Here is a 57,060-nt window from a genome sequence, read left to right on the forward strand (position 1 = left end):
AGTCGAGGCTTGCAGGTCCCATCAGTGTCCCCCTGCGACGATGGAGTCGCTGCCGCGCCGGCCCAGCCTCGCCTCGCCGACGAGGAAGCGGATGGTGGCGATGGCGGCGATCATGAAGACGATCATGAAGGCGCAATAGGCGATGGCGAGCGAGTATTCGCCCGCCTCCACCCGGCCGACGATATAGGCGGTCGCCATGTTGTAGCGCGCCGTGACGAGGAAGATGATCGCCGAGACCGCCGTCATCGCCTGGACGAAGGAGAAGACGAGGGTGGCGACGATGGCCGGCTTCATCAGGGGCAGCACGACCGCGACCAGCGTGCGGCCGGTGCGCGCCCGCAAGGTCGCCGAGGCCTCGTCCAGCGAGGTGTCGATCTGCGACAGGGCGGCGATGCCGGCGCGCACGCCGACCGGCATGTTGCGGAAGACGAAGCAGGCGATGAGGATGAAGCCGGTGCCGGTGATCTCCACCGGCGGCACGTTGAAGGCGAGGATATAGGCAACGCCGATCACCGTGCCGGGAATGGCGAAGGACAGCATGGTCAGGAACTCCAGCGTCCTGCGGCCGCGGAAGCGCTGGCGCGCCAGCACATAGGCGGTCAGCAGGCCGATGATCGTGGTCAGCGGCGCTGCCGCCGCCGAGACCATCACCGTGGTCCAGAACGAGTTCCAGGCCGAGCCGGCCCACAACAGGCCGCCGCCGGACCATTCCACCAGGAAGCCGGTGCGCAGATGGTCGAGCGTCGGCGTCATGTCGAGACGGCCGATGTCCTTCACGAAGCCGCCGATCAGCACGATCGTGTAGACGGCGACGGTCAGGCCGATCCACGGCACGATGACGCCCCACAGGCCGGCCGGCAGGCCCTTCGGCAGGGCGGCGGGCACGCCGCTGTCGCCCTTGCCGGACACGGTGACGAAGGAGGTGTTGGCGAGCAGGCGCATCTGCACCAGGAAGGCGGCCAGCGTGAAGGCGAGCAGCACCATGGCGAGCACCGCGGCGCGGCCGGGCTCGTGCTGGGCGCCGACGATGGCGAAGAAGATCTTGGTCGACAGGACCTCGAAATTGCCGCCGAGCACCAGGGGGTTGCCGAAATCGGCAAGGCTCTCGACGAAGGCCAGCAGATAGGTGTTGGCGATGGCCGGCAGCAGCAGCGGCAGCGTCACGGTCAAGAGGATGCGGGTGCGGTTGGCGCGCAGGGTCTGCGCCGCCTCCTCCAGCGTCGGCGACAGCGCCTTCAGCGCGCCGACCAGGATCAGGAAGGACAGCGGCACCTGCGACAGCACCTGCGCCAGCAGCACGCCGGGCATGCCGTAGAGCCAGCGGGTGCGCGGAATGCCGAACCACTCCCACAGGAACGTGGTGATGATGCCGGTGCGGCCGAACAGCACGATCAGCGCCAGGCCGATGACGAAGGGCGGGGTGATGATCGGCAGGATGGCGAGCGCGTCGAAGGCGCGCGGGAAGCGCACCTTGGTGCGCACCGCGATCAGGGCAAGGCCGAGCGCCAGCGTGGTGGAGAAGAAGGCGGCGAGAATGCCGAGAATGACGGTGTTGGGGGCAACGCCGCAGCGCGCGTTCGACCACAGGCAGTCGAGCGCCCAGATGTCGGCCTGCAGCAGCCGGTCGAGGAACACGCCGGCGTCGGCCTGCCGGTCGCCCTGGAAGGCTTCCGAGAGCATGCGCAGCACCGGCCAGAACACGAACAGCACCACCAGCGCGCCGATGGTGACGACGCTGACCGAGACGAAGCGGTCGTTGCGGAAGGCGCCGAAGCGGGCGATGGCGCCGGCGGCAAGGGCAATCAGCGCTAGGGCGAGAATGCCGGCGCCGGGGCCGAGCGGCCGGGCGACCTCGCTCGCGGCAAAGCCGAGAGAGAGCGCAAGGACGGGGAAGAAGCCGGCGACGATGATCGCGGCGAGTGCCAGCGCGCCGCCGATCGACCCGAAAAGGGCGCCGGCGCGCTGGGCGCCGGCAAGGCTTGCGGCGCCCGACAGGGCGAGCGCGAGGCACCCGAGTGCCGGTGCCAGATGGCCGGCGGCCAGCACGCCGCCGAGGCGGGTGCCGTCGTCGGCATGGTAGGCCAGCACCGCCGGGCCAATCAGCCCGGCGGCGGCCAGGATCACCGGAAAACGGTCGATCATCGCGATGTTGTCGGTCGAGGGACGGTGGCGCGCCTCACTTCGGCGCGGCACCGACCTCCGCATCCCACTTCGACAGCAGACGGGTGCGCTCGGCCGACGAGCCGTATTTGGCGAAGTCGTAGTCGATCAGCTTGACCGACGACAGGTCCGGCGCCTCCTCGGGGGCCTTGGCCGCCTTGTTGGACGGCACCTGGAACGAGTTCGCCGCCGCGCCGATTTCCTGTGCGGCCGGGGTCAGCGCCCAGTCGTACCACTTCTTGGCGTTGTCCGGGTTCGGGCCGCCCTTGACGATCGACATGGAGCCGATCTCGTAGCCGGTGCCCTCGCAGGGGGAGACCACCTTGATCGGCGCGCCCTGGACGACCTGGGTGACGCCGTCATGCTGGAAGGTGATGCCGATCAGCGATTCGCCGGTGGCGGCGGCACGCGCCGGGGCCGCGCCCGACTTGGTGTACTGGTTGATGTTCTTGTGCAGGGCCTTCATGTAGTCGAAGGCCGCATTCTCGCCCATCAACTGCACCAGGGTCGCGACCATCGTGTAGGAGGTGCCCGACGAGTTCGGGTTGGCGACCTGCACCTCGTCGCGGAATTCCTCGCGCAGAAGGTCAGACCAGCAGGCCGGCTCCGGCGCGCCGGTGGAGGCGAGCATCTCGGTGTTGAACGAGTAGCCGAGCGCGCCGGCATAGATGCCGACGGTCTTGAAGCCGGACTGCTCGGCCTGGGACACGGCCCAGGGCTGCAGCTCGGCCAGCATCGGCGACTGGTATTCGGCCGTCAGGTCCTCCTCGGCCGCCTGCAGATGCGGGTCGCCGGTGCCGCCCCACCACACGTCGCCGCGCGGATTGGCGGCTTCCGCCTTGATCTGGGCCAGCGTCTCGCCGGACGACTTGCGCGTCATGTTGACCTTGATGCCGGTCTCGCGCTCGAAGGCCAGCGCCATCGGCCGGCACCATTCTTCCTGCACGGAGCAGTAAAGGGTGAGTTCGCCGGAAGCCGAGGCGGGCACGGCCCACACCAGTCCGGCGAGACCGAAGGCGGCGCTTGACGCGAGCGCGCGCAGGCTGACGGTGATCTTGCTGGCAGTCGTTTTCATGATTTCCTCCCTTTACGAAACAGGCTTGCAAACCTGTGCATTCGTGCGTTCAACTTGAATTGCGCGAGGCCGATCGTCAATCTCCCGCCTTCGACCCTGGGGAAACTGCCAGGGCTGAGGCAGGCGAGGAGAGCGACAGACCGGCGACGCGCGCGGTCTCCTCGGCGACAGCGGGGGCTGCGACGAGGATCGGATTTCCGTTCGTCCAGTCGCCGCTGAAGAAGTCGCTGACACGGGCGCCCGCCTCGCTGGCGATGACGATCCCGGCGGCGACGTCCCAGGAGTTGATATGGCCTTCCAGATAGCCGTCGCTGCGGCCGCAGGCGACGGAGGCAAGGCCCATCGCGCCGGAGGCGGAGCGCTTGACATTGGCGCCGGCCTCGAACAGGGCGCGGACGGTGTCGATGAAGCGGCCGACCGGCAGGCGCGGCGACCAGCCGTGCTCCAGCGTGGCGCGGGTGATCGTGTCGGTGGCGGCCGCCTTGATCGGCTTGCCGTTCAGCGTCGCGCCATGGCCGCGCCGCGCCAGATAGGTCTCGCCGAGCGCCGGGGCGGCGATGCAGCCGAGTTCCGGGGTGCCGTTGAGGAGGAAGCCGATGGAAATGCACCAGGTGCGGTCGCCATGGGCGAAATTGGAGGTGCCGTCGATCGGATCGACGATCCACACCCGCTCGCTCACCTCGCCGCCGCCTTCCTCGCCCAGCACGCTGTCCTGCGGGAACACTTCGGCGATGCGGGCGCGAATCAGGGCTTCCACCGCCCCGTCGGCCTCGGTGAGCCAGTCCTGGGCGCCTTTCAGCGAGACGGCCATGGCGTCGCGATTGTCGAAATACCGCATGGCAAGGGCCGCGGCTTCGGCCGCAAGTCCTTGAAGGGCAAGAAACCGCAACGTCACGTCCGGATTCAAAGGTGCGCTCATGCTTTCCTCTTACTTAGCCGACAAATATCTGCCATCTTTGTTTTTCCACGTATTCGGCCGATGGAAAAGCGGTTTGTCGGCATCCTGCCGCCATGTTTGACGGCGAGACTTCAGAACGCTCCGTGCCGGACGGTCCCTGGCTCCGGCACGCGCAGCAATGGCGGATGAACATTACGGTTTGACGACGGTTCGGTGTTTGGCGGCGTCCGTCCGGCGGCCCGGAGAGGGGCCGCGAGACCGCCGGCAAAAGACGACAGGTGCCAAGACGACAGGTGCCAAGACGACAGGCACCGACATGACGGGCGCCAAGATGACGGGCAAGAGGACGACGAAGAGATGATGAGTGCGAGTGCGGTCTTCGTGCAGCTTATCGGCGGCGTTGCGCTGCTGATCTGGGCGGTGCGGATGGTGCGCACCGGCGTGGTGCGGGCGTTCGGCTCCTCGCTGAGGGCGGTGCTCGCCTCGGCGACGCGCAACCGGACGACGGCGGCGCTGGCCGGCGCCGGGGTCACCGTGTTGATGCAGAGCGCCACGGCGACGGCGATGCTGCTCACCTCGTTCTCGCGGCGCGGGCTGGTGCCGCTCGCCATGGCGCTGGCGGTGGTGCTCGGCGCCGATGTCGGCTCGGCCATCGCCGCGCAGATCCTGTCGCTCGACGTCTCCTATCTGTGGCCGGTCTTCGTCACCGCCGGCGTCGTCACCTTCCTGTCGATGGAGGCCGACCGGGCGCAGTGCATCGGCCGGGCGCTGATCGGCCTCGGCCTGCTCACCCTGTCGCTGCAGGCGCTGCGGGCGACCGTGGTGCCGCTCACGGAGTCCGAGACCTTCGCGCTGGTGCTCGCCGCGCTCGGCAGCGAGCCGATCCTCGCCGCCATCCTGGCCGCCGGCATCACCTGGGCGGCGCATTCCTCGCTCGCCGTGGTGCTCGTCATCGCCACCCTGGCGCTGACGGGGGCGGTCACGCCGACGCTCGCCATCGCCGCTGTGCTCGGCGCCAATGTTGGCGCGGCCGCAGCGCCCCTGTCGGCCAACTGGGGTGGGCCGCCGGAGACCAAGCGGGTGCCGCTCGGCAACATGCTGATGCGCGGCGCGGTCGCCGCGGTGCTGGTGCCGTTTTCCGGCGTGCTGGCCGATCTCGCCACCAGCCACGGCCTGGTCGGCGCGCGGCTGACCGTCGATGTGCATCTGGCCTACAACATCGTCGTCGCGCTGATCTTCATTCCGCTGGTCGGGCCGGTGTCGCGGCTGCTGGAGCGGCTCGTGCCGGCGGCGGCGCAGCCCGCCGATCCGAAGCGGCCGCGCTATCTCGGCAGCGCCGCCACCGACATGTCGTCGGAGGCGCTGGCCGCCGCCCATCGCGAGGCGCTGGCGCTCGGCGACCGGGTCGAGGCGATGCTGATCCGCTCGATGGAGGCGCTGGAGACCGGCGATCCGAAGCTGATCCGCGAGATCCGCGCCAGCGACGACGCGGTCGACGCGGTCAACGAGGCGATCAAGCTGCATCTGGTGCGCATGTCGCGCAAGGGCATGTCGGAGGAGGATTCCCGCCGCTTCATGGAGATCCTCTCCTTCACCACCAATCTGGAGCATATCGGCGACGTCATCGACAAGCAGCTCCTGGAACTGGCGGAGAAGAAGGGACGCGGCAATCTCGCCTTCTCCTCCGAAGGGCTTGCCGACCTCAAGACCTTCCATTCCCGGGTCGCGTCGAACTTCGCCACCGCGCTCAATGTCTTCGCCACCGGCGATGTCGACCTGGCGCGCCGGCTGTTCGCCGAAAAGACGGCGATCCGCGATCTCGAGCGGCACTATGCCGAGCGCCACTATGCGCGGCTGCGCGACGGGGTGAAGCTGTCGATGGAGACGACCTCGATCCATATGGACGTGCTGCGCGACCTGAAGCGCATCCACGGCCATTTCGTCGTGGTCGCCCAGCCGATTCTGGAGGCCTGCGGCGAGCTGGCCGACACGCGGCTGGTCGCCGCGCCGGCCGGCGGCGCGCGCCGCGACGAGGACGCAGCCTATCGCGGCACCGGCGGCGAACAGCCGGCCTGACTGAGCCGACTGACCGCGCCACCCGCGCGCGCCACCCGACCGGCGGCGCCGATAACCGGACGGGCCGTGCGGGAGCGCGCGGCCCGCCTTCGTTTCGGGCGGGTCTCGCCAGGGTCTCGCCAGGGTCTCGCCGGGGGTTCGCCGGGGATTTGATGGGGGCTTGACGGGCTTCATATATCGACTATTCTCGAAATATGGAAAAGACAGACGCTCTTTCAGCCTTCGCCGCCCTGTCGCAGGAGACCCGTCTCGACGTGTTGCGCCTGCTGATCCGGGCGGGGAGCGCGGGGATGGCGGCCGGCGACATCGCCGCCGCGCTCGGCGTCAGGCAGAACACGCTGTCGACCAATCTGGCGATCCTCACCCGTGCCGGCCTGCTGCGCAGCAGCCGCGAGGGGCGGACGATCCGCTATGTCGCCGATATGGGCGGCCTGACGGCGCTGCTTGCCTTCCTGATGGAAGACTGCTGCGGCGGCGCGCCCGATGTCTGCCGTCCGGTGCTGGCGTCGCTGCCGGCCTGCTGCGCGCCGGACCCCGTGATACGTTAAGGACCCTCATGACCATCGTCATTCACCACAATCCCGACTGCGGCACCTCGCGCAACGTGCTGGAGATGATCCGCGCCTCCGGCGAGGAGCCTGTCATCATCGAGTATCTCAAGACCGGCTGGACCCGGCCGCAGCTACAGGCGCTGTTCGCCGGCGCCGGGCTGACGCCGCGCAGCGCTCTGCGCGTATCGAAGTCGCCGGCCGAGGAGCTCGGCCTCACCGACCCCGCCGTCGACGACGAGACCATCCTTGCCGCCATGCTGGAGCATCCCATTCTGGTCAACCGGCCGATCGTCGTCAGCGAAAAGGGCATTCGCCTGTGCCGCCCCTCGGAAGCCGTGCTTGAGATCCTGCCGAATGCGGCGATCGGCACGTTCCGCAAGGAGGATGGCGAGATCGTCGTCGCCGGCTCCGCTTCCGGTACCGCTTCGGGGGCAGCTTCCGGGGCGGGGGAGGCCGCCTCGTGAGTTCCGTCGCCGATCTTGCCGCCGCCGATCTGCCGAACATCGACTTCTCTCAGATGCGCCGGATCGACCCGGCCGATTACGCCCTGCCGGGCGAGGCCTTCCATCCCCCGCGCATCCTGCTGCTCTACGGCTCGCTGCGTCCGCGCTCCTTCTCGCGCCTCGTCGCCGAGGAGTCCCGCCGCCTGCTCGACTGGCACGGCTGCGAGACGCGGATGTTCGACCCGCGCGACTTGCCGCTGGTCGACGGGGCTGATCCGGAGCACCCCAAGGTGCGCGAATTGCGCGAACTCGCCATGTGGTCGGAAGGCATGGTTTGGGTCTCGCCGGAGCGGCACGGAGCGATGACCGGCCTGATGAAGACGCAGATCGACTGGCTGCCGCTGTCGCTCGGCGGCATCCGCCCGACCCAGGGCAAGACGCTGGCGGTGATGCAGGTCTGCGGCGGCTCGCAGAGCTTCAACGCGGTCAACCAGATGCGCATTCTCGGCCGCTGGATGCGGATGGTCACCATCCCCAACCAGTCCTCCGTCGCCCGCGCCTTCGCCGAATTCGGCGAGGACGACCGGATGAAGCCGTCCTCCTATTACAACCGCATCGTCGACGTCACCGAGGAACTGGTGAAGTTCACGCTGATGGTGCGCGGGCGCTCCAACGCGCTGGTCGACCGCTATTCGGAGCGGGTGGAGACGGCGGCCGAGGTGTCGGCGCGCGTCAACCAGCGCTCGATCTGACGCGGTTTCCACCGCTCTTGCCTGCCGCTGCCGCCCGTGGCGGTCGCGCCCATGCTCTGTCTGGCGCGGTCGCGCCCATGCTCTGCCTGCCGCGGTCGCGCCCGTGCTATCGTCCGGCGCAATCGCGACGGACGCCGCAAGGCGGATCGTCGATAAAGGGCGGAAACGGGTACGGCGGCATGATCGACAAGCTGGAAATGTTCATTGCCTTGGTGCGCGAGCGCCATTTCGGCCGCGCGGCGGAGAGCATCGGCGTCACCCAGCCGACGCTGTCTTCGGCGATCCGCCAGCTTGAGGATCAGCTCAACGTCCAGCTCGTCCATCGCGGCTCGCGTTTCCAGGGGCTGACGCCGGAGGGCGAGCGGGTGCATGCGCTGGCCCTGCGGATCGTCGGCGACATGCGTGCCCTGCGCGAGGAGATGCGCGCCGTGCGCTCCGATCTGGAGGGCACCTTGCGCATCGGCGTCGTCCCGACGGCGCTGCCGATGGTCGCCGATCTCGTCTCTCCTTATGCGCTGCGCCACCCGCGCGTGCGCTTCCAGATCCTGTCGCGCACCTCGGCCGAGATCCTCGAGCAGATGGACCGGCTCGACCTCGATGCCGGCATCACCTATCTCGACGCCGACGCCCGGCGCCGCCGCACCGTGCTGCCGCTCTACGCCGAGCGCTATCGTCTGCTTGTCTCCGTGTCCGATCCGCTGGCGGCGCGCGACCGGATCGGCTGGCACGAGCTCGGCGGCGAGCAGCTCTGCCTCCTGACCCCCGACATGCAGAACCGCGCCATTGTCGACCGGCATCTTGCGGCAGCCGGGGTCACGCCGAAGGCCCAGGTCGAATCCAACTCGATCATCGCCCTCGTCGCCCATGTTATCACCGGCAAATGGGCCTCCGTGGTGCCGGAAAAGCTCGCCGGCATGTTCGTCTCCGCCGGCGCCATCGCCGCCGTGCCGATCTCCGGCGACAGCGCGGATGCGGGAGAGCCGATCGGCCTCGTCATGGTGCAGCGCGAACCGCTGACGCCGCTGCTGGCGACCCTGTCGGAGGTCGCCCGGCAACTTGCCGTCTGAGCGGCGATTGCGACGCGAGTCTCAATTTTCGGGCATTTTGAGAGCGAATTTCGCAAAAATCGTCGCAACCTGAAATTGCGTTCAAGCCTTTGAAAAAACAGAACTTCCTTGTGATTCCGCGAGTTGGGTCGCGCAAGACCGATCCGGCCGGAAAAGGCTGCCGCAAGGGGTTGATCCCCGGCCGTTTGTCGCCCAGCATGACGGCACGGCTGTTGCGAAAGACCGGCAAAGGGGACGGGATGCGGGCGATTGGTTTCCTTCTGACACTGCTTCTTGTCCCCGTCGTCATGCTTGCCGAGGTCGCGTCCGGGTCTGCCTCCGACGACGGCGCCGGCTGGCTGATCGAGAGCTGCACGGCGAGCGGCGACACGCTCAATGTCCGCGCCGGGCCGGGCACCCAGCACCCGGTTCTGGCGACCCTGGAAAACGGCACCGGCCTCCGGGTCCGCTCAGGCAATCCCCGCGACCCGCGATCCTGGCTGCGGGTGGAACTGCTCGACGACCTGCAGGGCGAGGTGCACGGGTTCGAGCTCGACGGCTATGTTCTGGCGCGGCTGACCGTGACCGGCATGTGCCAGGTGCTGCACGATCCGGCGGTGGCTGGCCTTGCCGGATCGCGGATCGGCGGCCGCGACGTCACGCTCGGTCCCTGGGACCCCTACCACGACCTGCATCTCAACAATCCCGATCACCCGCAGAGCCGGCGGGTGCTCGATGTGGCGACGCCCGCCTATGAGGCGATGCTGGTGCGGGAAGGCTATGGCGAGGTGCTGGAGGGCGGCTCGCTCTATGCCCGCGAGGATGCGGAGGAAGAGGAGCGGCAGCGCCAGGCGGCGGCCGCCGCGCCGGCGCCGCTTGCGCCCGCTGCCCGGCCGCAACCTGTGGCCTCCGCCCCGGTCGATGTCTCGGCGCCGCCGGTCTGCGAGAGCCGCCAGCTCGTTCCCTCGGAGCGCGGCCTCGGCCACTTTGTCCTCGCCGACGCCGCTGGCACGCCGCAGGTGCTGTGGACGGCGCTGCGGCCCGATGTCCGGCTCGCGCGCCTCAGCCCGGCGCTGGCCGGGCCGCTGCCGTCCGGCGGCGGCGAAGTCGGGTCCGGCGACCCGGTGCTGCTCCGCGACCAGACCCTCCGCCACGTCGGCGTTTGGACCGGCACCGTCCGCTCCGCCTCCGGTTACCGCGATCAGGCACTGGGTCTGATCGATCCCGGCGGCCCGTCGGGCGGCGAGATCGAGACCCGCGCCCCGTCGCCCGCGGCAGGTCCCCTGCATGCCCATCGTGCTGGCGACGGAAGCCTGATCCTATTGATGCTTAAAGGCTTTTCGGATCGCTCGTTGGTGGCTGTGCGCGCCGGGCGGGCAGGAGGCTGGCAGGTGGAAGAGGTGCAATCCGGCGGTTCTGGCGCCCGGATCGGCCATGTCATTGGCGCCTCGCATCCCAATGGCGACCTGACGGCGATCTGGAGCGAGCCCTTCGCGGACGGGGCAAGCTTGGCCCGGCCGCACCTCTATATGGTGACGCGCGAGGCGGCGTCCGGCCGTTGGGGCGCTCCCGCGCGGATCACTGCGACGGGCAGCGACCGGGTGGCGATGACCAACGGCTATACCGGCGCGGTCGGTCTCGGCGGCGAACTGCTGCTCTGGTGGTCGGATGTGGGGGCGCCGCTGCGGGCGGTTCGGGTCGGCCTTGACGGGGCAGCAATCGGGCCGGTGCTGGAGCCCGAAGGGGCGCACACTCTGCTGGCGGGCGGCGCTTCGCCTTGGGGAGATGCGCTGTTTGTCCTTGAACATCAAAGGGGTAGCAATAGCTGGGTGCGCATCCGGGACGGAGCGATGAGCGCGCCGCAGCCCATCGAGGGGCTGGACATGAAGCGCTCCACCGGGGTGCCGCAGGTCGAGCCGACGCGCGACGGCGGCTTCTGGCTGGTCCAGCGTGGCTGGGGGATCGACCGGATGCTGCGCTTCGACGGCGCTTCGGGTGCCTGGTCGCCGGAGACGCGCAGCGACAACCGTCCGCCGCAGGACGATGCTCGGCTCGAGCGGGCGACCTCGGCCGGGCCCGCCGCTGTCCTGCCGGACGGGTCGCTGGCGCTGGCCACCAACCTGTCGCATCGCAGCGGCGGCGGCCACGACATCCTGCTGCGGATCTGCCGCTGACCGGGCTGTTCTATTGCCGGTCCAGCGGGCGGGGGGACGGATGACCGGGCGGGAGGCCTGCGACAGCGAAAGGGGCTGGCGGGGTGGCCGTGCGATTTATTTTGTCCCCGCGATATGAGGCCTTGTTTTGGTCACCGTTGGCGTCCATATAGGGGCATATCGATCTGGGTTGTCGAACTTTGTTCCTGAGCGCGCGTGGCGCGTGAACGGCGATCTTCCTCTCTCAAAATCGATCTGAACCGTCTGCCGTTTGCTTTTGCTGGGCAGGCATCTACCCGTTCGCGATATGAAAAGGAAATCGCCATGAACACCGGTACCGTGAAGTTCTTCAACACCACCAAGGGCTTCGGTTTCATCGAGCAGGGCGGCGGCAAGCCCGACGTCTTCGTTCACATCTCTGCGGTCGAGCGCGCTGGCATGACCAGCCTCGTCGAGGGCCAGAAGGTCAGCTTCGAGATCGTCACCGATCGCCGCAGCGGCAAGGCTGCCGCCGACAACCTGCAGGCCGCGTAAGGACCTGCAGCGTCGGGACTGACAGGCTTGGCGGACATATCCCCGCCTGTCAGGCGCCCTCAACGGCGACGCCCCGACGAACGCAATCGTGCTTCTGAGCGCTGACCACGGATGTACTGGCAGCACTCATCGAGGCACAAGGGAAGGCCGGGTTCGCCCGGCCTTTTTGCGTTTTGGGGCGATCCCGATCCCTACAGCACCGCGCCGATCTGCCAGGGCACGAATTCGTGGTCGCCGAGGCCCAAAGCCTCGGATTTCGTGCGTTCGCCCGAGGCGGCGGCGATCAGCCGGGCATGGATCTCGCGGCCTTTTTCGGCCAATGAGACGCCGGTTTCCAGCACCTCGCCGGCATTGACGTCCATGTCCTCGCGCATTGCCCGGTAGAGCCGGTCGCTGGTGGCGATCTTCAGGGTCGGGGCCGGTTTGGAGCCGAAAGCCGAGCCGCGCCCGGTGGTGAAGGCAACGAGCTGGCAGCCGCCGGCGATCTGTCCCGTCGCCGAGACCGGGTCGTAGCCGGGCGTGTCCATGAAGACGAGGCCCGGCCCCTTCACCTGTTCGCCGTAGCCGACCACTTCGTTCAGAGGCGTGGCGCCGGCCTTGGCAACGGCGCCGAGCGACTTTTCCAGGATGGTGGTGAGGCCGCCGGCCTTGTTGCCGGGGCTGGGGTTCTGGTCGAGCGAGGCGCCGTTCTGCGCCGCGTAGTCCTCCCACCAGCGGATGCGCTCGATCAGGCGGTCGGCGACCTCCTTTGAGGCCGCGCGCGACAGCAAAAGCTGTTCGGCGCCAAAGATTTCCGGGGTTTCCGACAGGACGACGGTCGCGCCCTGCGCCACCAAGAGGTCGCAGGCGATGCCGAGCGCCGGGTTGGCGGTTATCCCCGACCAGCCGTCGGAGCCGCCGCATTGCAGGCCGAGCTTCAGCGCCGAGATCGGCACCGGCCGGCGGGCGGTGCGGTTCACCTCCGGCAGCAGCTCGTGGACGGTCGCGACGATCCGCTCGATGGTGGCGCGTGTGCCGCCGTTCTCCTGGATCGCAAGGCCGTGGAAGCGGGTCTCCGCGCCGTCCGAATAGAGCGCCTTCATGCGCGCCACCTGCATCACCTCGCAGCCGAGGCCGACGAAAACCGCAGCGCCGACATTGGGATGGGTCGCATGGCCCCACAGCACGCGCTGGAGGATCTCCCAGCCCGGCCCGCTGGACGACATGCCGCAGCCGGTGCCGTGGGCGAAGGCGACGACGCCGTCGATGTTCGGCCAGTCGTCCAGCACGCCGGAGGCGTTGAGGATGTCGGCGGCCCGGCGCACCACGGTCGCCGAGCAGTTCACCGTGGCGACCAGCGCGATCATGTTGCGTGTGCCGGCGCGCCCATCGGCGCGCTGGTAGCCGAGGAAGCTGCCGGCGATATCCCCCTCGGCAAGGCGCGGGATGGCGGCGCGGGCCTCGTCCAGCTTGTCGGAGATGCGGTAGGCGCGCTCATGGGCGCCGATCTCGCAATTGTGCGAATGGACATGCGCGCCAGCGGCAATTTCGTCCGTCGCATAGCCGATCACCTGGCCGTATTTGACCACCGGTTCGCCCGTCGCAATCGCCCGGCGGGCGATCTTGTGCCCGGGCGCGACCGCGGCGGAGAGCGGCGCGCCGAGATTCAGCGGATCGCTGCCGGCCTCCGCGCGGGCGGCAAGCACGGCGACATTGTCGCGCTCCGACAGGACGAGCGGGGGATGGGCGGCGAGGCCGATTTCGTTGTCAGGCATGACGGGTTCCGGGGTGGGAGAGGGCCGTGACGACGCCGCGCAACTCGGCAAGGCCGCGCATGCGTCCGATCAGAGGATAGCCCGGATGGGTGTCGCGGTCGAAGTCCGACAGCAGCACGTGTCCGTGGTCGGGGCGGAAGGGGATTTCCGCGTCCCGCCGGCCCTCGTCCCGGCGGCGGCGCTCCTCGGTGAGCAGTGCTGCGGCGAGCGCCACCATGTCGGTGTCGCCGGCAAGGTGCGCGGCTTCCTCGAAGCTGCCATCCGTTTCCTTCGCCACGTTGCGCAGATGCGCGAAATGGATGCGCGGGGCGAAACGGCGGGCGATGGCCGGTACGTCGTTCGCCGGATTGGCACCGAGCGAGCCGGAGCACAGGGTCAGGCCGTTGGCCGGCGTCTCGTCGCGGCCGAGGATCCAGGCGATATCCTCGGCATCCGAAACGATGCGGGGCAGGCCGAGAATGTCGCGCGGCGGGTCGTCCGGGTGGACGCACAGGCGCATGCCGAGCTCTGCGGCCGCCGGCACCACCTCGTCGAGGAAGCGGGCGAAGTTGGCGCGCAGGGCCTGCGTGTCGATGCCGGCATAGAGCGTCAATGCCCGGCGCAGGGCCGGGATGTCGTAGCGGTCATAGGCGCCGGGAAGGCCCGCCATGATCGCGGCGACGAGCTCCTCGCGCGCGGCTTCATCGCTTGCCTCGAACCACCGGCGGGCGCGGGCGCGCACCTCGTCCGGGTAGTCGTTTTCCGCCCCCTCGCGCTCCAGCATGAACATCTCCAGCGCGCACATGCGCGCGGCATCGAAGCGCAGGCAGGTGCCGCCGCCGCGCACTGGGCTCGCCAGGTCGGTGCGCGTCCAGTCGAGCAGCGGCATGAAGTTGTAGCAGACGGTGAAGATACCCTCGGCCGCAAGGTTGGCGAGCGACTGGCGGTAATTGGCAAAGAGCGGGGCGAGGTCGCCGTCGCCGCGCTTGATATGCTCGTGCACGGGCAGGCTCTCGACCACCTGCCAGGAGAGGTCGAGACCGCTTGCGGCGATCATCGCCTTGCGGGCGGCGATGGCCTGCCGGCTCCAGATTTCCCCGTACGGGATCTCGTGCAGCGCGGTGACGATGCCGCGCGCGCCGGTCTGCGCAATCTCGTCAAGCCCGATGCGGTCGAGCGGTCCGTACCAGCGCCAGCTTTCAAGCATGACAGGCCTCGACCATGGCGCGGGCGCCCCGCTCGGCAAGGCCCGCATGGGCCTCGGTGAGACGGGCGCGGAACGCTGTGTTGCCGGCAAGGCTCGCCGGAAAGATCTCGCGAAGTTCCAGGAGGGCGGCGACTTTTGCTGCCGAGCCTTCGGCTGCATCGCACAAGGCGTTGAGGCGCTCCGCCATCGGGTCGCGCACGTCGATCGGCCGGCCCGAAAGATCGGTGCCGCCGACATAGGTCATCCAGGCGGCGACCGCGAGGATAAGGCCGGACATCGGCCGGCCGGCGGCAAGGCCTTCCGTGAGCTGTCCGAGAATGCGCTGCGGGAGTTTCTGTGAGCCGTCCATGGCGATCTGCCAGGTGCGGTGGCGGATCGCCGGATTGGCGTAGCGCTCTTTCAGCCGGGCCGCATAGGCGGCGAGATCGACGCCGGGCGGCGGAGTGAGGCCGGGCAGGATCTCGTCTGCCCAGAGGCGATCGAGAAAGGCCGAGAAGACCGGGTCGGCGACGGTGTCGGCGATGGTCTCGTGCCCGGCGAGATAGCCGAGATAGGCGAGCGAGCTGTGCGTGCCGTTGAGGCAGCGCAGCTTCATCAGCTCGTAGGGAGCGACGTCAGCGACGAGTTCCGCGCCGCAGGCCGCAAGGTCCGGCCGGTCGCCGCCGACGAAATCGTCCTCGATCACCCATTGGCGGAACGGCTCGTGCAACACCGGGCTCTCGTCGCGGCAGCCGATCAGGCGGGCGACATGGTCGAGATCGGCAGGGCTGGTCGCCGGCACGATGCGGTCGACCATGGTGGAGGGGAACCGGCCTTCCGACGCGATCCACTCGCAAAGGCCCGGGTCGATCCGCTCGGCCAGTTCGAGCACCAGGGCGCGCAGCATCGCGCCGTTGTGGGGGAGGTTGTCGCAGGTCAGCACGGTGAAGGGCTTGATCCCCGCCGCGCGGCGGCGGGCGAGCGCGCGCACCAGGAAGCCGAGCGCGGAAGCGGGCCGTGCCGGCTCGGCAAGGTCCGCGACGATATCGGGATGGGCGAGCGACAGCCGGCCGGTCGCGGGCTCGTGGCAATACCCCTTCTCGGTGACGGTGAGGGTGACGATCCGCGTGGCGGGTGCGGCCATCAGGGCGACCACCGCTTCCGGGTTCTCCGGCGCGACGAGGACGCCGGCCAGCACGTCGACGAGGCGCGGGATTTCCCCGTTGCGGCCGAGCTCCAGCGCGGTATAGGCGAAGTCCTGCGGCGCCAGCCGGTCGCGCTGGTCGGGCCGCTTCAAGGAGACGCCGATGATGCCCCAGTCGCCGCCGGACGCGGCCATCGCCTCGGCGATGTAGAGGGCACCATGGGCGCGGAAGAAGGCGCCGAGGCCGAGATGGACGATGCCGGTGCCGGGGCGGGGGCCTTCGTGGCGCGGTTTCAGGCGGGGCAGGTCAGCGGGCAAGCCAGCCTCCATCGACAGGGATCACCGCGCCGTGCACATAGCGGGCGGCCGGAGAGCAGAGAAAGACAGCGGTGCCGGCAATATCCTCGGGCGCGCCCCAGTGGCCGGCCGGAATGCGGTCGAGGATCGCGGCGGAGCGGTTCGGGTCCTCGCGCAGCGCCTTGGTGTTGTTGGTGGCGATATAGCCGGGCGCGATGGCGTTGACGTTGATGCCTTTTGCCGCCCACTCGTTGGCGAGGATCTTGGTTATCCCCGCAACGCCGTGCTTGGCGGCGGTGTAGGACGGCACGCGGATGCCGCCCTGGAAGGACAGCATCGAGGCGATGTTGACGACCGCGCCGCCCTCGCCGCGCGCCAGCAGGTCGCGGGCGAAGGCCTGGGTCGTGAAGAACAGCGCCTTGAGATTGACGTCCATCACCGCGTCCCAGTCGTCTTCGGTGAAGTCGGCGCTGTCGCCCCGGCGGATGATGCCGGCATTGTTGACGAGGATCGAATGCCCCGTGCCGCCAAAGACGTCGCGGGCCGCCATCGGGTCGGCCAGGTCGAGGGCCAGCGAAGTCGCACGGCCGCCGGCGGCCTCGATCGCGGCGACCGTTTCAATGCAGGAGCGGCGGCCGGCGCAGGTCACTTCCGCGCCGGCTGCCGCCAGTTCGAGCGCGATGGCCTGGCCGATGCCGGTATTGGCGCCGGTCACCAGCGCCTTGCGCCCGGACAGCGAGAAGGAGGTGCTCATTTCATCTCCGCCATGCTGACGAAGTCCATGTCGGTATAGTCGACATTGTCGCCGGCCATCGCCCAGATGAACGTGTAGCTGCCGGTGCCGGCGCCCGAGTGGATCGACCAGGGCGGCGAGATTGCGGCCTCCTCGTTGGCGACGATGAGGTGACGGGTCTGCTGCGGCTCGCCCATCAGGTGCAGGACGCGCTGGTCGTCCGTCATGTCGAAGTATAGATAGGCCTCCATCCGCCGGTCGTGGACGTGGGCCGGCATGGTGTTCCAGACCGAGCCGTCCTCCAGCGTGGTGTAGCCGAGCACGAGCTGGCAGCTTTCCATCACCAGCGGATGGACGAACTGGTTGATGGTCCGCTTGTTGGAGGTCTCGGTGGCGCCGAGCTTCAGGCTGTTGGCCTCCGACAGGCGGATCAGCCGCGAGGGCAGGGTGCGATGCGCGGGGGCGGAGGTGATGTAGAAGCGCCCGCCGCCGGAAAAGGTGACCGGGCCGGTGCCCATGCCGAGATAGAGCACGTCGCCGCGCTCCAGCGTCCAGCTTCTGCCATCCGTCGAGACCTCGCCGGTCGCGCCGATATTGACGACGGCCATCTCGCGCCGCTCCAGGAAGGTGGCGGTGCGGGTTTCCTCGACCTTGTCGAGGGTGAGCTTGCCGGCGCCCGGCACCGCGCCGCCCAGCACGAAGCGGTCGTAATGGGTGTAGACGAGGCGGATCTCGCCGTCGCGGAAGAGGCTCCCGGCATGGAAGTGGCGGCGCAGCTCGTCCGTGTCCATGCCCCTGGCATGGTCCTGGTGGACGGCGTGGCGGGTCTCGACGCTCAGCATGGCGGCTCCTTCAAAGGGGGATGTTCGGGATCAGAGGAAGTCGTCGCGGCGGGGCGTGAAGCCGTCGATCAGGCGCCCTGCCTCGAGGCAGCGGCAGCCGTGCACCGCGTTGGAGGGAATGATGAAACTGTCCCCGGGGCCGACCTCGAACTCCTCGCCGTCAAGCGTGAAGACGAAGCGGCCGCTTTCCACATAGGTCGACTGGATATGCGGATGGCTGTGCAGCGCGCCTTCCGCGCCGGCCTCAAAGGTGAAGGCGACGACCATCATTTGCGGACTGTCGGCAACGACGCGGCGGGTTATCCCCGGTCCGGTCGCAACTTCTGGAAAGGTGGCAAGGGGCGACATGGGGGGTGACATGAACGGGCTCCGGTTCGATCAGTGGAACAGCGAGGGCAGCCAGAGCGACAGGGCCGGCACATAGGTGACGAGCAGCAGGGTTCCGACGGCGGCGAAGTAGAAGGGCCAGATCGACCGCACCGCCTCCCAGACGGTGATCCTCCCGACGGCGCAGCCGACGAAGAGCACGGCGCCGACCGGCGGGGTGCACAGGCCGATGCCGAGATTGAGGATCAGGATGACGCCGAAATGGACCGGATCGACGCCGAAAGCCTGGGCAACGGGCAGGAAGATCGGCGTGGTGATGACGATCAGCGGCGACATGTCCATGAAGGTGCCGAGGATCAGCAGGATGATGTTGATCAGGAGCAGGACGAGAAGCGGGTTCTGGGAGATGTCCTGCATGACGGCGACGAGGGTCGTCGGTACCCGCAGATAGGCGAGCAGCCAGCCGAAGGAGGCGGCGCAGCCGATCACCAACAGCACCATGGCGGTGGTACGCACCGCGGCGGTGGTCGCCAGCACGAAGGTCTGCCAGCTCATGGTGCGGTAGGCGATGGCGGTGATGAACAGGGCATAGACCACGGCGATGCACGAGCTCTCCGAGGCCGTGAAGATGCCGGAGCGCACGCCGCCGAAGATGATGGCGATCAGCAGGATGCCCGGGATCGCGTTGATCAGGAGGTAGCCGACCATGGCCCAGCCCTGGAACGGGTCGATGGGATAGTTGCGCTTCCGGGCGACGTGCCAGGCGGCGAACATCAGCGCCAGCGCCAGCAGCAGGCCGGGCAGGATGCCGGCGGTGAACAGGTCGGCGATGGAGATCCGCCCGCCGGCAGAGATCGAATAGATGATCATGTTGTGCGAGGGCGGCAGCATCAGGGCGATGATCGAGGAGACGACGGTGACGTTGACGCCGTAGGCGACGTCATAGCCGCGCGCCTTCATCTGCGGGATCATCAGGCCGCCGATCGCCGAGGCATCGGCCGCGGCCGAGCCGGAAATGCCGCCGAACAGCACGGAGGCGGTGATGTTGACCTGGCCGAGGCCGCCCCGCATATGGCCGACCAGCGCACCGGCAAGCGCGACGAGGCGGCGGGCGATGTCGCCGCGCACCATCAACTCGCCGGCATAGATGAAGAACGGGATCGCCATCAGCGCGAAGACGGAGACGCCGGAGTTCAGGCGCTGGAACACCACGACCGGCGGCAGGCCGAGATAGACGATGGTGGCGAAGGACGAGACGCCGAGGCAGAAGGCGACGGGCGTGCCGATCAGCAGCAGGGTGGTAAAGGTGCCGAAGAGGATCAACAGTTCCATCGGTCAATCCTCCAGTTCGGTTTCGCCGAAGCGCGCGGTCGGCAGGCCTGCGGCGCGGCGGGCGAGCCGCTCCAGCGAGAACAGGACGATGAGAACGCCGCCGGCGACGAGGGGCAGGAAGTCATAGGCGCCGGAGATGCCGAGCGAGGGCAGCTTGTTGCCGGAGGTCTTGGCGGCAAGCTCGGCGCCGTACCAGACCATGCCGGCGCCGAAGGCGATGACGACCGCGTCGGAGACGGAGTGCAGCGCCAGTTTGACCTTCAGCGGCAGCACGTAGAGCAGCACGTCGAAGGACAGGTGGTAGCCTTCGCGGATGCCGACGGCAGCGCCCAGGAAGATGAACCAGCCCATCAGCATGACCGAGGCAGGTTCCGTCCAGGACTGGCTGTCGTTCAGCACATAGCGGTAGAACACCTGGACCGAAATGAAAGCGGTCATCAGCACCAGGCCCGTTGCCGACAGCCACAGGGCGATGCGGCCGATGATGCCCGTGATCCGCGCGACGGCGCGCATTGTCCCTTGCAAGATGCGTCCTCCCGGCAAGAAGAAGCCCGCGGCGGACCGGCCGCCGCGGGTTCGAAGTCACGTCGGGATCACTCGGTCGCCTGAATGCGGGCGACGAGGTCCTTCAGCTTGTCGGAGGTCACGTATTTCTCGTAGACCGGCTTCATCGCCTCGATGAACGGCGTCTTGTCGATCTCGCTGACGATCTGGACGCCGGCCTCGCGGATCTTGGCTTCCGAGGCTGCCTCGCGCTCGGCCCAGAGCTTGCGCATGTGCGGGACGGAGTCCTTGGCCGCCTGGCGGATGATCTCCTGATCCTCGGCCGAGAGCTTGTCCCAGCTCTTCTTCGACATGACCAGCACTTCCGGGACGATCAGGTGTTCATCGAGCGTGAAGTGGCCGGCAACCTCGTAGTGGCCGGAGCTTTCGAAGGACGGCCAGTTGTTTTCGGCCCCGTCGATGACGCCGGTCTGGATCGAGGAATAGACCTCGCCATAGGGCATCGGCGTCGCGTTGGCGCCGAGCGCGTTGACCATGTCGACGAAGAGATCCGACTGCATGACGCGGAACTTCATGCCCGACAGGTCGGCCATGGTCTCGACCGGCTTCTGGCGGTTGTAGAACGAACGCGAGCCGGCGTCGTAGAAGGCGAGGCCGACGAGGTCATGGGCGGAGAAGGCCTCGAGGATTTCCTGGCCGATCTCGCCGTCCATCACCTTGTGCATGTGCTCGACGGAGCGGAAGATATAGGGCAGCGAGGGAACCTGGGTCTCCTCGATGATGTTGTTGAACGGCCCGAGCGAGACGCGGTTCATGTCGATCACGCCGAACTGGGTCTGTTCGATCGTGTCCTTCTCCTGGCCGAGCTGGGCCGAGTGGAACACCTCGATCTCGATGCGGCCGTTGGAGCGCTCCTTGACGAGCTCGCCCAGATACTTGACCGCCTCGACGGTCGGGTAGCCGTCCGGATGGGTGTCCGAGGACCGCAGGACGATGTTGGCCGCCTGCGCCGTCATGGCCGAGGCGGCGAGCAGCCCGAAGGCTGCCGTCATGGTCTTCCAATGCTTCATGTTCAGTTCCTCCCTAGAGCAGTTTCGCCCGGTCACAGCCTGTAGGCGGCCTTGACCAGAGTGTAGGTGAGGTCGTGTGCGACCTCATATGCCTCGCCTTCGCCGAGCCTCCCGGTGGCGACGAGTGTGGCGAGGAATGCCGCATCCGACCGGCGCGCCACGTCGTGGCGGGCGGGGGTGGAACAGAAGGCGCGGGTGTCGTCGTTGAACCCCACGGTGTTGTAGAAGCCGGCGGTCTCCGTCGCCATCTCGCGGAACCGGCGCATGCCTTCCGCGCTGTCGTGGAACCACCAGGGCGGGCCAAGACGGAGCACCGGATAGGCACCGGCGAGCGGCGCCAGTTCGCGTGCGTAGGACGTCTCGTCCAGCGTGAAGAGGATGATGGTGAGGCCGGGCTCGTGGCCGACCGCGTCGAGCAGCGGCTTGAGCGCGCGGACATAGTCGGTGCGGGTGGGGACGTCGAAACCCTTGTCGCGGCCGTGCCGGGCCATCACGGCAGGGGAATGGTTGCGGAAGGCGCCGGGATGGATCTGCATCACCAGCCCGTCATCGAGGCTCATGCGCGCCATCTCGGTCAGCATGTGGCCGCGGAACCGGTCGGCTTCCTCCGCCGTGCAGCGCCCGGCCAGCGCCCTGTCGAAGAGGGCGGCAGCCTCGGTGGGCGACAGGTCCTCGGTGCGGGCGCTGGGCACGCCGTGGTCGGTGGCGGTGGCGCCATGGTCCTTGAAGACGGCGCGGCGCGCCCGATGGGCGGCAAGGTAGCCGGACCAGGTCGTCGTCTCCTCGCCGGTGATCTCGCCGAGCCGGGCAACGTTTGCGGCAAAACCCTCGAATTCTGGATCGGTGACCGCGTCCGGCCGGTAGGCGGTGATGACCCGGCCGCCCCAGCCGCTGTCGCGGATTGCGCGGTGATGCTCCAGCGGATCCAGCGCGGATTCCGTGGTGGCGATGACCTCGATGTTGAAGCGATCGTAGAGGGCGCGCGGCCGGAACTGCGGCCGGGCAAGGCAGTCGGCGATGTGGTCGTAGATGCGCGTCGCGGTCTCAGGGCCGAGCGGCTCGTCGATGCCGAAGACCTCCTGGAAGGAATGGGTCAGCCAGAGCGCGGAGGGCGTGCCGCGGAACAGGTGGAAGTTGTCGGCGAACAGTTTCCAGATGCGGCGCGGGTCGCGCTCGCTGGCGCCGCCGTCGACCCTCGGCACGCCGAGATCGGTCAGCGGGATGCCTTGCGAACCCAGCATGCGGAAGACGTAGTGGTCCGGCACGACGAAGAGCTCGGCCGGATCGGGGAACGGCTCGTTCAGCGCGAACCAGGCCGGGTCGGTATGGCCATGCGGGCTGACGATCGGCAGGTCGCGGATGGTCCGGTAGATGTCGCGGGCAAGGCCACGCGTGCGCGGCTCCACCGGAAACAGCCGGTCCTCGTCCAACAGCGCCATTCCGATCCTCCCTGCCTCCCCCTGTCGCGTTCTCGCATCTCATTCTTGGGGTGGCGTGCTAACTAGTAATCTAATATGTTAGTCGGCAAGTTGAGTCAACGCCTCCGAACAACGACGGCGGCGAATTGTCAAACGGGGCGGCAGTCGCTAGGACGGGCCTCCCGGCAAATGCCGGAAAACCGGCGCGGACGACACGTCCGGCAGCGCGGCGGTTCCGTATGCGGCTTCGGATCATCCGGAGGCGGACAGGGCGGCCGCAGGGAGGGCAGGGGAATGACGGAACAGATCAAGCTCAGGACGCTCGACATGACCCGCGTGCCGTCCGTGACCGATCTGGTCTTCGCGGAACTCTACAACCGGGTGGTCGGGCTCGACCTGTTGCCCGGCACCAAACTGTCGGAGGCGGAAGTCGCCAAGCAGATGGGGGTCAGCCGGCAGCCGGTGCGCGACGCCTTCTACCGCCTGTCGCAGCAGGGCTTCCTGCTGATCCGCCCGCAGCGCGCCACGGTGGTGACGCCGATCTCCGTGGAGGCGGTCCACCGGGCCCGCTTCATCCGCACCGCGCTGGAACTCGAGACCGTGCGCGCGGCGATGGCCAATATCCGCCCCGAGCATTTCGGCGAGTTGGAAGACCTGATCGGCGAGCAGGAAAAGGCGGCGGACCGGGATGATCGCGCCGGCTTCCACGCGCTCGACGACAGTTTCCACAACCGGATCTGCGAGATTGCCGGACAGGGGCATGTCTGGGCGCTGATCCGCGACCACAAGGCGCATATGGACCGGGTGCGCTACCTGTCGCTGGAGAACGGCGCAAGGCTGGCGATGGAGGATCACGTCTCCATTCTGGAGGCGGTGCGGGCCGGCGACGAGGTGGCGGCCGTGGCGCGGATGCGCTCGCATCTGGGACGGATCGCCGGCATCATCGACGACATTCGCGCAGCGCATGGCGCCTATTTCGATCCCGACGAGGCGTGACGCCGCCGGGCCAGCCGGTCAGGTCATGCGGCCGCGCGCGGCGATGTCGATCTCCTCGACGCCGCCATCGGCCGCCAGCAGCCAGGCGCGGTCGAACAGGTTCGTCACCACGCAGCAGTGGTTGGGCACGATGCGGACGCGGTCGCCGACGGCAAGGCTGCCGGCGGGGATTTCGACCACCGCATGCTCCTCGCTGAGCGCGGCGATCTGCGCCTCCGGATGGCCGATGATGGTGCCGTGGCCGGTGAGGCCGAGCAGATCGGAGGACAGCGCCTTGGAGCCTGCATCGAGCACGGCGCGGGTCGGCGTCGGCCGGCTGACGACGGTGGCATGCACCGTCAGGGCGCAGTCGTCGAGGGTGCAGGCGCCGCGCTCGACCAAGGAGCGATCGTTGTAGATATAGGTGCCGGCCCGGTATTCGGTGACGAGGTTGCGGGACCCGCCCTTCGCCTCGCCCGCATGCCACATATCCGGGGAGCCGCCGCTGGAAATTTCCGGACATTCGAGGCCGTGCGCGGCGAGCAGGCCGAGCGCCTCGCCCATGAAGCGCTCGACATTGCCGGCCTTACCGGGGGCCGGATAGGTCATCAGCCCTGCGAAGACGAGGCCGGGCGCAGCCTTGATGCGGGCGGCGAGATCCACCGCTTCCTCTGGCGTCTGGACGCCGCAGCGTCCCGCGCCCGTGTCGCATTCCACCATCACATGCAGCGTTGCCGCACTATCCGCGAAGGCGGAGGCCAGACCGTCCACCGTCGTCCCGCTGTCGGCGACGACGGCAAGACGGGCGATGCGCCCGGCGAGCGCCTTCAGCCGCTGGAGCTTGGCCTCGCCCAGGATGTTGAAGGTGATGAGGATGTCGTCGATGCCGGCATCGGCCATCACCTCCGCCTCGCCGATCTTCTGGCAGGTGATGCCGCGCGCGCCGGCCGCGATCTGCGCCTTGGCGAAGCGCGGCAGCTTGTGCGTCTTGATATGCGGCCGGCTCTTGAGGCCGAGCCGGTCGCAATGGGCCTGGAAGCGGGCGATGTTGGCGAGCGCCACCGCCTCGTCCAGCACGAGGGCGGGGGTCTCCGGCTGGAAGGGCGCGTCGGCGGTCATGGCGTGGTTCCGTTCGTCTCAGGCGGCGTGGGGATCCTCGACGCGCGGCCAGATGGCGCGCGTGAGGGTGTGGTAGGTGTTGGTCGCCGGATCGTTGGGGTAGGGCCCGTCGACCGCCGCATAGAGGATGTCGAAGGCGATCCGCGAGAAGGCATCGTGGAAGTGATTGGTCGACTTCACAACCAGGATCTTCATCGCCGCCGGGTCGATCCCCATGTTGGAGAAGGCGTCCGGGCTGAAGATCTGCGATCGTACCGTGTTGAGCACGACGCGCAGGCCCTTGATGCGGATCGTTACCGAATCGCCCAGCGGCACCACGCTGGTGCCGAAGCTCTGCACGGCGTTGCGCACCACCTTCTCCACCGTCACCTCGGCATCGATGGGTTCGCCGGCGGCGGCCGACATCTTGCCGCCGAAGCGCAAGGGCAGCGTCGCGCCTTCGCCGGCGGAAATGCAGGTGCGCACCGCGACCGGGTCCCAGATCGAGGCGAGGGCGGCGTCCGTGAGCCCGCGCGCGATCATCTCGCGCAGCACGATGGTGGAATCGCCCGGCACGCCGCCGCCCGGATTGTCCCACACGTCGGCGATGACCACCGGATGGCCGCCGATCTCGGCCGCCCTGTCGAGTGCCTCAGCCGGGGTGAGGAAGTCCGGACGGGTGCGGCCGCGGAAGGAGAAGAGCTCCATGCCGAGTTCGCGCGCCAGCCGGTCGCCCTTCGGGCGGTCGCCGTCGGTGATGACGACGAGGCGGGAGCCGAGATCCGGCACATCGGCGGCCATGAAGCCGTGGATCACCGAGACAGACAGGACGCCGTCGTGCCCCTCCAACGCCTTCAGCTTGTCGATGAAGCCGCGCATCGGTTGGCGGCTGGTCGGCAGCACTTCGATCATCCGGCAGTCGAAGACGGAGATTTCCGGTGTCACCTCGCCGACCGATGTGCGGTGGGCGAGATCGACGAGGCTCTCGGCGGCGATGACGAAATCGGTGTGCGGGAATTCCTTGAAGGCGACCAGCAGGTCGGCATTGGTGGTGCGCTTTGCCGAAAGGTGACTATGCGGATCGAAGGTGGCGCCGACGATCGTGTCGGGGCCGACAATGGCGCGCACCGCCTCCAGGATCTCCCCTTCGCAGTCGAGGCAGCCGTCGGCGACCATCGCGCCATGCAGGCCCAGCAGCACGATGTCGAGCGGCAGCGCGGCGCGGATCTCGGCCAGCATCTGGTTGCGCAGCAGCTCCCAGGTGCGGGCGTTGACGAGCCCGCCCGGCTCCGCCCAGGTGGCGGTACCCTCAATCACCTGCCAGCCGTACTGGCGGGCACGCTCACGGGCGACCGGAAACACCGCGCTGCACAGCGTCGGCGTCGCCGGATGTTCGCCGGGGCCGGCATAGAAACTGTCGCGGAAGTCCTGCAGGTCGGTGCGCAGGGGCGAGAAAGTGTTGGTCTCCGTTGCCAGGGACCCGACGAATACGCGTTTCATTTCGGCCATCAGGCGGCCTCCCCGAGAAGCTGGCCGGCATGGTGGCAGGCACTGGAACGTCCGTTGCCAAGGTCCACCGGACCGGGCCGCGTCGAACGGCAGATGTCGGTGGCGAGCGGGCAACGCGGATGGAAGGCGCAGCCGGAGGGCGGCGAGGCGGCACTGGCCGGTTCGCCGAGATCGACGACCGGTTGCCGGCCCGGCCGGATGCGCGGGATGGAGGCGAGCAGCAGGCGCGTGTAGGGATGCGCCGGCTTCTCGAAGATGGCGGCTTTCGGCGCCGTCTCGACGATGCGGCCGAGATACATGACGGCGACGCGGTCGGAGATGTGCCGCACGACGCCGAGGTCATGGGAAATGAACAGCATCGAGATGCCGCTGTCGCGCTGCAGGTCCTTGATGAGATTGAGCACCTGCGCCTGGATCGATACGTCGAGCGCGGAGACAGCCTCGTCGGCGATGACGAGGCGCGGCTCGACGATCATCACCCTGGCGATGCCGATGCGCTGGCGCTGGCCGCCGGAGAACTCGTGCGGATAGCGGGTCATCACCTTCGGATCGAGGCCGACCTTCACCAGCGTGTCGGAGATGCGCGCGCGCACCTCCTCGCGGGTGCGGGCAAGTCCGTGGATGCGGACCGGCTCGGCCAGCGTCTGCTCGATGGTGAGGCGCGGGTTGAGCGAGGCGAAGGGGTCCTGGAAGATCATCTGGATCTCGCGCCGCAGCGGCCGGAAGGCTCTGGCCGAAAGCCCCAGAATGTCGTGGCCGCGGAACAGCGCCTCGCCGCTCGTCGCCGGCTCGAGCTTCGTCAGCGTGCGCCCGACCGTGGACTTGCCGCAGCCGCTCTCGCCGACGATGCCCAGCACCTCGCCCTCGGCAAGGTCGAAGGAGACGCCGTCGACTGCCTTGAGGACGCGCTTTGGCCCCGGCAACACGCCGGTGGAAGGCGCGCGGAAGGTGAAGTGGGTCTTCAGGTCGCGGACCTGGAGGAGGGAGGCTGCGTCGGTCATGCGTCCGGCTCCAGCGGGTAGTGGCAGCGGGCGAAATGGGCAGGCGCGAAGGCGGTGAGCGCCGGCTGGTCGCTGTCGCAGCCGGCTCCTGCCCGCGCGCAGCGCGGATGGAAGGCGCAGCCGGTGATGGTCTCGTCGAGCGTCGGGACACGTCCGGGAATCGCGGACAGCCGGTCGACGTCCTCATCGGCTTCGGGAATCGAATCCAGCAGGCCGCGCGTGTAGGGATGACGCATGTCCTGGAACAGCTCGCGCGCACCCGCCGTCTCGACCACGCGGCCGCGATACATCACGGCGATGCGGTCGCAGGTCTCGGCGATGACGCCAAGGTCATGGGAGATCAGCATGACGCCCATGCCGGTGTCCTTCTGCAGTTCGACGATCAGCTTGAGGATCTGCGCCTGAACGGTGACGTCGAGGGCCGTGGTCGGCTCGTCGGCGATCAAGAGGCGCGGCGAGCCGGCGAGCGCCATGGCGATCATCACGCGCTGGCGCTGGCCGCCGGAAAGCTGGTGCGGGAAGCTGTCGATGCGTCCGGCCGGATCGGGGATGCGGACCATGGTCAGCAGTTCCAGCGCCCGGTCGCGCGCTGCCCGGCGCGACATTGGCCGATGCTCGCGGATCGCCTCGATGATCTGGTCGCCGATCCGGTAGACCGGATTGAGCGAGGTCATCGGCTCCTGGAAGATCATCGACATCTCGTTGCCCATGATCGCGCGGCGCTCGCGCGGCGACAGACGCAGGAGGTCGCGGCCGCGGAAGAAGATCTCACCGGCAAGAACGCGCACGGGCGTTCCCTCCAGCAGGCCCATGATGGCGAGCGAGGTGAGGCTCTTGCCGCAGCCGCTCTCACCGACGATGCCGAGCGTCTCGCCGGTCGAGAGGCTGAGCGAGAGGTCCTGCACCACCGGCAGGAGGCCGTCGGGCGTGGCGACGCCGAGCGTCAGGCCGCGCATGTCGAGCAGCAGGTCGTCCGTAGTTCCATTCGGGCGCGTCATCTCACACCCCCTTGATGTCGTTGCGGAACCGCGGGTCGATGCTGTCGCGCAGGGCATCGCCGACCAGGTTCATGGAAAAGACGGAGAGGATGATCAGGGCGCCGGGGAACAGCAGCAGCCAGGAGGCCCGGGTGACGTAGATGCGCGATTCCGACAGCATGTTGCCCCAGCTCGGCACTTCCGGCGGCAGGCCGAGACCGAGAAAGTCGAGGGCCGCGGCCTGCAACTGGGCGAAGGCGAAGATGAAACTCGCCTGCACCAGGAGCGGCGAGACGAGGTTCGGCAGGATGTGGCGGAACAGGATGCTGGCATGGCCGGCGCCGGAGCAGGTGGCGGCATCGACGAAGACCTCGCCCTTCAGCTTCAAGGTCATGCCGAAGAGGATGCGGGCGGTGGTGGTGGCATAGACGATGCCGATCACGATCACCGTGTTGACGACGCTGCGCTCCAGCAGGGTCATCAGCACGAGGGCGAGCAGCAGCGCCGGAAACGCCATCAGCACGTCGACGATGCGCATGATCACATGGCCGAGGCGGGTGAAATAGGCCGAGATCATGCCGGCAAGGCCGCCGGCGACCAGCGCCACGACGACACTGCCGAAGCCGATGACGATGGCCATGCGGGCGCCATAGAGACTGCGCGAGAAGCTGTCGCGGCCGAAGTGATCGGTGCCGAACAGATGCTCCAGGCTCGGCGGCGACAGGCGCACAAGCGGATCGAACTCCAGCGGATCGTAAGGGGCGACAAGCGGGGCGAAGATCGCGGCGAGCGCGACAAGGATCAGCCAGCACAGTCCGGCAGTGGCGAGCCAGCGCCCGCGGAAGATGCGGCCCATGGTGAGGATCGCGGTCATGCCTCAGCTCCCTGGCTTTGCGGCTTGAGAGAACGGGTCCGGGTCATTTCAGCGACACCCTGGGGTCGAGGCGCGCATAGGCGAGGTCGACCAGAAGGTTGATGACCATGTAGAGGACGACGATCACCAGGATGACGCCCTGGATGACGGGATAGTCACGGCGCAGGATCGACTGGACCACGAGGCGGCCGATGCCGGGCAGCGAGAAGACGGTTTCGGTCACCACCGCCTCGGAGACGAGGGCGGCGAAGGTGAAGCCGAAGGCGGCGGCAACGGCGATCAGCGCGTTGCGGAACACGTGCTTCACCGAGACCTTCCACGGGGCGAGGCCCTTGGCGCGGGCGGTGCGCACATGGTCCTCGCGCTGCACGTCGAGCATGGAGGCGCGCACCAGGCGGATGATCAGCGCCGCGTTGGGCGCGGCGAGGGTGAAGCTCGGCAGCAGCAGGTAGCGCAGGTTGGCAAGCCCGCCCGTGTCGCGGATCGAGGGATAGCCGGACGAGGGCAGCCAGCCGAGTGTCACCGAAAAGATCAGGATCAGGTAGAGACCGAGCCAGAAGGTCGGCACGGAAGCAAAGAGCATGGCCCCGCCCGAGGTGACCTGGTCGACCCAGGTGCCGCGATAGCTGGCGGCGATGACGCCGATCGGCACGCCGAGGATGACGATCCAGACCATCGTCATCAGCGCGAGCAGGATCGAGGTCTCTGCGCCGTCGGCGATCACCGCGGTGACGGGGATGCGAAAGAAGATCGAGGTGCCGAGGTCGCCCTGCAGCACATTGCCGAGCCACAGCAGGTATTGGGTGTAGAGCGGCTGGTCGAGGCCGAGCTCGCGCGTCAGGCTGGCGATCTCCTCGGGCGTGGCGCTGTCGCCGAGCAGGACGGCAGCCGGATCACCGGGGATCAGGTGCACGAAGAGGAAGACCAGCAGCGAGGCGGCGAGCAGCGTCGGCACGAGCGTCAGCAGTCTCCGCAGGGCATATCCGAGCATGAGCGTGACTTTCCGCGAAATGTCGGGAGGCGGCCAGCCCGCCCCCGGCCTGTTGCGAGTGTCGCCCTAGGGACGGAGTTTCGCAAAGGCCGGAGGGGGCCGAGAGGACCGTGCGTTACTTCGAGACGTTCCAGAAGTGCGGCCAGATCAGGGTTGCTTCGCCGAGGCCCTTCAGCTCCGGGGAGGCGATGTTGTAGGTGTAGACGTCACCGGTCTTCATGGTCGGGACTTGCTCGTAGATCAGCGCCTGCAGCTCGCCCCACAGCTTCTGGCGCTCCGCCGGATCGGCCGAGGCGGTGAACTTCTCCGCCAGTTCGGTCTTTTCCGGGGTGGTCCACCAGCCGGGATAGGTCGGGTTCATCACCGAGATCAGGATCGGATCCGGCACGAAGCCGTGATGGGTGAAGAACAGGTCCCACTGGTCCGGCTCGCCGCGCTTCTTGATGAGCGTTGCCCAGTCATAGACCTGCAGGTCGATGTTGAAGCCGGCCTGGGCAAGCTGCTTGGTATAGACGATCGCCGTGTCGTAGTGGAACGGGTAGTTGGTCGACACCATGAACTTGATCGGCTCGCCGTTGTAGCCGGCTTCCTTGGCCAGCTCCCTGGCGGCGGCCGCGTCGCCCTTGCTGAAGTTGTCAGCACCCGATTCGGTGTACCAGACGTTGCCCTGCGGCATGAACGAGCCGTTGGCACGCCACAGCTTCTCCGGACCGATGGCGACCTGGAGCGCCGGCGTCTTGTTGATCGCCGTCTGGATGGCGCGGCGCAGGGCGAAGTTCTCCTTCAGCGGGCCTTCCTTGGAATTGAGGAAGACGAGACCGAAGATCGGGCCGCCGTTGAGGATCGTCGTGACGTCCGGGCTGGCATCGAGGGCGTCGAACAGATCGCCCGGGATGGTCTCGGCATAATCGTAGTCGCCGGCCTGGAGGCCGCTGACGCGGGTGCCGACATCGGGAACCGGGATGAAGCGCAGCGCATCGAACTCGGCCTTACGGGCGCCGCCATAGCCGTTTGGCTCGCCTTCGGGCGAATCGTAGTCGTCGAAGCGGACGAGCTCGACATGGCGGTTGGGCTGCCATTCGCCGAAGCGGTAGGGGCCGGTGCCGATGTAGTTTTCCGGCGCGATCGGCTCCTTGCCGGCGCCTTCCATGACGGAGGCCGGATAGATCGCCGGACCGCCATTGATGAAGGCCAAAAGGTTCTTCCAGGGGCCGAACGGCTTCTTGAGGCGCAGCGTGACCTCGTGGTCGCCGGTCGCCTCGATGCTCTCGACATTCGAGAACAGCAGGCTGCCGCGCGAGCCGAACTCGCCCCAGCGCTTCAGCGAAGCGACGACGTCGGCCGAGGTCATGTCGGTGCCGTTGTGGAAGGTCACGCCCTGGCGCAGGGTGATGACGATGGTGCGTCCGTCATCTTCCAGACGGTCGCTCTCGGCGAGCAGCGGCACCGGCGAATTGCTGGCGTCGAAGGTGTAGAGACCCTCGAACATGTGATGGGCGATAGTCGTCGACAGATCCGAGGTGACGACATGCTGATCAAGGCTCGGCGGCTCGCCGACGGTGGCGTAGCGCAGGGTGCCGGCCGCGAAGGCGGTGCTGGCCATGGATGTCGCGATCGCCGCGGCGAACACGGTTTTCCAGTGGGTGCGTCGGAACATTCCACTCCTCCAAATACAGGGTCCTCTGGGTAGCTCGGATGATCCATGCCGGCGTGCATCCACCGACCGGTCACCCCACGATCCGCCGTGTCTGCGCCGGCTGTTCGTTGTGTAAAAAATTTTCATAATCTGCCGAAACTGTCAAACGGGAATTTGAATTTCCCGCTAAACTGCGGTAGATAATGAAAGAAACTTTCATATAGAGCTGAGGATTTCCATGACCAAGGGCATCATCCGTCACGATACCGCCGATCTCGCCGCCGGCGGCCAGAAACGTCCCTTCGCCAAGGCGGTGAGCGCCGGCGGTTTCGTCTACGTCTCCGGCCAGGTGCCGGCGGAGGGCGGAGAGATCATCGCCGGCGGCATCGTCGCGCAGACGGAAAAGGTGATCGAGAACATCAGGTCGGTGCTGGCGTTGGCCGGCTGCGGGCTGGAGCATGTGGTCAAGGTCAATGTCTGGCTGGACGATGCCCGCGACTTCTCCAGCTTCAACGCCGTGTTCGAGCGGCATTTCGGGGCGCATCCGCCGGCGCGCTCCACGGTGCAGTCGCCGTTGATGGTGGATGCGAAGGTCGAGATGGATGTCATCGCCTACAAAGCCGACTAGTCTGGTTTCCGAAACCGGGGCGGATGGCAGGGAAGGGTCCGGGGGCGTGGCCAAGGTGATCGACATCATCGCGCAGCTCAGGCGGCTCGACGGCGCCTTCCCCAAGCGCGAGCAGCGGGTTGCCGACTATGTGCTGGCGAACCTGGAGACCATCGCCTATCAGCGCCAGAGCGAGATCGCCAATGGGGCGGGCGTGTCGGATGCCACGGTCAACCGGTTCTGCCAGACGCTGGGCTGCGACGGGTTCAAGGATTTCAAGATCCGTCTTGCCCAGAGCGTCGCCGTTTCGCTGCAATATATGGACGTGCAGGCGCCCGACAGCGGGTCGTTTTCCGACGCGCTGGTGGCGCAGGTGTTCGGCGCGCTGATGGACACGCTGAACCGGGCGCGGGCGCAGCTCGATCCGCTGGCCCTGGAGGCGGCGATCGACCTTTTGGCCGGGGCGCGGCGGATCGTCTTCTTCGGCGTCGGCGGCGGTTCGGCCAATGTGGCGCGGGAGGGGGCAAACCGCTTCTTTCGCCTCGGCGTGCCGGCGGAGGCGCATTCGGACGGCTACCTGCAGCGGATGATTGCCTCGACGCTGGAGCGCGGCGACGTGGTCTTCGCGATCTCGGCGAGCGGGACGCCGGCCGAGCTGCTCGACAGCGTCGCCATCGCCCGCCAGTACGGCGCCCAGACGCTGAGCCTGACCAAGGCCGGCTCGGATCTGGCCGCCGCCACCGACATCGCGCTTGGCCTCGATCTGCCGGAAGACCAGGACATCTACAAGCCGAGCGCCTCGCGGCTCGCCTATGTGGCGATCATCGACGTGCTGGCCGCCGGTGCCGCGCGCAAGCGGCCCGAACGTGTGCGCGAATACCTGCGCCGGATCCGCACCTCGCTGGTGCCGCTGTCCAAGGATGTGGGCCCCAAGCCCATCGGCGACTGAGCGGCTGGCCTGCCGTTCGGTGTTTTTCCACCAGCCCGCGCTGCGCTGCAGCAAAGTTTGATTGAACAATTTTATGGCATGCGCATTATGTGGGCATGCGTGAGCAGCTCGCCATTCTTGTGATCGATACGAACCGGATCCGCTCGTCCATCATCGAGCAGGGATTGCGCGATGCCGGGCATGAGCGGGTGATCGTTGTCGACGGCATGGACGGCCTGGTGCGGAAGATTACCGAGATCGATCCGGATGTGATCGTCATCGACCTGGAAAACCCCAATCGCGACCAGCTCGAGCATATTTTTCAGGTCTCGCGCGCGGTCCGCCGGCCTATCGCCATGTTCGTCGACCGCTCCGAGGCCGGCGCCATCGAGGCGGCGGTGGACGCGGGCGTCTCCGCCTATGTGGTGGACGGGCTGAAGCGCGAGCGGGTCAAGCCGATCCTCGACATGGCGATCAGCCGCTTCAATGCGTTCAACCGGCTGTCGCAGGAACTGGAGGCGGCGCGCAACGAACTGGCCGAGCGCAAGACCATCGAACGGGCCAAGGGCATCCTGATGCGCAACCGCGGCATCGGCGAGGACGAGGCCTATCGGCTGCTGCGCAAGACGGCGATGAACCAGGGCCGCAGGATCATCGAGGTGGCGGAAGGCCTCGTGATCTCCGCAGGGCTGCTGGAGAAACGGGACGAGGCATGAGGCGAGCGGACGGCGACACGGTGATTGCGGGCTTCATCCCGCTTCTCGACAGTGCGCTGCTGGTGACGGCGGCGGAGCGGGGCTTTGCCGCGCGCGAGGGAGTGATCCTGAAGCTGGTGCGCGAGACCTCCTGGGCCAATATCCGCGACCGCATCGCCATCGGCCATTTCGACGTTGCCCATATGCTGGCGCCGATGCCCATTGCCGCGTCCCTGGAAATCACCTCGCTCGCCGTGCCGATGCTGGCACCGATGACGCTGGGGCTCGGCGGCAATGCCATCACGGTTTCCAACATCCTGTGGCAGCGCATGTGCGACCACGGCGCGCCTCGCGACGGCGATCCGGCCGGAACGGGTCGGGCGCTCAAGGCGGTGATCTCTGCATCCGGCGGGAGCGCCCCGCTGCGCTTTGGCGTCGTGCACCCGTTCTCGGGCCACGCCTACGAGTTGCGCTACTGGCTTGCGGCCGCCGGCATCGATCCGGACAGGGACGTGGAGATCACCGTGCTGCCGCCGCCGCTGATGGCGGACGCACTGGCGGCCGATCGGCTCGACGGCTATTGTGTCGGCGAACCTTGGAACACGGCGGCCGTCCTTGCCGGCACAGGCCGCATCGTCACCACCAAGGCGGCGATCTGGCCGAAAAGCCCGGAGAAGGTGCTGGGCGTGACGCGCAAATGGGCCGCGTCGAATTCCGACCTGCTGGCGGCACTGATCCGGGCACTGGCGGGAGCGGCAACGTGGTGCGCCGACCCGCAGAACCATCGCGAGCTGGCGGAACTGCTGTCCGGACCGGACTATCTCGACTGTCCGGCGGAGTATTGCCGTCCGGCACTGTCGGGCGAACTGCTGCTGTCGCGCGACGAGCCGCTTTCACGCCCGGATTTCCTGTCCTTTGCGGGGCAGGCCGCGCTCAGCCCGCAGCCTGCCTACGCGCTGTGGTTCTACAGCCAGATGCTCCGCTGGGGACAGGTAACGCACAGCGCCGAGCGCGAGGCGAGGGTGCGGGCGACCTATCGCCCCGATCTGCTGGAGGCCGCGACGGGTCTGCGGGCCGAAGCCGCGAGCCTCACCTTCTTTGATGGCGTGGGCTTCGATCCCGATGCGGTTGCCGACTATGCGGCAGCCTTCCCGGTCCGCGCCTGACGCCCTTTCCCTTTCGTATTCGCGCCACCGTTTCTTGTTGCGCTGCACAAGGATTGGTCACCTGCCTGTGCGAAGTGCCCGGGCTTTCGGCGCCTGTGGATCTGCCCGGTTTTCAGGTGTTGCGATTCTCTCTGTGAAATCAATTTACTGTCGGGAAATCCGCAACTGGCACGCCTCCTGCAAGGGAAACAACGTGCCAAAGATGGCCACGACATAGCACGCCCAAGGACGGGCGTTCCGGCAAAGCCGCCGTTGAGACCAGCCAGCGCCCTCCCGCGCCTTGCGTCTCGACGGCGGCTTTTTTGTTGGCCCGAGGCCGATCTCAGAGGGACGGCCCGAGCAGAGGGAGAAGAGACGTGATGCAGATCCCGCACCCTGTCCGCCGCGCGGCCATCGGCCTTCTGGCGTTCGCCGCGATCCTGCCGGCGAGCGCACAGGCCGACATGCTGATGGTCGAGAAGGACGAGCTGAAATTCGGCTTCATCAAGCTGACCGACATGGCCCCCCTGGCGATCGCCTATGAGAAGGGGTTCTTCGAGGACGAGGGGCTGTTCGTCACCCTGGAGCCGCAGGCCAACTGGAAGGTGCTGCTCGACCGGGTGATCACCGGCGAACTCGACGGCGCCCACATGCTGGCGGGCCAGCCGCTGGCGGCGACCATCGGCTTCGGCACCGAGGCGCATATCGTCACGCCCTTCTCGATGGACCTCAACGGCAACGGCATCACCGTCTCCAACGAGGTGTGGCAGATGATGAAGCCGCATCTGGAGATGCAGGCCGACGGCAAGCCGGTGCATCCGATCCCGGCAAGCGCGCTGAAGCCGGTCGTGGAGGCTTTCCGCGCGCAGGGACGCCCGTTCAACATGGGCATGGTCTTCCCGGTCTCGACCCACAATTACGAACTGCGCTACTGGCTCGCCTCCGGCGGCATTCATCCCGGCTTCTACTCCACCTCCGACATTTCCGGGCAGATCAAGGCCGAGGCGCTGCTGTCGGTGACGCCGCCGCCGCAGATGCCGGCAACGCTCGAGGCCGGCACGATCAACGGCTACTGCGTCGGCGAGCCGTGGAACCAGCAGGCGGTGTTCAAGGGCATCGGCGTGCCGGTTATCACCGATTACGAGATCTGGAAGAACAATCCGGAGAAGGTGTTCGGCCTGACCAAGGCCTTCGTCGACGAGAATCCAAACACCGTCCTGGCGCTGACCAAGGCGCTGATCCGCGCTGCCATGTGGCTGGACGAGAACGACAACGCCAATCGCATGGAGGCGGTCGAGATCCTGTCGCGGCCCGAATATGTCGGCGCCGACCAGGAAGTGATCGCCAACTCGATGACCGGCACATTCGAATACGAGAAGGGCGACATCCGCGAGGTGCCGGACTTCAACGTCTTCTTCCGCCACCACGCGACCTATCCCTTCTATTCGGACGCGGTCTGGTATCTGACCCAGATGCGCCGCTGGGGCCAGATCGCCGAACACAAGCCGGACGAGTGGTATGCGGAGGTGGCGAAGCAGGTCTACCTACCGGAGATTTACCTCAAGGCCGCGCGCCTGCTGGTCGACGAGGGGCTGGCCGCGGAAGCCGACTTCCCCTTCGACAGCGACGGTTACCGGGCACCGACCCCGGCCGCCGACATCATCGACGGCATTCCCTACGACGGCCGCGCCCCCAACGCCTACATCGACAGCCTGCCGATCGGCCTGAAGAGCGGGCAGACGGTCGAAGGCAACGAGGTGATCGGCGGCTGAGGCCGCGTGCGCCCGGCCGGCGGGCCGCTGCCGGCCGGCCGGGTGCTTTCGCCCGCGAAGGACAAGAGGAACAGTTTCCATGGCACATGCCGAAACCACCGCACCGGATGCGGCTGGCGCCTCCCGCCGCAGCTTGCTTCTTTCCGCCCTGTCGCGGGCGGCCGGATGGCTCGACGCCCTCGGTCTCTCCTGGCTGGTGCCGCTGGGCCGACTGGCGCTCGGCGAGGATCCGCGCGAGCAGCTCGGAGAGCTCAAGCGATTGCTGGTCATTCCGCTGGTCGGCATCGCCGTCTTTCTGGTCGCCTGGGCGGTATTGGCGCCAAAGGTGCAGACCTCGCTCGGTGCCGTGCCCGGGCCGGCGGAGGTCTGGGAGCAGGCCGGCAACCTGTGGCAGGACCATCTGCGCGAACGGGAAAAGGCCGCGGACTTCTTTGCTCGTCAGGACGAGCGCAACGCCAAGCTGGAGGCGGCCGGCCGGCACGACCAGGTGAAGTGGCGCAGCTATACGGGCAAGCCGACCTATCTCGACCAGATCGTCACCTCGCTGGTGACGGTGGGGCTGGGCTTCGGCATAGCGACGCTGATCGCCGTGCCGCTCGGCATCGCCTCGGGCCTGTCGCGCTCCTTCAATGGCGCGATCAATCCCCTGATCCAGATCTTCAAGCCGGTGTCGCCGCTCGCCTGGCTGCCCATCGTCACGATGATCGTCTCGGCACTCTATGCGGACCCGGCCGACTGGCTGCCAAAATCGCTGCTGATCTCGGCGGTCACCGTGACGCTGTGCTCGATGTGGCCGACGCTGATCAACACGGCGCTGGGCGTCGCCTCGGTCGACAAGGACCTGATGAATGTCGGCCGGGTGCTGCAGCTCTCCACCCGCAAGACGGTGGTGAAGCTGGTCATGCCCTCGGCGCTGCCGCTGATCTTCACCGGGCTGCGCCTGTCTCTCGGCGTCGGCTGGATGGTGCTGATCGCAGCCGAGATGCTGGCGCAGAACCCGGGGCTCGGAAAATTCGTCTGGGACGAGTTTCAGAACGGTTCCTCGCAGTCGCTCGCTCGCATCATGGTCGCGGTTCTCACCATCGGCTTGATCGGCTTTGCCCTCGACCGGGTGATGTATGCGCTGCAGCGCGCCTTCACCTTCTCCGCGACGAGGTGAGGCGATGACGATCCTGGAAATCTCCAAGCTGTCGAAGGGCTATGGCGAGGGCCATGCGCGTACCGAGGTGCTTGCCGACATCGACCTGAAGGTCGCCGAGGGCGAGTTCATCGCCATTGTCGGCTATTCCGGCACCGGCAAGACGACCCTGATTTCGCTGCTGGCGGGGCTTATCGAGGCCGACAGCGGCGGGGTGATCTACAAGGGCCGCGAGATCGACGGGCCGGGGCCGGAGCGCGGCGTCGTCTTCCAGTCCTACTCGCTGATGCCGTGGCTGACCGTCTTCGGCAACGTGATGCTGGCGGTCGACAGCGTCTTCGGCAAGCTGCCGAAGGCGGAGCGGGTGGCGATCGCCGAGGACTATATCGCCATGGTCGGCCTCGCCCATGCCCGCGACCGGCGGCCGGCGGAACTGTCCGGCGGCATGCGCCAGCGGGTGGCGGTGGCGCGGGCGCTGGCCATGCGCCCCGAGGTACTGCTGCTGGATGAGCCCCTGTCGGCGCTCGACGCGCTGACCCGGGCGAAGCTGCAGGACGAGTTTGCGGCCATCTGCGAGAAGGAGAAGAAGACCATCGTCCTCATCACCAATGATGTGGACGAGGCGATCCTGCTGGCGGACCGCATCGTGCCGCTGCTTCCCGGCCGGCCGGCAACGCTCGGCCGCGAGTTTGCCGTGCCCTTCGCGCGGCCGCGCGATCGCAGCGAGCTCAACCATGACGATGCCTTCATCGCGCTGCGGGCGGAGGTGACCGCGTATCTGATGGAGGCCGGCGCCGCGCGGGGCGGGGAGGAGGCCGCCGTGCTGCGCCTGCCCGAACTCCGCCCGGCGGGACGGGCTGAGCAGGGCGAGGTGCGGCAGGCGGACGAGCGCTTCCTGCAGTTCAGCGAGTTGCGCAAGGTCTATCCGACGCCGAAGGGACCGCTGACCGTGGTCGACGGCTTCGAACTGACCATGCGCAAGGGCGAGTTCGTGACGCTGATCGGCCATTCGGGCTGCGGCAAGTCGACGGTGCTGTCGATGGCCGCCGGCCTCAACCCGATCTCCGGCGGCGCGGTGGTGCTGGACGGCACCCATGTGACCAAAGCCGGACCCGACCGGGCCGTCGTGTTCCAGGCGCCGTCGCTGATGCCCTGGCTGACGGCCTACGAGAACGTCGCGCTCGGTGTCGACCAGGTGCATCCGGGCGCAACACGCGAGGAGCGGCGGGACATCGCCGAGCACTATCTCGGCCGCGTCGGGCTCGCCGACAGCATGCACAAGCGCGCGTCGGAGCTGTCCAACGGCATGCGCCAGCGGGTGGGCATCGCCCGGGCCTTCGCCCTGTCGCCCAAGCTGCTGCTGCTCGACGAGCCCTTCGGCATGCTCGACAGCCTGACCCGCTGGGAATTGCAGGACGTGCTGATGGATGTGTGGGCCCGCAGCGCGGTGACGGCGATCTGCGTCACCCATGACGTGGACGAGGCGATCCTGCTCGCCGACCGGGTGGTGATGATGTCGAACGGGCCGAATGCCCGCATCGGCAACATCATGGAGGTGGATCTGCCGCGGCCGCGCTCGCGCAAGGCGCTGATCTCCCATCCCGACTACTACGCCTATCGCGAGGAGCTGCTGGAGTTTCTCGAGGCCTATGAGGGCGGCGCCAACCCGGATGCGGCCCAGCTTGCCGCCATCACCGAGCGTCGGGCGGTGCGCATCGCGCGCCAGAAGGACGCCCGCCTTGCAGCCGCGGAGTGAGACAATGACGACGAAGAAGAAACTGGTCGTGATCGGTGCCGGCATGGCGTCCGGCCGCCTGCTGGAAACCCTGCTGGAGGCGGCGCCGGACGCCTATGACATCACGCTGTTCGGGGCCGAACCGCGCGGCAACTACAACCGCATCATGCTGTCGCCGGTGCTGGCGGGGGACAAGGCCTACGAGGACATCGTCACCCATGACGCCGCCTGGTACGCGGGCAAGGGCATCACCTGCCGTTTCGGAGAAGCGGTAACGCGCATCGACCGGGATGCGAAGACGGTCACGAGCGCAGGCGGCGAAACGCCTTACGACAAGCTGGTGATCGCCACGGGTTCGGCGCCTTTCATCATCCCGGTCGCCGGGCGCGACTTGCCGGGCGTGCGCGCCTTTCGCGATCTCGATGATGTCGAGGCGATGATCGAGGCTGCAGGGCAGCCCGGAGCCCGTGCCGTGGTGATCGGCGGCGGCCTGCTGGGCCTGGAAGCGGCGGCGGCGCTGCGTTCGCGCGGCATGGAGGTGGTGGTCCTGCACCTGATGGGGCACCTGATGGAGCGTCAGCTCGATCCGGCCGCCGGCCACCTGCTGCGCAAGGAACTGGAGGGGCGCGGCATCACCGTTCACACGCAGGCACAGACCAAGGCGATCCTCGGAAATGAGAGTGTCGAGGCGGTTCTGCTGGATGACGGCACGGTCTATCCGGCGGATCTGGTGGTGATGGCCGTCGGCATCCGTCCCGAGACGCGGCTCGCGGTCGATGCGAGCCTTGAGGTCGAGCGCGGCATCCTCATCGATGATCAGGCCCTGACCTCCGACCCGGACATCCTGGCGGTGGGCGAATGTGTCGAGCACCAGAACGTCTGCTACGGGTTGGTGGCGCCGCTCTACACCATGGCGAGCGTCGCGGCGAAGACGCTGCTGGGCGAGACAGCGGCGTTCCGGCCGCTGGAAACGGCGACCCAGCTCAAGGTGACCGGCGTCAATCTCTATTCCGCCGGCGATTTCGCCGATGGCGAGGACCGCGAGGAGATCGTGCTGCGCGATGCAGCCTCGGGCATCTACAAGCGGCTGGTTCTCAAAGAGAACCGCATCGTCGGGGCGGTGCTCTATGGCGAGGCGGCAGACGGACCGTGGTTCTTCGACCATATCCGCAACCGCACCGACATCTCGGAGATGCGCGAGACGCTGATCTTCGGCCAGTCGTTCCAGGGGGGTGCCCCGCTGGACCCTATGGCGGCCGTTGCAGCCTTGCCGGATGAGGCGGAGATCTGTGGCTGCAACGGCGTGTGCAAGGGGCGGATCGTCGGCGCGATCCGGGAAAAGGGACTGACGACGCTCGACGAGGTGCGTGCGCATACCAAGGCGTCCGCCTCCTGCGGCACCTGCACCGGGCTGGTCGAGCAGGTGATGCAGGCAACGCTGGGGGACGCGTTCACGCCGCAGGCGGTCAAGCCGATGTGCGGCTGCACGCCGCTCGGCCATGACGAGGTGCGGCGGCTGATCCGCGCGAAAGAGCTCAAGAGCATTCCGGCGGTGATGCAGGAGCTGGAGTGGCGCTCGTCCGGCGGCTGCGCCAAGTGCCGGCCGGCGCTCAATTACTATCTCGTTTGCGATTGGCCCGACGAATACGCGGACGACTACCAGTCGCGCTTCATCAACGAACGGGTGCACGCCAACATCCAGAAGGACGGCACCTATTCGGTGGTGCCGCGCATGTGGGGCGGGATGACCTCTGCCAAGGAATTGCGGGCGATCGCCGATGTCGTCGACAAGTTCGATATCCCGGCCGTGAAGGTGACCGGCGGCCAGCGCATCGACATGCTGGGCATCCGCAAGGAGGACCTGCCGGCGGTCTGGGAGGATCTCGGCAAGGCCGGCTTCGTCTCCGGCCATGCCTATGCCAAGGGGCTGCGCACCGTGAAGACCTGCGTCGGCTCGGACTGGTGCCGGTTCGGCACGCAGGATTCGACGGGCCTCGGGATCGCCATCGAGAAGTTCATGTGGGGCTCGTGGACGCCGGCCAAGGTCAAGATGGCCGTGTCGGGCTGCCCGCGAAACTGCGCGGAGGCGACCTGCAAGGACGTGGGGGTGATCTGCGTCGACAGCGGCTTCGAGATCCATTTCGCCGGCGCGGCCGGGCTCGACATCAAGGGTACGGAAGTTCTCGGCCATGTGGCAACGGCAGAGGAGGCGCTCCGGCACATCGCCGCGCTGGTGCAGATGTATCGCGAGCAGGGCCACTACCTGGAACGGATCTACAAATGGGCGAAGCGCATCGGCCTCGACGAGATCCGCCGGCAGATCATGGACGATGCGGGCCGCCGTGCGGCCTATTACGAGCGCTTCGTCTTCTCGCAGCAGTTCGCCCAGGTTGACCCGTGGTCGGAGCGCGTCTCCGGCAAGGACAAGCACGAGTTCAACCCGCTGGCGATCCTTGAACTGGAGGCCGCGCAATGACCGCGATGACGGCGGAGTGGATCGAGATCGGCCGGCTGGAGGACATTCCCCGTGCCGGTGCGCGGGTGGTGAAGACGCCGGCGGGCTGCATCGCGGTGTTCCGCACTGAGGACGACCGGGTCTATGCGCTGAATGACCGGTGCCCGCACAAGGGCGGACCGCTCAGCCAGGGCATCGTGCATGGCACCTCCGTGACCTGCCCCTTGCACAACTGGGTGTTCGACCTTGCCAGCGGCGTGGCGCAGGGCGCCGATGAGGGGCAGGTCGCGACCTATCCGGTGACGGTGCGCGACGGCGTGCTGCTGATCGCTGGAGCGCGGCTGCCGGCGGCGGAGGAATAGGCTCATGCCGGACAGCGTGCGCACGACATGTCCCTATTGCGGTGTCGGCTGCGGGGTGATCGCCACCCGTCATGACGACGGCCGGGTCAGCGTTGCCGGCGACCCGGACCATCCGGCAAATTTCGGACGATTGTGTTCGAAGGGATCGGCGCTGGCCGATACGCTTGTCGACGCTGAGCGGCTGCTGCATCCGGAAATCGGCGGCGAACGGGCCGACTGGGGAGCGGCGCTCGATCTCGTCGCGGCGAAGTTCTCGCAAGCGATTGCCGAGCACGGGCCGGATAGCGTTGCCTTTTATGTGTCGGGTCAGATCCTCACCGAGGACTACTATGTCGCCAACAAGCTGATGAAGGGCTTTATCGGCTCGGCGAATATCGACACGAACTCCAGGCTCTGCATGGCCTCGTCTGTGGTGGGGCACCGCCGCGCCTTCGGTGCCGATACGGTGCCCGGCACCTATGAGGATCTGGAGCAGGCCGACCTTGTGGTGCTGGTCGGCTCCAACCTTGCCTGGTGTCATCCGGTGCTGTTCCAGCGGCTGGAGGCCGCGCGGGCGGCGCGGCCCGGGCTCAGGGTCGTGGTGGTGGACCCGCGGCGAACGGCGACGGCCGCGGTCGCCGACCTGCATCTCGCCCTTCGTCCCGACACGGACGTGGCGCTGTTCAACGGATTGCTCGCGCATCTTGCCGAGGTGGGCAAGCTCGACCGGACCTATCTTGCGCGGCATACGAGCGGCGTGGAGGCCGCGCTTGCCGCCGCCGGTCCGGCAGACCTTCGAGCGGCGGCGCGTGAGACGGGTCTCGCACCCAGTGACATCGCCCTGTTCTACCGCTGGGTGGCGGAGACGCCGAGGACGGTGACCGTCTACAGCCAGGGCGTGAACCAGTCGGTGACCGGCACCGACAAGGTCAATGCCATCCTCAACGTGCATCTGGCGAGCGGGCGGATCGGCCGGCCGGGCTGCGGCCCCTTCTCGGTGACCGGCCAGCCGAACGCGATGGGCGGACGCGAGGTCGGCGGCCTCGCCAACATGCTGGCGGCGCATATGGCGCTGGAAAATCCGGACCATCGCAAGCTGGTGCGGGACTTCTGGCAAAGCCCGCGCATCGCCGAGCGACCGGGGCTGAAAGCCGTGGAGATGTTTCAGGCGGTGCGCGAGGGACGCATCCGCGCGATCTGGATCATGGCGACCAATCCGGTCGACAGCCTGCCGGATGCGGATGCGGTGCGCGCGGGGCTTGAGGCCTGCGAGTTCGTCGTCGTGTCCGACGTGACCCGCCGCACCGACACGGTGCCCTGTGCCCACGTGTTGCTGCCAGCCGCGGCCTGGGGCGAAAAGGACGGCACGGTCACCAATTCCGAGCGCCGGATCTCGCGGCAGCGGGCCTTTCGCGCACCTGCCGGCGAGGCGCGGCCGGACTGGTGGACACTTGCCGAGGTGGCGCGGCGGATGGGCCATGCGGACGCGTTCGACTACCGCGCGCCCGTTGACATCTTCCGTGAGCACGCAGCGCTCTCGGCAGCGGGCAATGGCGGCAGGCGGGATTTCGACATCGGCGCCCATGCCGGGATTGCGGCGCAGGACTACGAGACGCTGGCGCCGTTCCAGTGGCCACAGCCGGCGGGTGCAAAGGAAGGCCGGGCGCGGTTCTTTGGCGACGGGAGCTTTTACACCGGCGACGGGCGGGCGGTGCTGGTGCCGGTCGCGTATGTGCCGCCGCGAACAAATCCGCGGCGCTATCCGCTGGTGCTCAATACGGGCCGCATTCGCGACCAGTGGCACATGATGACCCGGACCGGGCTGAGCCCGCGCCTTTTCACCCATCTCGCCGAACCGTTCTGCGAGATCCACCCACGCGACGCCGCGACGGCCGGGCTCGAGGATGCGGATCTCGCCGTGGTCGAAAGCCCGCATGGGCGGGCCTTGCTACGGGTGCTGGTGAGCGAGCGGGCACAGGAAGGCTCGGTCTTCGCGCCGATGCACTGGAGCGGGCAGTTTTCCTCCCCTGGGCGAATCGATGCGGTGGTGGCGCCTGAGACGGACCCGATCTCCGGGCAGCCGGGATCGAAGTTCACGCCGGTCTCGGTTCGGCGCTTCGCCGCGCGCTGGTACGGGTTTGCGGTGATGAGAGCGCGCCCGGCAAGCGTCGGCACCGACTACTGGGCACTGGCGCCGGCGGACGGCGGCGTCAGGCTGGAATGCGCCGGAGCGGATGACGTGGACCTTGTCGCCCTAGCAGGCCGGCTGTCCGGCTGCGGTCCAGCAGCAGGCCTTTCATACCTGGACACGGCGAGCGGCGACCTGCGCATGGCCTGGTTCGAGGGAGAGCGGCTCCTTGCTGCGTTCTTCTTCTCGCGCGCGCCGGTGGCCGTGTCGCGCAGTTGGGCGTCGGGGCTGCTTGCCAGTGGCGCGCTTGCGGAGCGTGAGCGGTTCTCGTTGCTGGCGGGTCGTCCCGGCGGTGCCGCGCGGGACATCGGCGCCATCGTCTGTTCCTGCCGCGGCATTGGCATCAACCAGATCGCTGCGGCTGCGCGCGGAGGCGCGGTGAGCGTAGCGGCGATCGGCGAGGCGCTGGAGGCCGGGACCCAGTGTGGTTCCTGCCGTTCGGAGATCGGCGCGATCCTTGCCCGGCTCGAACAGGAGGAAGCGGATCATGCGCCGATTGCGGAAGCCGTCTGAGGGAGTGGAGGGCGTGAGGGCGCCACGGGTAGGCAAGCTTGCCTGCCTGCCGGTATTTCTGCCGCTGGCCGGTCGTCCGGTCCTGGTCGCCGGTGGAAGCGATGCGGCCGCCTGGAAGGCGGAACTGCTGGCGGCAGCCGGCGCCGAGGTCCATGTCTGCTCGCCCGAGCCGGGCGATGCGATGCGCGGCCTGCTGGAGGACGCCGCCGTCGACGGCCGGCTCGTCCATCATGCCAGGGACTGGAGCCCGGACAGCCTCGCCGGCATGGCGGTGGCGCTCGCCGATGCCGAGGACGACAGGGAGGCAGAGCGCTTCGCCGCCGTTGCGAAAGCCGCCGGCGTGCCGTGCAATGTGATCGACCGGCCGGATTTCTGCGACTTCCAGTTCGGCTCCATCGTCAACCGCTCGCCGGTGGTCGTCGGCATCTCGACAAGCGGGGCCGCGCCGATCCTGGGGCAGGCGATCCGCCAGCGGATCGAGACCCTGCTGCCGAATGCGCTCGCCGACTGGGCCGCTCTCGCCGCGCGCATCAGGACCGGAGTGATGGCGCGGCTGCCCGCCGGCCGCCGCCGGCGGCTGTTCTGGGAAGACTTTTCCGGCCAGGCCTTCTCGGGCCGGCCGCCCGTCGGGGGTGGGCGAGATTGGGAGGCGGTGGTGTCGCGGCTGGCGCTGGCCGGTGCGATGGAGACCGGATCCGTGACGCTGGTCGGTGCCGGGCCGGGGCCAGCGGAGCACCTGACCATGAAGGCGATCCGCGCGCTGCAAGGCGCGGATGTGGTCCTCTATGGCGAGGGGGTATCTGGCGAGGTGCTGGATCTGGCACGGCGGGAGGCACGCCGGCTGCTGGTTGCCGGTGTCAGCGGCAAGGGTTCGCCGGATCGCGAGGGCGTGGCGTTGGCGGCGCAACTGGCGGCACAGGGACGCCAGGTCGTGCGTTTGGTCCCGGGCGACGGCAGCAGCGAGGAAGCGGCCGCGTTTCTCGATGCGCTGCACCGACAGGGCGTGGCGAGCCGGCTGGTGCCGGGTGTCGGGGATGCCGCGGACGGCGAGGCGGCGGGTGTCGCTGTATTGTCCCGTCGCGCGATGGGGCGGGAATGATATCGCAGGCCGGGGCCCGGCTGGCTTGCCGCCCGCCGATGAACGCGCGCGCAGTGCCGTGGCGCGGCGTGAAGGTTCGCTACGGCAGATCGGAGTTCTCGGCGTCGGGGGTCAGCGTCTGCTCCGCCTCCGCCGTCGGCTGGCGGGTGAAGCCGGAGACGCCGGCCGTTTCCTGGTAGTCGCGCGGGATCTCCACCGGGCTCGACGCATAGACGGTGATCAGTTCGGCGAGCGAACGCAGCGCATGCATGTGGATGCGCTCATAGCCATGCGAACTGTCGACGCCGAAGGTGATCAATGCGGTGCGCACATCGGCGCCGGCCTCGATGGCACTGGCGGAATCGGATCGATAGTAGCGGAAGACATCCTTCTGGTAGCGGATGTCGTGCTCCTGGCACAGCTCCACCAGCTTCTTCGTCAGATGATAGTCGAACGGGCCCGTCTGGTCGGCCATGGAGAAGGTGACGCCGAACTCGCTCGAATTCTGTCCCGGCGCGGTGGTGCCGTTGTCGACGGCGACCAGGGAGGCGACGTCGTGGGTGATGATCGAGGAAGCCCCGACGCCGACTTCCTCGGCGATGGTGAAGAGCCAGTGGATGTCGACCGGTGTTTCGGCCTCGGCCTCGGTCATGGCCTTCAGTGCGGCGAGCATCACCGCGACGCCGGCCTTGTTGTCGAGATGACGGGAGATGATGAACCCGTTGTCGGGGAACTCCGGCTGCGGATCGATGGCGATGATATCGCCGATCTCGATGCCGAGCCGGTCGAGATCGGCGCGGCCGAAGGCGAGCGCGTCGACGCGCAATTCCACGTGATCCCAGCCGATGGGAGAGGTGTCGATTTCGTCGTTGAAGGTATGGCCCGACGATTTCAGCGGCAGGATGGTGCCGCGATAGGCGCCGGAATGCGAGAACAGGGTGACGCGGGCGCCTTCGGCAAAACGCGCCGACCAGTTGCCGATGGGAACCAGCGACAGCCGGCCATTGTCCTTGAGGAACTTCACCTGGGCGCCGAGCGTGTCGAGATGCGAGACAAGGGCGCGCGCGCCTCGCGTCTGATGGCCGCGGCGGATCGCCCTGATGGCGCCGCGCCGGGTCAGTTCGACCGGCAGCTCCAGCCGTTCCAACTCGGCCGAAACGTGTCGCACCACGGTGTCGGTGTAGCCGGTCGGGCTCGGGATCGCGAGCAGTGCCTTCAGGGTCTGCGCGAGATAATCGGTATCGATGGTCAGCCGCGTCATGCCGCCCCCTGGTTCGCATGCTGGTCGATGACGGCCTGGCGGGCGGTCGCCGGCATCGAGAGCGGAAACAGCAAGTCGACGAAGCGTTCCGCCGTCGGCTGCGGCTCGTGGTTGGCGAGGCCCGGTCTCTCGTTGGCCTCGATGAAACGATAGTCGGGGCCGGTGGGCGAGGCGACCATCAGATCGATGCCCGTCACCGGGATGTCGATGGCGCGAGCCGAGCGGACAGCCGCCTCGACGAGTGCCGGGTGGACGATGTCGGTGACGTCGTGGATGGTGCCGCCGGTGTGCAGATTGGCGGTGCGGCGCACCTGCAATTCGGCGCTGCTCGTCAGCACGTCCTCCAGATCGTGGCCGGCCTGGGCGATGGTTCGCCGCGTCTCGGCGTCGAGCGGAATGTGGGACTCGCCCCCGGTGGCGGCAGCGCGGCGGCGGCTCTGGGCCTCGATCAACTCGCGAATGCTGCTGCGGCCGTTGCCGACGATCTTCGGTGGCCGGCGGACGGCGGCGGCGACGAGGCGGTAGTTGATGACGACCAGCCGCAGATCCTGTCCTTCGACAAATTCCTCCACCAGCACCGTGTCGCAGAGCTGGCGGGCCTCCTCGATCGCCGCGCGCATGTCCTCCATGCTCGCAAGCCCGACGGAGACGCCCCGACCCTGCTCGCCGCGAGCCGGTTTGACAACGACCTTGCCATGCTGGGCCAGAAAATCCTGGAGCGCGCTGTCGCCGGCATCGGCGAGGATCTGCGCCGGCACCTGCACGCCGGCCCCTTCGACCACCTTTCGCGTGGCCGTCTTGTCGTCGCAGATCGACATGGCGACGGCGCTGGTAAGCTCGCTCAGGCTCTCGCGGCAACGGATTGTGCGTCCGCCCTGCGACAGGGAGAAGAAGCCGCGTTCGGCGTCGGTCACCTCGACGCGGATGCCGCGTCGGCGCGCCTCGCGCACGATGATCGTCGCATAGGGGTTGAGCGCGTCATCGACGTCAGGGCCGGTGAAGAGGGTTTCGTTGAAGGGGTTCTTTCGTTTGACGGTGAAATAGGGCACCCGCTGGAAGCCGAGCTTCTCGTAGAGTGCGATGGCCTGCTCGTTGTCGTGCATGACCGAGAGATCGAGATAGGCAAGGCCACGCGCGGCGAAGTAGTCCGCCAGATGGCACACGAGAGCCTGGCCGACGCCGGGATGCCGGGCCTGAGGATCGACAGCGAGGCACCAGAGCGAGGCACCGCGCTCGGGATCGTTGAAGGCGCGGAAATGGTCGACGCCGGTAACGGTCCCGAGGATCTCGCCGCTGACTTCATCCTCAGCCACGAAATAGCAGATCGAACGGGCGTCGCGCTTTGACCAGAAGAAGTCCGGCGGCACGGGAACCATGCCCCGAGCGGCATAGATGCGGTTGATCTCCTCCGCATCTGCCTGTGACGTCAGGCGGCGCAGGAAGAAGCCCGAGGGCGTCCGCTTGGCGGCCCGATAGGTGGAGAGGTCGAGGCGGAACGTGTGCGAGGGGTCGAGGAAGATCTCCTGCGGCGCGTTGGCGAGCAGCACATGCGGGTCGCGCACATAGACGGCGATGTCGCGACGGTCGGGCAACTCGCCCTCCAGCGTCGCGACCAGCCGTTCCGGCTCGGAGAAGGTTTGTCCGAAGATCAGGCGTCCCCAGCCGAGGTCTAGGGCGCAGTCGACGGTGACCGCCGGCGCGTCGCTCGGCTGGTTGTCGATCGGGGGCTTCAGGCCGTGCTCGCGCATACGCTTGAGCCGATGAGAATAGGCGTCCCGGTGCCGTGCGTCCTTCTGGCGGGTTTCGCGGGGTGGTCGTCCCGATCCCTCGCCACGCTTTCCCCCGGTACCGCCGGTCTTGCTTGCCGTCATCGTCGTATCCTCAGATGTCGTTGGTCTGCAGCCAGAGTTCGAGCAGGGCGACTTGCCAGAGTTCCGAGCCCTGCAGCGGCGTGATATGGGCCGTCGGGTCGGCGAAGAGGCTATCGAGATAGTCCTGCCGGAACAGCCCGCGCTCGCGCGCCGGCGCCGAGGTGAGCGCATCGCGCACCATGTCGAGATAGGGTCCCTGGATGTATTTGAGCTGGGGGACGGGGAAGTAGCCCTTCTTGCGGTCGATCACGTCATGCGGGACGACCTTGCGCGCTGCCTCCTTGAGGACGCCCTTGCCGCCCTGCGCCAGCTTCAGCTCCGGGGGAATGCGCGCGGCCAGTTCGACAAGCTCATGGTCGAGGAAGGGAACGCGCGCCTCCAGGCCCCAGGCCATGGTCATATTGTCGACCCGCTTGACGGGATCGTCGACCAGCATGATCTCGGCATCGAGGCGCAGCGCCCGGTCGACCGGCGTTTCGGCCCCATCCTGCATCAGGTGGTCGGCCACGAAGTCGCGGGCCTCGTCGCGGTCTGTCATCCAGTCTGGCGACAGGTGGCGGCCGAGCGTCTCGCGCGAACGGTCGAAGAAGACGCGGGCATAATCGGCGACGATGTCGTTGGAGCCGGCGAGCGGCGGGTACCAGTGATAGCCGCCGAACACCTCGTCGGCGCCCTGGCCCGACTGCACCACCTTGATGTGCTTGGACACCTCGCGGCTCAGCAGGAAGAAGCCGATATTGTCGTAGGAGACCATCGGCTCCGACTGGGCGGCGATGGTGTCGGGCAGCGAGGTCATGAGATCGGCCGAGGGCACGAAGATCTTGTGATGATCAGTGCCGAAGCGTTCGGCGATCAGGTCGGAATAGACGAACTCGTCGCCCTTCTCGCCATTGGCCTCCTCGAAGCCGATGGAGAAGGTCATCAGGTCTTTCTGCCCCTCCTCGGCGAGTAGGCCGACGATCAGCGAGCTGTCGACGCCGCCGGACAGCAGCACGCCGACCGGAACGTCCGAGACCATGCGGCGACGCACGGCGAGGCGCAGCGCCTCGAGCACCCGGTCGCGCCAGTCGTCGGCGGAGAGGCTGCTGTCTTCCTCGTGGCGGGTGTAGGAGGCGTTCCAGTAACGGTGCTCGCTGGAGCGCCCGTCCGCCTCGATCCGGCGCACGGTCGCCGGCGGCAGCTTGCGCACGCCCGCGAGGATCGTCCGCGGGGCCGGCACCACCGCATGGAAGCTCATGAAGCAGGCGAGTGCCGCTCGGTCGATGCCGGTGTCGACGTCGCCGGCGGCCAGCAGCGCCTGCAGGGTGGAGGCAAAGCGGATGCGCTTGCCCTTTTCCGCAAGATAGAGCGGCTTGATGCCGAAGCGATCGCGGGCGAGCGTGACCGACCCGTCGCGGCGGTCATGGACGGCGAAGGCGAACATGCCGTGGAACCGCTTCACGCAGTCGGCGCCCCAAGCGTGGAATGCCTTGAGGATCACCTCGGTATCGCCATGAGAGAAGAAGCTGTAGCCCTTGGCTTCCAGCTCCTTGCGCAGCTCCGGATAGTTGTAGATGCAGCCGTTGAAGACGATGGCGAGGTCAAGCGCCGGATCGGCCATGGGCTGGGCCGCCTTCTCCGACAGGTCGATGATCTTCAGCCGCCGATGGCCAAGCGCCACAGGCCCCTGTGCCATCACGCCGGATCCGTCGGGACCGCGCGGCGACAGACGCTCGGTCATCCGGGCGACCGCCTCCGCATCCGCAAACTGTCCATCGAAGCGAAATTCGCCGGCAATACCGCACATGAAAGGAAGCCCCTTTGCTGCTTCTCGTGTTGCCGCAAGGCCGGTTTTCCCGGAGGCTTGCGGATGACATCTGCCACCAGAAAGGGCGCGGGGCCCGTCGCTTCGGCGGCTGGCTTGCGCTATTAGTTAGAATACAAATCATTTGAAATCAAATCTTTTGTGCTGTAATTGTTTGTGCAAGCCATCGGATAGGATCCAGCGCTAGGAGAAAGCCGTGACGGAGGAACGCGCAGCCGCCCAAAAGGATGCAAGCGATGTCATTCGCTCGATCCGGCGGATCGTGCAGGCGATGGATGTCCGGTCGAAGCGGGTGGCGCGCGAGACCGGCCTGACGATCCCGCAGATCGTCGTGCTCAACGCGGTGCGGGACTTCGCGGCGGCGACAACGGCGCAGATCTCGCGCGTGGCGAATATCAGCCCGCCGACGACGGTGACGATCCTGGAGAAGCTTGAGCTGCGCGGTCTCATCACCCGGCGCAGGAGTACGATCGATCGCCGCATCGTGCACACGGAGCTGACGGAAAGCGGCAAGGCGGTGCTGGCCGAGGCGCCGCCGCTCATTCACAAACGCTTCTTTTCCGGCATGGCGGCGATGAGCGCCGAGGAGCAGGCATCGATCATCCGGGCGTTCCACACGGTTGCCGACCTGCTGGAGCCGGATGAGCCCGGAGGCGGAACCGGCAACGGCCCTGCCGAAGCAGGTCTATCGGCCTAAGCCAGAAAAAAGGGCCGGAGCGTGTGCTCCAGCCCTCTTGTGCCGTGTTGGCGATTTGCCGGTTCAGGCAAAGACCTCGGCGACGGCGGCGCGCGTCGCCTCGACGACGCGGTCGGCCTCCGCGCTTGTGAGGCAAAGCGGCGGCGCGAAGCCGAGGATGTCGCCCTGGGGCATGGCACGGCCGATGACGCCGCGCTTCAGGAGGGCGCTGGCGACCGCCGGGCCGACCTTGGCGGAGGCGTCGAAGAAGCGGCGCGAGGCCTTGTCGTTGACGAATTCCACCGCGCACAGCAGCCCCTCGCCGCGCACGTCGCCGACCTTCGGGTGGTCGGCGAGGGCGGCACGCATGGCCTGGTTGAAATAGGCGCCGGTCTCGCGGGCATTGGCGACCAGGCCCATGTCGTCGATGAGCTTGAGATTGGCGACGCCGGCGGCGGCACCGATCGGATGGGCGGAATAGGTCCAGCCATGGCCGATCGGGCCGTTCTCGTCGGTGCCGCGCTCCAGCACCTCCCAGACCTTTTTGGAGATGATCGAGCCGGACAGCGGCGCATAGGCCGAGGTCAGGCCCTTGGCGATGGTGATGATGTCGGCCTCGATGCCGTAGTGATCGGAGCCGAACATGGTGCCGAGACGCCCGAAGCCGGTGACCACCTCGTCGGCGATCATCAGGATGTCGTGCTTCTTCAGCACGCGCTGGATCTCGTTCCAGTAACCAGCCGGCGGCGGCACGATGCCTCCGGTGCCCAGGACCGGCTCGGCGATGAAGGCGGCGATGGTGTCGGCGCCCTCATTGGCGATCAGCTCTTCCAGTTCGGCGACGCAATGGGCCGTGAAGTCGGCCTCGCTCATGTCGAGGTCCGGGCGGCGGAAATAGTAGGGCGCCTCGGTATGGAGCACCTGCGCGAAGGGCAGGTCGAACTTCTTGTGGAACAGCTCCAGGCCGGTGAGCGAGCCGGTCATCAGGCCGGAGCCGTGATAGCCGCGCCAGCGCGAAATGATCTTCTTCTTCTGTGGCCGGCCGAGGACGTTGTTGTAGTACCAGACCAGCTTGACGTTGGTCTCGTTGGCATCCGAGCCGCCGAGGCCGAAATAGACCTTCGACATGTTGGCGGGTGCGCGCTCGACGACCATCTTCGCCAGCGTGATCGAAGTCTCGGTGCCGTGACCGACATAGGCGTGATAGTAGGCGAGTTCCTTCGCCTGGGCGGCAATGGCCTCGGCGATCTCGGTGCGGCCGTAGCCGACATTGACGCAGTAAAGCCCCGCGAACGCATCCAGCAGGCGGTTGCCGTCACGGTCCTGGATGAAGACGCCTTCACCCCCGGTGACGATGCGCGAGGGGCTTTCGCCGCGCGCATGCTGTGCCAGATGGGTGGAGGGGTGGAAGAAGTTCTCCCGGTCCCACTTGTCGAGCTGGTCGTTGGTCAGCATGGATAGCTCCCTTGGTTGAGGCCGATGGGCATCAGGCCCAGTCGCGGCAGACATATTTGAGGTCCATGAAGGCGCGCATGCCGTCAGCCGCGCCCTCCCGGCCGATGCCGGATTGTTTCATGCCGCCGAAGGGAATCGGCGCTCCGGTCACCTTGGTGCGATTGACCGCGACCATGCCGTAGCGCAGGGCCCGCGACAGGCGGTAGATGCGGCGCGGGTCCTCGCTGTGGATGTAAGCGATCAGGCCGTATTCGCTGTCATTCGCGATTCCGACGGCCTCGTCCTCGCTGTCGAAGGGGCGGATCGCCGCTACCGGGCCGAAGGTCTCCTCGCGCATGATCAACGCGTCCTCCGGCACGTCGCACAGCACGGTCGGCGCGTAGAAGAGCGGACCGGCCGGAAGGCGCTTGCCGCCGGTGAGGAGCTTGGCGCCGCGCTCCAGCGCATCGGCGACATGCGCTTCCTGTTTGGCGACGGCGCGCTCGTTCATCAAGGGGCCGATGGCCGGGTCTTCGAGCCCTGGCCCCACGGAGAGCGCCGCAGCCGCTTCCGCGAAGCGCTTGCAGAACGCCTTGTAGAGCGGCCGGGCGACGAGGAAGCGATTGGCGCCGAGGCAGTCCTGACCGGAGGTGGCGAACTTCGCCTTGATGGCCTCGGCGACCGCGCGGTCGAGATCGGCATCCGAAAAGACGAGGAAGGGGGCGTGGCCGCCGAGTTCCAGCACCAGACGTTTCACCGTCGAGGCGGCCTGCCGGTAGATCAGGCGGCCGATTTCGGTGGAGCCGGTAAAGGATACGGCGCGAACGCGGGTGTCCTCCATCCACGTCCCGACAATGGTTGCCGCATCGCCGGTGACGACGTTGAACACGCCCGCCGGAAAGCCTGCGCGCTCCGCCAGTTCGGCAAGCGCCAGGGCCGAGAAGGGCGTCTCATGCGAGGGGTGGACGAGGACGGTGCAGCCAGCGGCAAGGGCCGCGGCCGCCTTGCGGGTGATCATCGCGCAAGGGAAGTTCCAGGGGGTGATCAGCGCTGCCACGCCGACCGGCTCTAGCCAGGTCTCCATCTCCGCGTCCGGCAGGTGCGAGGTGACGCTCTGCGTGTCCGGCCGGCGGGCTTCCTCGGCGTAGAACTCGACAAAGGCGGCGGCATAGTCGATCTCGCCGCGCGCCTCGGAAATCGGCTTGCCCTGCTCCAGCGTCATCAGCCGGGCGAGGTCTTCGCGGTTGTCGCAGATGAGCGTAAACCAGCGGCGCAGCAGATGCGCCCGCTCCTGCGGAAGCAGGGCCGACCAGCCTGCAAACGCGCGATGGGCGGGATCGATGGCGGCACGCGCCTCGTCCGCGGACAGGCTTGCCACGTCGCCGATGCGGCTGCCGTCGGCCGGGTTGCGCACCGGGAAGGTGCGGCCGTCCGCCGCCGCCGACCAGCGTCCGGCGACATAGGAGAACTGCCTGAGCAGGCGGGCATCGTCGAGAAGGGGGGCGGTCCGTTCCGCGGACCTGGTGTTCGGTGCCGTCATGTTCCGTCTCCCGCATGTGGCTGGGGTCAGTGCGCCGCCATGTGCGGCACAGGGACAGCATGGCGCGAAAACGGGGGAACAAGCGTCTTAACCAGACCTGCCGTGGAGACGATTCGTCTTTTTTGCGGCGTACCGGCAGGCCGATCAGTCTGCCTTGCCAAGCAGCAGATCAAGGGGCGGGGCGTACCCGGTCTTCACCGGTTTCGTGACGATGTAGGTGTAGTAGCGGGCAAGCCCGAGCCCCTGGTCTAGGAGGCGGTCGATCAGCCGCTGATAGCTGTCGACGTCTCGGGTGACCACCTGCAGCAGGTAGTCGAAACCACCACCGAGCGCCCAGCACTGGACGATCTCCGGATACGCCTCCACAGCCCGCTCAAAGGCCTGAAAGGCCGCGGAACTGTGGTTTTCCAGCTCCAGAGTCACAAAGACGGTGACGTGGGGGGCGGTCTTGCGCAGGGCGACCTCGGCCCGATAGCCCTCGATGACCCCGGCTTTTTCGAGCCGCTTCAGACGCTCCCAGCAGGGGGTCGGGCTGAGATTTATCCGGCGCGCCAGCTCCGCCTTGGACAGGCGGCCTTCGCGGGAAAGCACCTTCAGAATGGCGATGTCGCGGTCGTCGAGGCGGATCATGCAGGCGTCATAGCGGGATTGAGGCAGGAGAGTCCATCTGCCAGACGACACTGGGCAGTGCAAGACGCCGACCTCGGCCTCCGTCTGACGGGTTTTCAAATGGTGGGGCCAGCGTGCAAAGTGCAGAACGATTTGCCGGCTGGTCGCGTGAAGCCTCCGGTCGATGGAGCCGGCCGACGAGGAGAGACAGGAATGCCGGGCACTGATCTTCCGTTTTCTGATGCGGAGTTCTCAAGGCGGCTCGAAAAGGTCCGCAAGGCGATGCGCGAGAAGGATATCGACGTGCTGTTCGTCGAGGATCCCGCCAACATGGCCTGGCTGACCGGCTATGACGGCTGGTCCTTCTATGTCCACCAGGGCGTGCTGGTGTTCCATGACGTCGATCCGATCTGGTGGGGACGGCGGCAGGACGCGAACGGCGCGGTGCGCACGGTCTGGATGGCGGATGAACGGGTTGCCTTCTATCCGGACCACTTTGTCCAGTCGACGATCTGCCATCCGATGCAGACGCTGGCGGAACTGATCCGCGAGGCGGGTCTGGCGAAAGCCCGGATCGGTGTCGAGCTGGAGAACTACTATTTTTCCGCCAAGGCCTTCCTGACCCTGCAGGAAGGGCTGCCGCAGGCGACCTTTGTCGATGCGACGGCGCTGGTGAACTGGCAGCGCGCGGTGAAGTCCGACGAGGAACTGGTGTTCATGCGTCGCGCCGCCCGGATCTCGGAGAAGATCATCGACGGCATTTTCGACCGGATTCAGCCCGGCATGCGCAAGACGGATCTCGTCGCCGACATCTATGCCGATGCGATCCGCGGCACCGAGGATGCCTGGGGCGACTATCCCTCCATCGTGCCGCTGCTGCCGAGCGGCTCGGATGCCGCCGCTCCGCACCTGACATGGGACGGCCGGCACATCGCCGCCGACACGGCGACGTTCTTCGAGATCGCCGGCTGCTACCGCCGCTATCACGTGCCCTTCTGCCGAACGGTCTATCTCGGCAAGCCGCCGCAATACCTGCTCGACGCGGAGGCCGCACTGGTGGAGGGCCTTGAGGCGGGGCTGGAAGCTGCGCGTGCGGGCAACCGGGCCAGCGACATTGCGCGGGCGCTGGGCGCTCCGCTGGAGCGCGCCGGCATCGACCGGGCGGCGCGTTGCGGCTATCCGATCGGCGTCTCCTATCCGCCGGACTGGGGCGAGCGGACGATCTCGCTCCGCCCTGGAGACGATACGGTGCTGGAAGCGGGCATGACCTTTCACTTCATGCCCGGCCTGTGGATGGACAACTGGGGGCTCGAGATCACCGAGAGCATCCTGATCCGGGAGGACGGGCCGGCGGAGTGTCTGTGCAACCGCCCGCGCGCGCTCTTCGTCAAGGACTGAGATGGGACGCGGGACCGCATGGCGCTGATCGACGACACGAAAAGCCTGCTCGCGGAGTTGATCGCCTTCGCCACCGTTTCGAGCGACAGCAACCTGGAACTCATCGCCTGGGCCGCCGACCGCTTGGGAGAACTCGGCGCCGACACCCGGGTGATGGTCGACGAGACCGGGAGCAAGGCCAACTTGTTCGCGACCATCGGTCCGAACGAGGATGGCGGCATCGTCCTGTCCGGCCACAGCGATGTCGTACCGGTGGCGGATCAGGACTGGTCATCCGATCCATTCCGCATGCGCGAGGCGGACGGGCTGCTCTATGGGCGCGGTGCCTGCGACATGAAGGGGTTCATCGCCGCGGTGCTGGCGACGGCGCCGCTCTTTGCCGCGTCGAAGCTGTCGCGCCCCGTCCACATCTGCCTGACCTATGACGAGGAGGTCGGCTGCCTTGGCGCGCGCAAGCTGGTGAGCGAGCTGCCCGGCATGGGGGTGCGGCCGGCGCTCGCCGTGATCGGCGAGCCGACGGAAATGCGGATCATCGAG

The 57,060-nt window shown here is 67.6% G+C and carries 49 protein-coding genes (2 of these 49 cut by a window edge); 22 read left to right on the forward strand and 27 right to left on the reverse strand.

The genetic code is table 11. The features are described from left to right. The 4 genes from P2PM1_RS04855 to P2PM1_RS04870 all read right to left on the reverse strand — a co-directional run. A protein-coding gene (locus tag P2PM1_RS04855; protein ID WP_186398321.1) for an ABC transporter ATP-binding protein crosses the window boundary here: on the reverse strand, positions 1 to 22 show its beginning. Its footprint begins 1,040 nt before the window's first position; the window shows 22 of its 1,062 coding nt (coding positions 1-22); it begins with the start codon at positions 20 to 22; the stop codon falls past the left edge of the window. After that, the gene (locus P2PM1_RS04860; protein WP_208985178.1) at positions 22 to 2,193 is read right to left on the reverse strand and encodes an iron ABC transporter permease; all 2,172 of its coding nucleotides are present in this window, start codon (positions 2,191 to 2,193) and stop codon (positions 22 to 24) included. Before P2PM1_RS04860 ends, P2PM1_RS04855 begins: the two co-directional genes overlap by 1 nt. After that, positions 2,177 to 3,235 (reverse strand): ABC transporter substrate-binding protein, encoded by a 1,059-nt coding sequence (locus P2PM1_RS04865; protein WP_186398322.1) that lies wholly within the window; start codon positions 3,233 to 3,235, stop codon positions 2,177 to 2,179. The genes P2PM1_RS04860 and P2PM1_RS04865 overlap by 17 nt, the downstream gene beginning before the upstream one ends. Before the next feature lie 76 nt (positions 3,236 to 3,311). Then, entirely contained in the window at positions 3,312 to 4,154 is an 843-nt protein-coding gene (locus tag P2PM1_RS04870) for an inositol monophosphatase family protein (RefSeq protein ID WP_186398323.1), read from the reverse strand. Positions 4,155 to 4,490: 336 nt separating this feature from the next. Here P2PM1_RS04870 and P2PM1_RS04875 point away from each other — a divergent pair, with 336 nt between their 5' ends. From P2PM1_RS04875 to P2PM1_RS04905, 7 genes are all read left to right on the forward strand, one after another. Next, positions 4,491 to 6,209: a Na/Pi cotransporter family protein gene (locus tag P2PM1_RS04875; protein ID WP_186398324.1), complete on the forward strand. Its 1,719-nt coding sequence runs from the start codon at positions 4,491 to 4,493 to the stop codon at positions 6,207 to 6,209. Positions 6,210 to 6,403: 194 nt separating this feature from the next. After that, positions 6,404 to 6,757, forward strand: coding sequence for a helix-turn-helix transcriptional regulator (locus P2PM1_RS04880; RefSeq protein WP_186398325.1), 354 nt, complete (start codon positions 6,404 to 6,406; stop codon positions 6,755 to 6,757). A gap of 8 nt (positions 6,758 to 6,765) precedes the next feature. Continuing rightward, positions 6,766 to 7,224, forward strand: coding sequence for an arsenate reductase (glutaredoxin) (arsC, locus tag P2PM1_RS04885; RefSeq protein WP_186388106.1), 459 nt, complete (start codon positions 6,766 to 6,768; stop codon positions 7,222 to 7,224). After that, on the forward strand, positions 7,221 to 7,955 hold the full coding sequence (gene arsH / locus P2PM1_RS04890) for an arsenical resistance protein ArsH (RefSeq protein ID WP_256376450.1): 735 nt from the start codon (positions 7,221 to 7,223) through the stop codon (positions 7,953 to 7,955). Before arsC ends, arsH begins: the two co-directional genes overlap by 4 nt. 179 nt (positions 7,956 to 8,134) lie before the next feature. Beyond that, positions 8,135 to 9,022 (forward strand): LysR family transcriptional regulator, encoded by an 888-nt coding sequence (locus tag P2PM1_RS04895; RefSeq protein WP_186388105.1) that lies wholly within the window; start codon positions 8,135 to 8,137, stop codon positions 9,020 to 9,022. Positions 9,023 to 9,261: 239 nt separating this feature from the next. Next, entirely contained in the window at positions 9,262 to 11,175 is a 1,914-nt protein-coding gene (locus tag P2PM1_RS04900) for an SH3 domain-containing protein (RefSeq protein ID WP_186398326.1), read from the forward strand. 303 nt (positions 11,176 to 11,478) lie between these two features. Beyond that, on the forward strand, positions 11,479 to 11,688 hold the full coding sequence (locus P2PM1_RS04905; protein WP_186388103.1) for a cold-shock protein: 210 nt from the start codon (positions 11,479 to 11,481) through the stop codon (positions 11,686 to 11,688). A gap of 191 nt (positions 11,689 to 11,879) precedes the next feature. Here the strand turns inward: P2PM1_RS04905 and P2PM1_RS04910 are convergent, their stop codons facing one another. The 10 genes from P2PM1_RS04910 to uxaC all read right to left on the reverse strand — a co-directional run bounded on the left by P2PM1_RS04910 (position 11,880) and on the right by uxaC (position 22,295). Next, a complete protein-coding gene (locus P2PM1_RS04910; protein ID WP_186398327.1) occupies positions 11,880 to 13,442 on the reverse strand; it encodes a UxaA family hydrolase in 1,563 nt (520 codons plus the stop codon). After that, on the reverse strand, positions 13,435 to 14,628 hold the full coding sequence (gene uxuA / locus P2PM1_RS04915; RefSeq protein WP_186398328.1) for a mannonate dehydratase: 1,194 nt from the start codon (positions 14,626 to 14,628) through the stop codon (positions 13,435 to 13,437). Before uxuA ends, P2PM1_RS04910 begins: the two co-directional genes overlap by 8 nt. After that, positions 14,621 to 16,069 carry a mannitol dehydrogenase family protein gene (locus tag P2PM1_RS04920; protein WP_371636387.1) on the reverse strand — a complete coding sequence of 483 codons (1,449 nt, stop codon included), beginning with the start codon at positions 16,067 to 16,069 and terminating at the stop codon, positions 14,621 to 14,623. Before P2PM1_RS04920 ends, uxuA begins: the two co-directional genes overlap by 8 nt. Further along, positions 16,059 to 16,802, reverse strand: coding sequence for a 2-dehydro-3-deoxy-D-gluconate 5-dehydrogenase KduD (gene kduD, locus P2PM1_RS04925; protein WP_186398330.1), 744 nt, complete (start codon positions 16,800 to 16,802; stop codon positions 16,059 to 16,061). The genes P2PM1_RS04920 and kduD overlap by 11 nt, the downstream gene beginning before the upstream one ends. Beyond that, the gene (gene kduI / locus P2PM1_RS04930; protein ID WP_186398331.1) at positions 16,799 to 17,623 is read right to left on the reverse strand and encodes a 5-dehydro-4-deoxy-D-glucuronate isomerase; all 825 of its coding nucleotides are present in this window, start codon (positions 17,621 to 17,623) and stop codon (positions 16,799 to 16,801) included. Before kduI ends, kduD begins: the two co-directional genes overlap by 4 nt. Before the next feature lie 30 nt (positions 17,624 to 17,653). Further along, the gene (locus P2PM1_RS04935) at positions 17,654 to 17,971 is read right to left on the reverse strand and encodes a cupin domain-containing protein (RefSeq protein WP_186398383.1); all 318 of its coding nucleotides are present in this window, start codon (positions 17,969 to 17,971) and stop codon (positions 17,654 to 17,656) included. Positions 17,972 to 18,001: 30 nt separating this feature from the next. Then, positions 18,002 to 19,282, reverse strand: a complete 1,281-nt coding sequence (locus P2PM1_RS04940) for a TRAP transporter large permease (RefSeq protein WP_186398332.1) — start codon at positions 19,280 to 19,282, stop codon at positions 18,002 to 18,004. A 3-nt stretch (positions 19,283 to 19,285) separates the two neighbouring features. Beyond that, on the reverse strand, positions 19,286 to 19,795 hold the full coding sequence (locus tag P2PM1_RS04945; protein WP_186388474.1) for a TRAP transporter small permease: 510 nt from the start codon (positions 19,793 to 19,795) through the stop codon (positions 19,286 to 19,288). An 80-nt stretch (positions 19,796 to 19,875) separates the two neighbouring features. Next, positions 19,876 to 20,856 (reverse strand): TRAP transporter substrate-binding protein, encoded by a 981-nt coding sequence (locus P2PM1_RS04950; protein WP_186388096.1) that lies wholly within the window; start codon positions 20,854 to 20,856, stop codon positions 19,876 to 19,878. Between the two features lie 32 nt (positions 20,857 to 20,888). Further along, a complete protein-coding gene (gene uxaC, locus P2PM1_RS04955; protein ID WP_186398333.1) occupies positions 20,889 to 22,295 on the reverse strand; it encodes a glucuronate isomerase in 1,407 nt (468 codons plus the stop codon). 273 nt (positions 22,296 to 22,568) lie between these two features. Between uxaC and P2PM1_RS04960 the strand changes: the two genes are divergently transcribed. Then, a complete protein-coding gene (locus P2PM1_RS04960) occupies positions 22,569 to 23,270 on the forward strand; it encodes a GntR family transcriptional regulator (RefSeq protein ID WP_186388094.1) in 702 nt (233 codons plus the stop codon). An 18-nt stretch (positions 23,271 to 23,288) separates the two neighbouring features. Here P2PM1_RS04960 and P2PM1_RS04965 read toward each other — a convergent pair whose 3' ends face one another. From P2PM1_RS04965 to P2PM1_RS04995, 7 genes are all read right to left on the reverse strand, one after another. Next, complete coding sequence (locus P2PM1_RS04965; RefSeq protein ID WP_186398334.1) at positions 23,289 to 24,368, reverse strand: D-TA family PLP-dependent enzyme; 1,080 nt, start codon at positions 24,366 to 24,368, stop codon at positions 23,289 to 23,291. An 18-nt stretch (positions 24,369 to 24,386) separates the two neighbouring features. Then, positions 24,387 to 25,856: a M81 family metallopeptidase gene (locus P2PM1_RS04970; protein ID WP_244301406.1), complete on the reverse strand. Its 1,470-nt coding sequence runs from the start codon at positions 25,854 to 25,856 to the stop codon at positions 24,387 to 24,389. Beyond that, on the reverse strand, positions 25,856 to 26,857 hold the full coding sequence (locus P2PM1_RS04975; protein WP_186398335.1) for an ABC transporter ATP-binding protein: 1,002 nt from the start codon (positions 26,855 to 26,857) through the stop codon (positions 25,856 to 25,858). The genes P2PM1_RS04970 and P2PM1_RS04975 overlap by 1 nt, the downstream gene beginning before the upstream one ends. Next, the gene (locus P2PM1_RS04980; protein ID WP_186396796.1) at positions 26,854 to 27,855 is read right to left on the reverse strand and encodes an ABC transporter ATP-binding protein; all 1,002 of its coding nucleotides are present in this window, start codon (positions 27,853 to 27,855) and stop codon (positions 26,854 to 26,856) included. The genes P2PM1_RS04975 and P2PM1_RS04980 overlap by 4 nt, the downstream gene beginning before the upstream one ends. 1 nt (position 27,856) lies before the next feature. Beyond that, positions 27,857 to 28,708, reverse strand: coding sequence for an ABC transporter permease (locus P2PM1_RS04985; protein ID WP_186398336.1), 852 nt, complete (start codon positions 28,706 to 28,708; stop codon positions 27,857 to 27,859). Positions 28,709 to 28,751: 43 nt separating this feature from the next. Then, on the reverse strand, positions 28,752 to 29,699 hold the full coding sequence (locus tag P2PM1_RS04990) for an ABC transporter permease (protein ID WP_186396798.1): 948 nt from the start codon (positions 29,697 to 29,699) through the stop codon (positions 28,752 to 28,754). A 115-nt stretch (positions 29,700 to 29,814) separates the two neighbouring features. Beyond that, a complete protein-coding gene (locus P2PM1_RS04995) occupies positions 29,815 to 31,356 on the reverse strand; it encodes an ABC transporter substrate-binding protein (protein WP_186398337.1) in 1,542 nt (513 codons plus the stop codon). A gap of 217 nt (positions 31,357 to 31,573) precedes the next feature. On the opposite strand from P2PM1_RS04995, the gene P2PM1_RS05000 reads away from it, so the two are divergent. The 11 genes from P2PM1_RS05000 (at position 31,574) to P2PM1_RS05050 (ending at position 45,951) form a co-directional block, all read left to right on the forward strand. Continuing rightward, a complete protein-coding gene (locus P2PM1_RS05000; RefSeq protein ID WP_186388086.1) occupies positions 31,574 to 31,963 on the forward strand; it encodes a Rid family hydrolase in 390 nt (129 codons plus the stop codon). Positions 31,964 to 32,009: 46 nt separating this feature from the next. Further along, positions 32,010 to 32,891, forward strand: a complete 882-nt coding sequence (locus P2PM1_RS05005) for a MurR/RpiR family transcriptional regulator (RefSeq protein WP_208985179.1) — start codon at positions 32,010 to 32,012, stop codon at positions 32,889 to 32,891. A gap of 95 nt (positions 32,892 to 32,986) precedes the next feature. After that, positions 32,987 to 33,586, forward strand: coding sequence for an ANTAR domain-containing response regulator (locus tag P2PM1_RS05010; protein WP_186388084.1), 600 nt, complete (start codon positions 32,987 to 32,989; stop codon positions 33,584 to 33,586). Continuing rightward, positions 33,583 to 34,731, forward strand: coding sequence for a CmpA/NrtA family ABC transporter substrate-binding protein (locus P2PM1_RS05015; protein WP_186398339.1), 1,149 nt, complete (start codon positions 33,583 to 33,585; stop codon positions 34,729 to 34,731). The genes P2PM1_RS05010 and P2PM1_RS05015 overlap by 4 nt, the downstream gene beginning before the upstream one ends. A gap of 359 nt (positions 34,732 to 35,090) precedes the next feature. Next, entirely contained in the window at positions 35,091 to 36,482 is a 1,392-nt protein-coding gene (locus P2PM1_RS05020; protein ID WP_186398385.1) for a CmpA/NrtA family ABC transporter substrate-binding protein, read from the forward strand. Between the two features lie 79 nt (positions 36,483 to 36,561). Beyond that, on the forward strand, positions 36,562 to 37,641 hold the full coding sequence (locus P2PM1_RS05025) for an ABC transporter permease (protein ID WP_186388082.1): 1,080 nt from the start codon (positions 36,562 to 36,564) through the stop codon (positions 37,639 to 37,641). Between the two features lie 4 nt (positions 37,642 to 37,645). Beyond that, complete coding sequence (locus tag P2PM1_RS05030) at positions 37,646 to 39,376, forward strand: ABC transporter ATP-binding protein (protein WP_186398340.1); 1,731 nt, start codon at positions 37,646 to 37,648, stop codon at positions 39,374 to 39,376. Positions 39,377 to 39,380: 4 nt separating this feature from the next. Further along, entirely contained in the window at positions 39,381 to 41,831 is a 2,451-nt protein-coding gene (nirB, locus tag P2PM1_RS05035) for a nitrite reductase large subunit NirB (protein ID WP_186398341.1), read from the forward strand. Between the two features lie 5 nt (positions 41,832 to 41,836). Continuing rightward, positions 41,837 to 42,172 (forward strand): nitrite reductase small subunit NirD, encoded by a 336-nt coding sequence (nirD, locus tag P2PM1_RS05040; RefSeq protein ID WP_186388472.1) that lies wholly within the window; start codon positions 41,837 to 41,839, stop codon positions 42,170 to 42,172. A 4-nt stretch (positions 42,173 to 42,176) separates the two neighbouring features. After that, complete coding sequence (locus P2PM1_RS05045) at positions 42,177 to 44,852, forward strand: nitrate reductase (protein ID WP_186398342.1); 2,676 nt, start codon at positions 42,177 to 42,179, stop codon at positions 44,850 to 44,852. A 13-nt stretch (positions 44,853 to 44,865) separates the two neighbouring features. Continuing rightward, positions 44,866 to 45,951, forward strand: coding sequence for an NAD(P)-dependent oxidoreductase (locus tag P2PM1_RS05050; protein ID WP_186398343.1), 1,086 nt, complete (start codon positions 44,866 to 44,868; stop codon positions 45,949 to 45,951). A gap of 79 nt (positions 45,952 to 46,030) precedes the next feature. On the opposite strand, the gene P2PM1_RS05055 is transcribed toward P2PM1_RS05050, so the two are convergent. From P2PM1_RS05055 to P2PM1_RS05065, 3 genes are all read right to left on the reverse strand, one after another. Next, a complete protein-coding gene (locus P2PM1_RS05055) occupies positions 46,031 to 47,191 on the reverse strand; it encodes an osmoprotectant NAGGN system M42 family peptidase (RefSeq protein WP_186398344.1) in 1,161 nt (386 codons plus the stop codon). Further along, positions 47,188 to 48,939 (reverse strand): N-acetylglutaminylglutamine synthetase, encoded by a 1,752-nt coding sequence (gene ngg / locus P2PM1_RS05060; protein ID WP_244301419.1) that lies wholly within the window; start codon positions 48,937 to 48,939, stop codon positions 47,188 to 47,190. Before ngg ends, P2PM1_RS05055 begins: the two co-directional genes overlap by 4 nt. A gap of 133 nt (positions 48,940 to 49,072) precedes the next feature. Further along, a complete protein-coding gene (locus P2PM1_RS05065; protein ID WP_186398346.1) occupies positions 49,073 to 50,848 on the reverse strand; it encodes an N-acetylglutaminylglutamine amidotransferase in 1,776 nt (591 codons plus the stop codon). 214 nt (positions 50,849 to 51,062) lie between these two features. Between P2PM1_RS05065 and P2PM1_RS05070 the strand changes: the two genes are divergently transcribed. After that, entirely contained in the window at positions 51,063 to 51,563 is a 501-nt protein-coding gene (locus tag P2PM1_RS05070) for a MarR family winged helix-turn-helix transcriptional regulator (RefSeq protein ID WP_244301407.1), read from the forward strand. Between the two features lie 63 nt (positions 51,564 to 51,626). Here P2PM1_RS05070 and P2PM1_RS05075 read toward each other — a convergent pair whose 3' ends face one another. The 3 genes from P2PM1_RS05075 to P2PM1_RS05085 form a co-directional block, all read right to left on the reverse strand. Continuing rightward, on the reverse strand, positions 51,627 to 52,997 hold the full coding sequence (locus P2PM1_RS05075) for an aspartate aminotransferase family protein (protein ID WP_186398347.1): 1,371 nt from the start codon (positions 52,995 to 52,997) through the stop codon (positions 51,627 to 51,629). A 31-nt stretch (positions 52,998 to 53,028) separates the two neighbouring features. Beyond that, positions 53,029 to 54,516 carry an NAD-dependent succinate-semialdehyde dehydrogenase gene (locus P2PM1_RS05080; protein ID WP_186398348.1) on the reverse strand — a complete coding sequence of 496 codons (1,488 nt, stop codon included), beginning with the start codon at positions 54,514 to 54,516 and terminating at the stop codon, positions 53,029 to 53,031. Between the two features lie 144 nt (positions 54,517 to 54,660). Beyond that, positions 54,661 to 55,146 carry an Lrp/AsnC family transcriptional regulator gene (locus tag P2PM1_RS05085; RefSeq protein WP_208984856.1) on the reverse strand — a complete coding sequence of 162 codons (486 nt, stop codon included), beginning with the start codon at positions 55,144 to 55,146 and terminating at the stop codon, positions 54,661 to 54,663. A 192-nt stretch (positions 55,147 to 55,338) separates the two neighbouring features. Between P2PM1_RS05085 and doeA the strand changes: the two genes are divergently transcribed. After that, on the forward strand, positions 55,339 to 56,523 hold the full coding sequence (gene doeA, locus P2PM1_RS05090) for an ectoine hydrolase DoeA (protein WP_186398349.1): 1,185 nt from the start codon (positions 55,339 to 55,341) through the stop codon (positions 56,521 to 56,523). Positions 56,524 to 56,541: 18 nt separating this feature from the next. Then, a protein-coding gene (gene argE, locus P2PM1_RS05095; RefSeq protein ID WP_186398350.1) for an acetylornithine deacetylase crosses the window boundary here: on the forward strand, positions 56,542 to 57,060 show its 5' portion. 645 nt of this gene lie beyond the right edge of the window; only the first 519 of its 1,164 coding nucleotides appear in the window; it begins with the start codon at positions 56,542 to 56,544; the stop codon falls past the right edge of the window.

It is taken from the genome of Stappia sp. P2PMeth1, from assembly GCF_900185735.1.
GTDB lineage: Bacteria > Pseudomonadota > Alphaproteobacteria > Rhizobiales > Stappiaceae > Stappia.

Bases quoted from the DNA above. Each gene is read 5' to 3' on its own strand.
- P2PM1_RS04865 (WP_186398322.1), bottom strand. From the start codon at position 3,235: ATGAAAACGACTGCCAGCAAGATCACCGTCAGCCTGCGCGCGCTCGCG.
- P2PM1_RS04870 (WP_186398323.1), bottom strand. From the start codon at position 4,154: ATGAGCGCACCTTTGAATCCGGACGTGACGTTGCGGTTTCTTGCCCTT.
- P2PM1_RS04875 (WP_186398324.1), top strand. From the start codon at position 4,491: ATGATGAGTGCGAGTGCGGTCTTCGTGCAGCTTATCGGCGGCGTTGCG.
- P2PM1_RS04880 (WP_186398325.1), top strand. From the start codon at position 6,404: ATGGAAAAGACAGACGCTCTTTCAGCCTTCGCCGCCCTGTCGCAGGAG.
- arsC (WP_186388106.1), top strand. From the start codon at position 6,766: ATGACCATCGTCATTCACCACAATCCCGACTGCGGCACCTCGCGCAAC.
- P2PM1_RS04895 (WP_186388105.1), top strand. From the start codon at position 8,135: ATGATCGACAAGCTGGAAATGTTCATTGCCTTGGTGCGCGAGCGCCAT.
- P2PM1_RS04900 (WP_186398326.1), top strand. From the start codon at position 9,262: ATGCGGGCGATTGGTTTCCTTCTGACACTGCTTCTTGTCCCCGTCGTC.
- P2PM1_RS04905 (WP_186388103.1), top strand. From the start codon at position 11,479: ATGAACACCGGTACCGTGAAGTTCTTCAACACCACCAAGGGCTTCGGT.
- P2PM1_RS04910 (WP_186398327.1), bottom strand. From the start codon at position 13,442: ATGCCTGACAACGAAATCGGCCTCGCCGCCCATCCCCCGCTCGTCCTG.
- uxuA (WP_186398328.1), bottom strand. From the start codon at position 14,628: ATGCTTGAAAGCTGGCGCTGGTACGGACCGCTCGACCGCATCGGGCTT.
- kduD (WP_186398330.1), bottom strand. From the start codon at position 16,802: ATGAGCACCTCCTTCTCGCTGTCCGGGCGCAAGGCGCTGGTGACCGGC.
- kduI (WP_186398331.1), bottom strand. From the start codon at position 17,623: ATGCTGAGCGTCGAGACCCGCCACGCCGTCCACCAGGACCATGCCAGG.
- P2PM1_RS04935 (WP_186398383.1), bottom strand. From the start codon at position 17,971: ATGTCGCCCCTTGCCACCTTTCCAGAAGTTGCGACCGGACCGGGGATA.
- P2PM1_RS04940 (WP_186398332.1), bottom strand. From the start codon at position 19,282: ATGGAACTGTTGATCCTCTTCGGCACCTTTACCACCCTGCTGCTGATC.
- P2PM1_RS04945 (WP_186388474.1), bottom strand. From the start codon at position 19,795: ATGCGCGCCGTCGCGCGGATCACGGGCATCATCGGCCGCATCGCCCTG.
- P2PM1_RS04950 (WP_186388096.1), bottom strand. From the start codon at position 20,856: ATGAAGCATTGGAAGACCATGACGGCAGCCTTCGGGCTGCTCGCCGCC.
- uxaC (WP_186398333.1), bottom strand. From the start codon at position 22,295: ATGGCGCTGTTGGACGAGGACCGGCTGTTTCCGGTGGAGCCGCGCACG.
- P2PM1_RS04960 (WP_186388094.1), top strand. From the start codon at position 22,569: ATGACGGAACAGATCAAGCTCAGGACGCTCGACATGACCCGCGTGCCG.
- P2PM1_RS04965 (WP_186398334.1), bottom strand. From the start codon at position 24,368: ATGACCGCCGACGCGCCCTTCCAGCCGGAGACCCCCGCCCTCGTGCTG.
- P2PM1_RS04970 (WP_244301406.1), bottom strand. From the start codon at position 25,856: ATGGCCGAAATGAAACGCGTATTCGTCGGGTCCCTGGCAACGGAGACC.
- P2PM1_RS04975 (WP_186398335.1), bottom strand. From the start codon at position 26,857: ATGACCGACGCAGCCTCCCTCCTCCAGGTCCGCGACCTGAAGACCCAC.
- P2PM1_RS04980 (WP_186396796.1), bottom strand. From the start codon at position 27,855: ATGACGCGCCCGAATGGAACTACGGACGACCTGCTGCTCGACATGCGC.
- P2PM1_RS04985 (WP_186398336.1), bottom strand. From the start codon at position 28,708: ATGACCGCGATCCTCACCATGGGCCGCATCTTCCGCGGGCGCTGGCTC.
- P2PM1_RS04990 (WP_186396798.1), bottom strand. From the start codon at position 29,699: ATGCTCGGATATGCCCTGCGGAGACTGCTGACGCTCGTGCCGACGCTG.
- P2PM1_RS04995 (WP_186398337.1), bottom strand. From the start codon at position 31,356: ATGTTCCGACGCACCCACTGGAAAACCGTGTTCGCCGCGGCGATCGCG.
- P2PM1_RS05000 (WP_186388086.1), top strand. From the start codon at position 31,574: ATGACCAAGGGCATCATCCGTCACGATACCGCCGATCTCGCCGCCGGC.
- P2PM1_RS05010 (WP_186388084.1), top strand. From the start codon at position 32,987: ATGCGTGAGCAGCTCGCCATTCTTGTGATCGATACGAACCGGATCCGC.
- P2PM1_RS05015 (WP_186398339.1), top strand. From the start codon at position 33,583: ATGAGGCGAGCGGACGGCGACACGGTGATTGCGGGCTTCATCCCGCTT.
- P2PM1_RS05020 (WP_186398385.1), top strand. From the start codon at position 35,091: ATGCAGATCCCGCACCCTGTCCGCCGCGCGGCCATCGGCCTTCTGGCG.
- P2PM1_RS05025 (WP_186388082.1), top strand. From the start codon at position 36,562: ATGGCACATGCCGAAACCACCGCACCGGATGCGGCTGGCGCCTCCCGC.
- P2PM1_RS05030 (WP_186398340.1), top strand. From the start codon at position 37,646: ATGACGATCCTGGAAATCTCCAAGCTGTCGAAGGGCTATGGCGAGGGC.
- nirB (WP_186398341.1), top strand. From the start codon at position 39,381: ATGACGACGAAGAAGAAACTGGTCGTGATCGGTGCCGGCATGGCGTCC.
- nirD (WP_186388472.1), top strand. From the start codon at position 41,837: ATGACGGCGGAGTGGATCGAGATCGGCCGGCTGGAGGACATTCCCCGT.
- P2PM1_RS05045 (WP_186398342.1), top strand. From the start codon at position 42,177: ATGCCGGACAGCGTGCGCACGACATGTCCCTATTGCGGTGTCGGCTGC.
- P2PM1_RS05055 (WP_186398344.1), bottom strand. From the start codon at position 47,191: ATGACGCGGCTGACCATCGATACCGATTATCTCGCGCAGACCCTGAAG.
- ngg (WP_244301419.1), bottom strand. From the start codon at position 48,939: ATGCGCGAGCACGGCCTGAAGCCCCCGATCGACAACCAGCCGAGCGAC.
- P2PM1_RS05065 (WP_186398346.1), bottom strand. From the start codon at position 50,848: ATGTGCGGTATTGCCGGCGAATTTCGCTTCGATGGACAGTTTGCGGAT.
- P2PM1_RS05075 (WP_186398347.1), bottom strand. From the start codon at position 52,997: ATGCTGACCAACGACCAGCTCGACAAGTGGGACCGGGAGAACTTCTTC.
- P2PM1_RS05080 (WP_186398348.1), bottom strand. From the start codon at position 54,516: ATGACGGCACCGAACACCAGGTCCGCGGAACGGACCGCCCCCCTTCTC.
- P2PM1_RS05085 (WP_208984856.1), bottom strand. From the start codon at position 55,146: ATGATCCGCCTCGACGACCGCGACATCGCCATTCTGAAGGTGCTTTCC.
- doeA (WP_186398349.1), top strand. From the start codon at position 55,339: ATGCCGGGCACTGATCTTCCGTTTTCTGATGCGGAGTTCTCAAGGCGG.